The following is a 57671-nucleotide window of genomic DNA, read 5'->3' as shown; positions in this document are numbered from 1 at the left end:
ATCGGCTCTTGTTACCACATCGTACACATTCGATTTGGTTTGTATACCCAAATCATTTCCCCTGAAATAGGAAAGCTGTATCTTTCCAACTTCTTTCGCCCAGGCTACCGCATATTCCAATGCCTGATTTAAATCAATACTCATTTTAATTACTTCCCATTAAAAACAAAAAATCCTTTAACACCGTTCTATTTCTTTCAGCGCTTTCACCAATTGATCCGGACAGGAAGTACGTTTACTTCCACATTGTATACCTTCCAATCTTTCTATTACCTCCTCTACTTTCATTCCCCTTACCAACATCGAAATTCCTTGCAGATTTCCGCTGCATCCTCCTTCGAAACAAACTTCCCGGATCACCCCATCCTCCACGGTCAAATCAATAGCTACCGAACAAACGAGCGACGATGGTATAAAATGAATCGATTTTTTCATCGTTTAAATTATTTATATTTCCAAGCTTTTCCACAACTACGGCACTTCCAGGCCGGCCGGAATAAGGGAGAAACCTTCTTCAAGGACTTTCAGAGCTTCCTGCCAACATTCATGCCGGACGAGCAGCTTTACTCCACCGATTGCCTGTGCATGGATCCCCGTCCGGACCGTCAATTCATCCTGCATCCGGGTTTCGATCCCGGCAGATTCTAAAAAAGCCTTAGCCATATAGGCTTCCTGCGGATTTATAAAGGTTTGTACGATCACCCAACTGTCCATTGTATAGAAAGTTTGTCAGTTAAAAATCAATTCTTTTATTCGAATTTTTCCGGAACTTTCCAGGTTCATCCCTACTGATCTCTCAAGCAATCGGCACATCGATCCACTTTCCTCCCTGCAATTGTCTAACGGTATGGAATCCAGCTTCTTTCAGCGCCTGTAAAGCCTCCGCCCGCCCGGCATTGATCAAATCCGGACGGTGGGCATCAGAATTAACCAGTACCGGTATCCCCAAAGCACGAATAAAAGCAAAATGCCGGATATCCGGGAAAAAACACCCTTTACGTAAAAAAGCTTTAGTATTGATTTCCATCATGATACCTCTTTCAGCAATCAGCGTAAAGTATTCCTTCAACATATCGGTAAACCAGCCCTGCCGGAATAGATCCGGTTGACAAATCCCGGCATTATAAGAAATCTTATCGGCATGTCCGACAAAATCAAAACCTCCCGCTTCCACCATACGCATGGCTGCAACAAAATAGCGGGTGACCATCTCCTGCAAATTCCCACGAAAATGCTTTTCCAATAAATACCGGAAATTTTCAGGATCGGTATCTGTATCGATAATTTCCTCTTCATCAGTATACACCAAATGGACCGATCCGATCCGGTAATCCAACGGTAAAGCCTGAAAATAGGAATTAGCCGGATTCTGAATTTCATTCAGATAGTCTATTTCCAAACCGGCATAGATCTCGATTTCTCCTGCATATCTCTGTTTCAACCGCCCAATTTCCTGTAAATAATCGGGCACCCGCTCTTGCGATAAAGTCCAGCACGTCTCGAAAGGAAGCGGAGCATGTGAAGATATACCGTAAGAAGTAAAGCCGGCAGCGATAGCCGACTTCACAAAATCTTCCATAGGAGCTTTTCCGTCACAGAAAGAACAATGACTATGATAATTGGTCAGATTCATACCCCATTTCCCGATCACATTCTTTCCGGCATCTCAATACCTAACATTCCCATGGCATTTTTAATCGCCTCACCACATTGTTTAGCCAGCAACAAACGGAAATTTCTCAAAGCTTCATTTTCTTCTTTCAGAATAGAAAAATCATGGTAAAACTGATTGAATTCTTTAGCCAGGTCATAAGCGTAATTAGCCAATAATGCCGGACTATAGGTTGTCCCTGCTTCTTTCACCACATCAGGCAATTTAGCCACCAATTTAATCAGATTCTGTTCTTTTTCCGAGAGCTGAATATGTGTATCCGCCGACAAAGGTGATGCCCCTGCGTCTGCGGCCTTACGTAATACCGACTGAATACGCGCATAAGTATATTGTATAAAAGGACCGGTATTTCCGTTAAAATCGATCGATTCTTTCGGGTTGAACATCATGGTCTTTTTGGGGTCTACTTTCAGAATAAAATATTTCAACGCCCCCAAAGCCACTTTCCGGTATACCTCTTCGGCCTCAGCTTCGGAATAGCCGTCCAATTTTCCTAATTCCTGAGAAGTTTCTCTGGCTGTATCGATCATTTCAGCCATCAGATCATCGGCATCGACAACCGTACCTTCACGGGATTTCATCTTTCCCTCAGGTAATTCAACCATTCCGTAAGACAAATGCTTAATTTTATCCGCCCAGGGGAAACCCAATTTACCACAAATCAATGAAAGTACCTGGAAATGATAATTCTGTTCATTTCCGACGACATAGATCATTTCATCCATATCGAATTCATTGAAGCGTTCGTAGGCCGTACCTATATCCTGAGTCATATAAACCGAAGTACCGTCGTCCCGTAACAGTAATTTATGATCCAGCCCGTCTCCGGTCAAGTCGGCCCAGACACTACCGGTTTCTTTCCGGTAGAGTACACCGTCAGCTAAACCTTTCAGGACAATGTCACGGCCTTTTTTATACGTTTGTGATTCGAAATATACCTTATCGAAACCCACCCCCATCAAGCGATAGGTTTCGTCGAAACCTTTCAACACCCAATCGTTCATAGTACGCCACAAACTCACAGTCTCTTCATCACCGGCTTCCCATTTACGCAGCATTTCCTGCGCTTCCAGCAAGATCGGAGCTTTTTTCTTGGCCTCTTCTTCTTCCATTCCCTCCTTTTCCATCAAAGCTTTTATTTCAGCTTTATATTCCTTATCGAAACGAACATAGTAGTCGCCGACAAAATGGTCACCCTTCGTACCTGTAGACTCGGGAGTAGCACCATTAGCGAACTTTTTCCAGGCAATCATACTCTTACAAATATGTATTCCCCGGTCATTCACCAAATTTACCATCCTCACTTCATGTCCATTGGCTTTCTGTATCTCGGATACCGACCAACCCAACAGGTTGTTACGGATATGACCGAGATGTAAAGGTTTGTTCGTATTAGGCGAAGAATACTCGATCATGTAAGAATGCCCGCTATTTTCATGCACATATCCATACTTCGGGTCCTGAGCCACTTCGTTCAATACACCTAACCAATAAGCCGCTGAAATCTCGATATTCAAGAATCCTTTCACCACATTGTAGTCTTTAATCTCTTCAATGTGTTGTTTCAGGTAGCCCCCCAATTCTTTCCCCGTCTCTTCCGGAGATTTCTTCGAAAAACGCGTAAATGGAAAAACAACCACAGTCAAATCTCCCGCAAACTCTTTCCGGGTAGCTTGTAACTGCACTTTATCCTTATCCACATCAGCGTCATAGCACTGCTTCACAGCTTCTATCACCTTGGTGGTCAACAAACTTTCTATGCTCATAGTATTCTGACAATTAATTTTTCACAGGTTACAAAAATACAATTATTTAGCGAAACATTAAAAATGAAAGTGGAATAAAGCCTTTTACGGTCGTAATTTTTGTAAAAAAATATAAATATGATAACTTTGAAGCGTAATTTGATATGTCCCAAGGATTCAGTATACTTCAAAATACCAATAAATGAAACTCTAAAAGAAGAAAAATAAAAAATCTCTATAGTGGGTGATAAATAAAAAATCAATTAATTATGGAAAATTCTTTATCTACAATGTCTTTGGACACATTGGTCAATAAACTTATTGATCTCAGTGTTTCATTCGGTTCCAAGTTGCTGGTGGCACTTCTGGTGTTCTTCATCGGTCGTTGGATTGTAAAAAAATTAAATCGTTTAGTTATAAACATACTTACGAAACGGCATGTCGAAGCTTCATTGGCCACTTTTACCAAGAGTTTGGTGAGTATCACCCTGAATTTCACTTTAGTGATTATCATTATCAGTGTTTTAGGTATCGAGACAAGCTCATTCATCGCTTTATTTGCTTCTGCCGGTGTCGCTGTCGGTATGGCATTGAGCGGTACACTGCAAAATTTTGCCGGTGGAGTGATGATACTGCTTTTCAAACCGTTTAAAGTGGGAGATTATATCGAAGCACAAGGTCAGTCGGGAACAGTGAAAGAGATCCAGATTTTCAATACCATCATTACGACTACCGATAACAAGGTGATCATCATTCCTAACGGAGGCTTATCTACCGGAATTATGATGAACTACTCGAAAGAATCGCAACGGCGGGTCGACTGGGTATTCGGAATCGGCTACGGTGATAGCTATGAACATGCAAAAGCTGTCATTGCCCGGCTTTTAGATAATGATCCCAGAGTATTGAAAGATCCCAATTATTTTATCGCTTTAACCGCTCTTAACTCCAGTTCTGTCGACATTGTCGTTCGGGCTTGGGTAAAAGCAGAAAATTATTGGGGTGTCTTTTTCGATATGAACGAAAAAGTATACAAGACCTTTGCAGAGGAAAACCTCAATATTCCTTTCCCGCAAATGGATGTACACCTCTATAACGAAAAATAATCTTTTTACTGTCGGCAGGACTAGATCATGATCCTGCCGACAGTAAAAAAATCCCCCTTAAAACATTACCAGCCTTTTTTCGTTTAAATAACTATAATTTAAAACTTATAGTTATGGAAACGACAGAAACTTACTCTTCCAACAACCGATATTGGTGGCTAATGCTAATTATCGGTATTCTTTCTATTCTTTGCGGTATATGGGTATTCAGAAATCCGGTTGAATCCTATTTTGCGCTGGCGGTTTATTTCAGTATCATGTTTATCCTGTATGGGATCGGTGAAATTGTAAATGCATTTACAGGGCAACGCTACCGGAACTGGGGCTGGGGCTTAGCCGTCGGAATACTGGATTTGGTCATCGGATTTATATTATTAGGTAATCTAGCCTGGGCAGCCGATCTGTTACCTTATGTCGTAGGATTTATCTTAATGTTCGTAGGTATCGGTTTTATCGGTCAATCCAGTCAAATGCAATCTTTCCGTATTCCTAATTGGGGATGGGTATTGACAGGAGGAATCCTGACCTTAATTTTTGCCTTTTTGATTATTTTCCATCCGCTTTTCGGTATATTCAATATTATCGTATGGACAGGTCTGGCCTTTATTTTCGGAGGTATATCCGCCATTTTCTATTCTTTTAGCCTGAAAAACTAAAATCCAACAGGGGAAATCTTATAATTTACCTCTTTCCTTTGGACGGTATAGACAACCTGTCAATCGGTGGAACTACAATCTTCGATAAAATACAATGATATCGGGAGACTAATTCCACCGATCAACTTTCGGAAAAGATTCGTCCTTCAGGCTTAAAACCGTTAATCTGTCTGGAAAGGCTTGTCCTCCCTTTTTCCCCCGGTATTTACAATAAATAATGTCCCAAAAAGGAAATAAAAGCACCGACTACGACAGAAGCCAATAAAAGCGGGAATGCACATCTTGAACTTCCCCGCCCCGAGGTAATCACCAGAGGGAGGGTCAAAACTGCAGACACGATCATACCTTTCCACCACCATTGTGTCCAAGGTAAACTCAGGTGATAAACCACATAGGGCATGATCAGAAACAACACAAAAGCCGATAAAACAGTATATTTATCTGCCTTTCTTTTGAATAAAGGAATGATACCGATAAATGCCGATACCAAACCAATTAATATAATCGTCAGATAAGCTCTCATTACAATTCGAACAGGTTATATTCTAAACTAAAGTCTCTCCTTGCCACACACAACAATCGGGAAAATCCAGGTTGATTTCCCGGTCTTTCTTAAACAAGCCATAAATAGCCGATCCGCTCCCGCTCATACTCACAAATTCAGCCCCCCGCTCATACAATTGCTGCTTCAATAAAGTTAGAGAGGGATATTTTTGAAAAACAGTCGCTTCAAAATCATTCCGGATATATTCTTTCCATGTATTTACCGGAAGTTGTCCGAGCTGACGCAGATCATATCCGGCCGGCCGGGGAGTGATCCCTGCATATGCTTCAGGCGTAGATACTCCGAAAGAGGGTTTCACTATGATGATCCGATAACCGGCCAACGTAAGCTCTATCGGCTCCAGCAACTCCCCCTTACCAGAAGCAAATGCCGGACGATCATCGATAAAAAAAGCACAGTCACTCCCCAGGCGGGCAGCATAAGTTACCATCTTTTGCCCGGAGAGACGAAGATCGAAAAAGGCATTCAAAGCTTTCAGCATAAAAGCTGCATCCGCCGATCCCCCCCCTAAACCGGCACCGAAAGGGATGATCTTATGTAAGTGTACTTGTATGGCCGGCAAATGAAAATCGGCAGCCAACAAGTGATAAGCTTTAATCACCAGATTTTTCCCGGGATCTCCTCCCACTTCCAGACCGGTATTCTTAAATCGGAAACTCCCGCTTTCTCCTTCTCCCCGCCCAATTTCGAGTATATCAGACCATCCCACCGGGAAAAAAATCGTTTCCAGATTATGAAAACCGTCATTTCTCTTCCCGGTCACAAAGAGACCGATATTTATTTTCGCATGTGGAAAAACAACCATGGAGTAATCTTTTATTTTAAACTTTGCAAAGATACCCTTTTTTTGTAACTTCGTCCACAGGGAATCTGTATATATTTCCGATAGTCGTTCAAATAATTACTTAATATTTTAGCTATGAAAAAAAAATGGATCCTGTTATTGATATTTTTTTCAGCAGGAATTTTGTCATATGCCGATGCCCAAAGTGTGAAAAATTTGAATACGAAAGAATTCAAAGTACAGATTTGGGATTTCGAAAAGAATAAAGACTGGAAGTATCTCGGTGATAAACCGGCCATCATCGATATGTATGCCACCTGGTGTCCACCTTGCAAAAAACTATCTCCTATTTTGGAAGAGATTCAAAAAGAATATGGAGATAAGCTTCAGATCTATAAAGTGGATGTGGATAAAGAACCGGCATTAGCTCAATTATTCAATGCCTCCAGCATCCCACTGATGCTCTTTATTCCCAAAAACGGCAAACCTTTTACGGTAACCGGGTTACGTCCGAAAGAACAAATAACAGACATTATTAATGAAAAACTAGAAGTAAAAAAATAACGACCGTATCTCCGGCACCGAAAAAAATAAGTACCGGAGATAACTCCACACTCTCCCTGTACTTCTGGACTAAAGCTTCAAAAGCACAGCAATCATCTTGCAAAATAACATCGATAAAATAACCTTTTCCCTATTCGATATCAAACACACACAACCATACACATACCGGCTCGATACTGGTACTATCGAGCCGATGTTTGCAATTTTTGGGAATATGCAGGTAGTCTCCTTTTTTCAATGTCACTTTGCGGTCCTCAAATTCCAGCGTAGCCTCTCCCTGAATCAATAATATAAATTCATCGTTCTCCTGATCGTACCAAAATCCTTTGGGCGAACTATGACCGGAAGAAACGATCCGGTCGATCCGGCAATTAGGAGATTTAAAAAGCAAATCGAACTGTTCCTCTTCACCAGCCTCAGCTATCTGAGCAAAAATATTTTCAGGTTTCATATACATTCTGAATAAAAATCAGAAAATTGATTTCAAATTAATAGTATTTCAGACTTTTTTCTGACTAATTATAACAGAACAAAGATAAAACTTGTTATTCTAAATGACAACGTTTTCGATATTAATCTTACATAAAGACTTTCCAACTCAGTTTTCCCCTTTCAGATTAGGCAGACTGATGTGATACTTTACAGCCAGAATCCGGATCAGGATGACAGAAACAGCCCCGATGATCTGTGTCAGTGTCGAATTTAAACCGGAATACAGACAGAGATAGTAAACCAAGCCACCGAACACACAAGCCAGGGCATAGATCTCTTTTCGGAAAATCAAAGGGACTTCATTGATCAGGGTATCCCGCAAAACTCCTCCGGCGGCTCCGGTGAGAGTACCCATAATCAATCCTACCCACATGGGGTAACCATAAGTGATGCTTTTCTCGATACCGACAACGGCGAATAACCCTAAACCGATGGCATCGAAAATAAAAAAAGTATTATTCAACCTGATGACATATCGCCCGAACAGAATAACAAATCCCAAAGCCAGGGCAGTCACGATCAGATAGGAAGACTGCAACATCCAGAACGGGGTAACATCCAGCAACAAATCCCGAATCGTTCCTCCTCCGACAGCTGTAACGAATCCAACCACATAAGCCCCGAACCAATCGAAGCGTTTAGCAGAAGCCAAACGGATCCCACTAATGGCAAACGCAAATGTACCGATATAATCAATAAGCGTCAGAAAATTCATCGTTCCTCTTCAATTAACTACCTGTAAAAAATAACTGTCCGATTTTGAGAGCGCAAAAGTATAAATTTCTGACTATTTTTCCATTTATCCTTTTATTTTTGTACAATCAAAATTTCCGAAAATGAAACCCGATGAATATTACCAGAAACAGATAGACCACTATACCGCCCGTTTAAAGCAAATAAAAAAACGGCGCAATCTGATTACATTGGCCAAATTGCTCACTTTCGGCTATATGATCTTTTTGATCTACCTCCTGATCAACCATAGTACTCAACCTCTCTTACTTTTGGGTATAGGAGCTATTCTCGTATTCATTTTTTTGACTCTATGGGATTCCCAAATCATCTACCGGCAACATCTCATCGAAGAACTACTTCGTATAAACACGTTGGAATCGGATTATTTAGCCGGTAATTTCTCTGCTCTCGACCAAGGCGAAAGGTTCAACGATCCTGCCCACCCTTATGCCCATGACCTGGACCTATTCGGGGAAGATTCCCTCTTCCAGCATTTAAACCGGACAGTGACTTTTTCCGGCACCCAAAAGTTGGTATCCTGGTTATTATCTCTCAGCAAAGACCCGGAAGTCATTCATTCCCGTCAGCAAGCGGCAGAAGAATTATGCGCCGAGCCGGAATGGTGTCAACACTTTCGTGCTGCCGGAGCACTCCATCCGACCCAAGCCCTCGATGCGGTCATTTTAAAATCAGGACCGACCGAATCCCCATTCTTTTCAAAACACAGCACAGTCCGTCTGATTTTATGGATAGCCAACACGATTGTAATCGTTTCGTGGGCGGTAACGAGCTTTACCCCCCTGCCTTTTTCCATTTCCCTTGTGCTATCCCTATTACAACTTTCGGCATTGGCCTTATATATCAAAAAAATCAATGCCTATCATCAACGGCTCAACCTGTTTCTGAAAACCATCAGCAATTATCTTCCTTTAGTCCGGTTAATCCACGATCAATCTTTCCGTTCCCCTTATCTTCAGAAAATAAGACACAGCTTGTTTACCCCGGAGAGTAATTCCCTGCAAGCTTTGACTCAACTTCACCGGATACAGAACAGTCTCGACCAACGGGGTAACATTGTCATCGCTTTCATTTTAAACGGACTATACCTCAAAGATTTCCATACCCTGCTCCGTCTGGATCACTGGAGAAAGAAATATGGACCTGACATCGAAACCTGGACTGACGTCCTTAGTGAAGCCGATGCCTTGATCAGCATGGCCAATTATCGTTTCAACCATCCTGCTTATTGCCTCCCGGTCATCTGTCAGGATCGATTATTAGACACCGAAGAAATAGGACATCCTTTACTAAAAAGCGAACGAAACGTCACCAATGATTTCAGTATCCGCTCCTTACACCAAATCGCCATTGTCACCGGAGCCAATATGGCCGGTAAAAGTACCTTTTTGCGTACAATCGGGGTAAATCTGATTTTAGCTCAATCCGGGAATGTCGTTTGCAGCCGCTATTTTGCTTTTCAGCCCATGACGCTTTTCACCAGTATGCGGACTACCGATAGTCTGTCTAAAGACACTTCCTACTTCCACGCAGAGCTTCTCCGGCTTCAACAACTAGTTAACATCGCACAGCAGGAAGACAAAGTATTCATCATTTTGGACGAAATGCTGAAAGGAACAAATTCGGTGGATAAATTAAACGGTTCATTGGCTTTCTTAAAAAGGATACTCTCTTACCCTATCTCCGGCCTCGTTGCAACCCACGATTTGGCTTTAGGAGAACTGGCTGACGATTTCCCGGAACATTTTTTCAATGTCTGCTTCGAGATTGTCCATTCCGGTAGTCAAATTACGTACGATTACAAACTTCATCCCGGTATCAGTAGTAATATGAACGCCAGTATCCTTTTAAAACAAATGGGCTTGATATAATTATCCCCTTATCAGGTAAAGTAAACAGCAGCTTCTGCAGGAAACCTTTACCGGACCATTTTCAACCAATTCCTGATTATTCCAGACCCACAATCCGAGATGTAAGACTCCGGATGAAACTGGATACCATGGATAGGTAATTCAGTATGATAAAAAGACATGATATGACCTTGTTCATCTATTGAGCTGGTAATCAATTCTCCGGGCATTGTTTCGGGATCGATCACCCAGGAATGATAGCGGCCCACTTGAATCGGATCGGCCAAATCTTCGAACAGGGGATCGTGTTCATCTACCTTCTTCAAAACACTGCGATGTCCATGCAAAGGGCGAGATAAATTATATAACGAAGCTCCGAATGTCTCTGCAATCGCCTGATGTCCCAAACAAATGCCCAATATCGGATGAGTATACTTACAGAATTCGATCAGTTTTAACAGTTCCCCGGCTTCGGCCGGAATACCCGGTCCTGGCGACAAAAGAATCCCTCCATAATCCCCTAAGCCAGAAAAATCGATCTTATCATTACGGACTATATCATAACCAACAGGAACAACAGCTTCCCGAAGCAACTGAATCACATTGTATACAAACGAATCGTAATTATCGATAACGAGCACTTTTTTCATGAATACAAAAATAACAAATAAAATAGATTTATTTCGCAACATGCTGCAATCCGAATTATCTTTGCCACGGATTTTATAACACAAAGATGAAAGCAGAAATTGTACGGGAAGAGATGAACCGTTGTGGTAGAGCCGGCATTCCTTTCCTATTTGGAGTAGATTTCGAGGGTATCCATGGATTTTTCGTCGAAAAGCCCTTAAGTGATCCATCCGTTTATTTTACGATCGGAACCATCGGTCATTATAAAACGCCCCTTTCCCCTATTCCGGAACCTCGTATAAAAATTCTTCACAGTAGCTTTGAAACATACCAGGAAAAATTCAGGATCGTACATCAAGGCCTGTCACGCGGGGATAGTTTTTTGCTCAACCTGACCGAAAGAACCCCCATCGAAACCAATCTCACTTTAGAACAAATCTTTTATCACAGTCAGGCCCGCTATAAACTTTTACTTCCTGACCGATTGGTTTGCTTTTCTCCCGAAAGCTTCGTCCGGATCGAAAATAATGAGATCCTATCTTACCCGATGAAGGGAACCATCGATGCCACTTTACCCGACGCAGAAAACCGCTTGCTTCAAAATCATAAAGAAACATGCGAACATTATACGATCGTCGATCTCATCCGGAACGATCTGAATATTGTAGCCACTCGTGTACAAGTGAAACGCTTTCGTTACGTAGAAAAGATTCACACTTCCCAAGGTGAGATATTACAAACCAGCTCGGAAATCAGCGGGCAATTACCCGACGGATGGCAAAACGAATTGGGAACACTTTTATTCAAGCTATTACCCGCCGGTTCTATTTCGGGTGCCCCTAAAGCAGCAACCCAAAAGCTGATCCGTCAAGCCGAAGGATTGCCCAGGGGATATTATTCAGGAGTATTCGGTTATTTCGACGGCCAAACGCTCGATAGTGCCGTACTGATCCGATTTATAGAGAAAGTAGATAACCGGTATTACTTCCGCAGTGGCGGTGGTATTACGGTCAATAGTCAGGCAAAAGAAGAATATCAGGAAATACTCGAAAAAATTTACTTACCCATCTAGAAATAGAAATAAAATAATGATAAAAAACGCCTTTATAGAAAGTCTGAAAATTGTCGACGGCCGTTTCATACATCCCGAACTTCACTGGCAACGTATAACCGACACCCAGCGGGTACATTTCGGGAACAGTACCTTCCTTCCTTTATCCTCCGAATCAATACCGCCAGACAAGCGTCTCGGTACCCTAAAATGCCGCATCATTTACGATCAGGAAATCAGAAAAATCGATTTCGAAACCTACTCTCCCCGCCGGGTTCATACTTTAAAACTTGTCGACGGCAGCGGCATCGATTATACTTTTAAATATGCAGATCGGGATAAACTGATCCAATTGCAGCAATCTAAAGGAACATGCGACGAAATCCTGATTTATCAAAACGGTAGGATCACCGATACCAGTTACAGTAATGTCGTTTTTTACGATGGAAACCAATACATTACCCCTTCTACTTATTTACTCAATGGCACGAAACGTCGTTATCTTCTCGAAAGAGGCATCATAAAAGAACAGGATATCGGCCTCGGAGACCTCCCCCGATTCCGGTATCTCTTTCTGATCAATGCAATGCTGGATTTGGAAGACAACATTCAAGTGAAAATCCGGGATATTTCATAAAGTTATTTATATACATATTTACACTAAATGCAGAATTAGTAACGAACTAAACCTACCACTTTTACCGTCGATAATTTTCACTCCTGCCGGTAAAGTCACCCCTCCCACCTACCTGATGAATACGAATCAAGACGATTCCCGATGGATAACTAACAGAAAAGGACGAGCTGCGATCGGAATTTCACCTCAAAGAAAGGGACGTTTTAATTGGAATACAATAAGTTTTGATATATTTTGATTGATGTATACGTAATAGATTGAAAATAATTGTTTTAAAAAAAGAAAAATAATTATCTTTGTCCAGCTAAAGAGATATTTTTTTATCCAATTAAAACGTCCGTTTATGAAAGATCAAATGTTCTTTATCTTTACGATTTTATGTCTCACATGTTCTGCCTGGATCACCGACCATAAAGCTCCTTTCTGTTCCGTCGACAAAGGAACACAACTTCTTTACCAAATCGACAGTGAACAGGCAGAGAGGTACTATTTCCAACAGACGACAGAAAAGATCGAAAACACTGATTCGCTGTCAGTCATTCACTATACAGGAACCCTTTGGGATAAAAAACGAACTGTGGTCATTCCCTCTTTTTCATTTACCACTTCCTGTGTACAAAAGCATGTGAATACTTATCTGCCCAATTTTATTCACATCCGGAAAAACGAGACCTGCCAATTCACCGGCCCGGGCTTCTTACTTCCCGGTTCACTCTCTGTCGGACAACACCTCGAAGACGGATATATGACCATCCAACAAAGCAGTCTGCAAACCCGAATAAGTCAAAAGAACCGGGTTGTAACGGCTCAAACCCGTATAAAAGTACCAGCAGGAGATTTTATTTGTTATAAAATCGAATCTAACCTACAGACCACTTGTTTAGGTATAACGACACGTTATAAAATTTCTACCTGGTATGCCCAAGGAATAGGCATCATCAAATCTGAAATTTATCGGGAAAACAAAAAGTTAATCGGCAGACAACTTTTGCTGTCCATAAAAAATAAATAACTATTACAAAACGATTCGATCTTCTTGCAAGGACATCAGTAATCCGATTACCTCAGAATAATTTTTAGTACCGCTACTCACCTGATTCCCTTTCAGGTAAGCATTGTACACTTGATGTTGTATTTGTCCCATACCGGGATTATATTTTTCACGCCAATATAATAGATGGCTATTATACAATTCTACTATTTCAGGTCGGATCCGTTTTACAATTTCCCGGTACTGCTCTTCTGTAAGTAATCTCCGGGCATTGTTTACCACATAGCCCAGCATAGAGAAATAACCGCTGAAACGAATAGCAGGTTCCTGAGCAGCAGAAGTAACCAGATAGGCGTATAAATTGGCTTCGGCTTCACTGGCGATCCCGAGACGATGAGCCAACTCATGAGCATAAGTAAAAGGATACTCGACACTCAATAACTCCTGATTCAAATTGAATTCAGTAAAGAAAGGCCCCATATATCCTGTCACAGCCACCCGGGACATCAACCGACTCCACAACATCGGCTTTACCCGTAAAAATTTTCCAGGTTCAACTAAACCGAAACGGGAAGCCATCTTTCCATATCCTTCCTGTATAACTCCGGCAACAGGAATTTTACTCATCGGGCCGGCCGTCGTATATCGCTCCAAATACCAGCCCGAAAGCGTATCTCCTGCCTTACTGTAACTCTCGTTCAGTTTGCCGACATATCCCGTTAGAAAATCCTGAAATTTTTCTGCCGAAAATGCTGCTTTAGCTATACCGGTACGCTCGTAAAAAGGGAAACGGAAATAATTCAATCCCCAGGCAAAATAAAACCAAATATATACCCACATCAGGACACGTATGATCGTCCCGACTGTTTTTTTCGCCCCTTTTCTTTTCCGCCAGGCATAAAAAGGATAAATCAAAATCCACAGACAAGTACCGACGATAAAACAATCGCCCACAGAAAAAGGAAATAAAGAAGAAAAAGCAGAGAGCAAAGTCGAAATAAAGGGATAAAACAGGCAGGCATACGCCTCGGCCCAAGACGGTATCATGCGGAATATACCGATCATTGCTATCAGAAACAGAGGGATACCCCAGCTAAATCCATATTTTTTCTTCATTTTCATAGCTACTTGAATTCAAGACAAAGATCTTTATATTTTTTCTTAAAAACTCATAAATCATTGTATTTTTGTTTTTTATAAAAAAACAGGAAAGATTACAAAAGTTTCATTAGTTAATTTCAGGTATCGTAGTCTTGTAACTAAACATCGACCGACCATTTTAGTGCGCGTCTCAGTAATTATCAGGCGAATAGAAAAAATAGCCTACTTCCCTAAATTATTTCAGAAAATTAAAATAAATCATTTCTATTTTAAAGTAAGCATTTTCATATATTTGTTACAACAGAAAAGTTTCGAACAGAAATAGATATTAATTATTATAAAACGCACATAGAGATGTTGTTACCTTTTGTTATCTCCCACGAACTACCCCTGACTGATCCGGTATTGAAATTTTTATTGATACTGGTAATTATTTTATCAGCCCCTTTGCTCCTCAACAAACTGAAAATTCCTCATTTATTGGGATTGATTATAGCGGGTGCGATTATCGGGCCTAACGGCCTTAACCTGGTTCTTCGGGATAGTAGTATTATTCTATCGGGTACAGCAGGTTTGTTGTACATCATGTTTTTGGCCGGCCTGGAAATCGACATGGGGGATTTTAAGAAAAATAGTGGCCGGAGTTTCGTTTTCGGTATGTATACGTTCTTGATTCCGATGGCTTTGGGAATCGTTGCCGGCCTTTACGTACTTCATTTTTCTATGGAAACCTCCATCCTATTGGCCAGTATGTTCGCTTCACATACTTTAATCGCCTACCCGATTATCAGTAAATTAGGAATCACGAAAGATAAATCGGTTACGATAACCGTCGGAGGCACTATGATTACCGATATGCTGGCATTACTTGTTTTAACAGTAATCGTAGGCATGGCAACCGGTGTCATTGGAGAACATTTCTGGACCCGATTGAGTATATCGATCGTCATATTCGTTTTATTTGTAGTAATCGCATTTCCTATTGCCGGACGTTGGTTTTTCAAGCATGTACAGGACAGCATATCACAATATATTTTCGTTTTGGTCATGGTTTTTCTGGGTGCTTATCTGGCCGAACTAGCCGGTATCGAATCGATTATCGGTTCATTCCTGGCCGGTCTGTCCCTCAACCGGTTGATTCCCCGGAGTTCTCCGCTGATGCACCGGGTAGAGTTTATCGGTAACTCGATTTTTATCCCTTTCTTTCTGATCGGAGTAGGTATGTTGATCGATTACCGGGCTTTTTTCACCAGCTTCGATACAATTAAAGTCGGTATTGTCATGATCATTGTTGCCACAATAGCTAAATATGCTGCAGCTTGGCTGACTCAAAAAACTTTCCGTATGTCCGTCGACCAGCGAAGAATCATTTTCGGGCTGAGTAATGCCCAGGCTGCAGCAACGCTGGCTGCCGTCATGGTGGGATATAACGTCATTCTCGGTCAAACCCCCGAAGGCGAACCAATCCGTCTCTTAAATGAAAGCGTATTGAACGGCACGATCCTGATGATCCTGGTTACCTGTACAATGGCTTCCTTCTCTGCTCAAAGAGGGGCTCATAATCTGGCAGCCACGGCTTCATCCGAAACCGATGAAACAGGAGACCACAAAGAACGTATTCTAATCCCGCTGAGTAACGAAGACACGGCAGAAGAATTGGTGAATCTCAGTTTGGCTACTAAATCGAAAAAGAATACTCATCATTTATATGCGCTGAATATTCTGGACAATAAAGTTTCAGGAGACGACCAGCAATTGAAGAAATCCCGGCGTCTGCTGGAAAATGCAGCCTTAACGGCAGCAGCGACAGATACCCATCTTCAGGAATTGCAACGCTATGACCTGAATGTAACGAACGCCATATTAAGTGTGATCCTCGAACACCGTATCACTGACCTGGTATTGGGACTACACAAAGAAAAGGGAATACCCAGTTCTTTTTTGGGAAGAATCACGGAAGGTATCCTGGATTACAGCGATGTTACTACGTTGATATATAAACCAGCACAACCCCTCTCTACCATGAAGCGCCATCTGGTAGTCATCCCTGTTCAAGCCGAAAAAGAGGCCGGATTTCCCCAATGGGTTGCCCGGGTGTGGAACGTTATTCAGAATACCGGGGCCAAAGCCATATTTTACGGTTCTTCGGATACCCTCGGCCGCCTCAAAACATTGCTTGGGAAACGAGGAGGGGAAATGGAATTTACCGAATTCAGCGATTGGGAAGATTTTCTGATTGTATTCCGGGATGTTCACAAAGACGATAATTTATGGATCGTAATGAGCCGCCACAATGGTATCTCTTTTAATCCCAGCATGAATCGTATCCCGGGTTATCTGAACAAATATTTCCAACAGAATAGTTTTATACTGGTATATCCTCTACAGGCCAATGCCTCTGCCAACAGATACCTGACCTAAAAGGCTCCGGATCAGCTTGTCGGATCAGGAGCCCGAATAGTGAAACTGATCGTTGAAAATAACCCCTGAAAAACTACCGTTTTCATGTCGGTCTGCCGGTACCGGCAGACCGACATGTGCCAAATAAACCGCCATCCCCAAAGTTTTCATATAAGTCGACTTCCCTGCCATGTTAGGACCTGTCAGAAAACATACGTCCCGACGGGGCATATTCTGTCACTGTTTCCGAAGCCCAACGATATAATTCAACAGTTTCCCCAGCATTTTCATATATCCGATTGCGATATGCATTACTTCCTGGTAGGCATGAGCGGTCAACAATTTACCAGATTGAAGCCCGTTTTTCCGGTGCCAGATACATCGGATCTCCTTCCTGTATACCGAAAGCTTCATTCCAGCCGTTTATATGTGGCAGAGCGGCATTCACTCTCCAACGTCCTAAAGAGTGAACATCCATCTGAGTCAACAAACGAATCTGTTCATCGCGGATATTTCCTGCCCATACATTTGCATAAGCCAAATAAAAACGCTGTTCGGGGGTAAAACCCTCTACAATCCCTAGCGGCTGATCCTTCATTGCATGATGAAATGCCTGGAAAGACACTTGCAATCCGCCATGGTCCGCAATATTTTCACCCAAGGTCAACTGTCCGTTGGCATGAAGTCCGGGCAAGACCTCTATCCGATCGAACCAATCGACCAACACTTTAGCTCTCTCTTCAAAATTTTTCGAATCCTCGGCAGTCCACCAATCTTTCAAATTACCGTCTTTATCGTACTGACGCCCCTGATCGTCGAATCCGTGTGTCATCTCATGTCCGATGACCACTCCGATCGCACCATAATTAAAAGCATCGTCAGCATTCATATCGAAGAAAGGATACTGTAAAATACCTGCCGGAAAACAAATTTCATTGGTGGTCGGATTGTAATAGGCATTTACAGTCTGAGGAGTCATCAGCCATTCGGTCTTATCGACAGGCTTGCCGGCTTTCGTCAGCATATAATCGAATTCAAATTCGTTAGACCGTAAAATATTAGCCCAATAGGAATCGTTTTTAATTTCCAAAGCGGCATAATCTCTCCAGCTATCCGGATAGCCGACTTTAACATATATGGCCGCCAATTTTTCCAACGCTTTGTCTTTTGTTTCATCGCTCATCCAAGTCAGTTCCTGAATACGTTCCCCCAAAGCTTTCCGAAGGTTACCTACCAGTTTCACCATCCGTTCTTTGGCAGCAGCAGGAAAATATTTCTCGACATACATCTGTCCGACAGCTTCTCCCATAGCCCCGTCTACAGCAGCGACAGCTCTTTTCCAGCGCGGTTTCATTTCCTTCACACCCGAAAGTACCTTTCCATTAAATTCAAAATGTTCTGCAACAAAATCGTCACTCAAATAGGGAGCGGCTGCATCGATCACTTTCCATTCCAAATAAGCTTGCTGGACTTTCAGGTCGGTATTGTTCAAAATACGAGCCACCTCTTTAACAGGCTCGGGTTGGCCCAAATTCAATTCCGTAATCCCCTGCAACCCCAATGTAGCGAAATAAACCTCCCAATCTATTCCGGGAATTTCTTTTTTTAATTCTTCTACCGACATTTTATGATAATTGGCATGAGGATCCCGCATTTTTACTTTTTCATAGGCAGCTTCGGCCAATCGGGTTTCTATAGCCATAACGTCGGCAGCAGCCTGCCGGGCTTCTTTTTCTTCCCAACCGGCCAACTCGAACATCTTCACGATGTGTTCCTGATACTTGGTACGGATCTCTTTACTGTGCTCATCTTCCTTCAGGTAATAATCCCGATCACCCAGCCCCAGACCTCCCTGATAGGTCTGCACCAGATTCATGCTGCTGTTCATATCGTCCGGACCGATATAAATACCAAAATAAGGTCCAAAACCTTGACGGGTCATTTCAGCCACCAAAGTCACCATTTCCTTCGGAGTTTTTACAGCCTTTATTTTTTCCAATACCGGCTGGATAGGAGTACTTCTGTCTCCATTGAGCTTGACGGTATCCATAGCCATATTATACAAATCACCGATTTTCCGGGCAACACTTCCCGGTTCGGACTTCTTAGCTGCCAGTTCTTCGATCAACCCTTGCATCTGCTTCCGGTTATTCTCAGCCAGCAGATCGAAAGAGCCGAACCGTCCATACTCATCGGTCAAAGGGTGTGCCTGCATCCATCCACCACAGGCGAATTGATAGAAATCCTGATTAGGAGTTACCGATCTATCCAGATTAGCAACATCAATCCCTCCGGTTTGGGTAGCTGCTTTCTTGTCGTTACAAGCGGCTACACTTAAAGCCAGAGCTAAAATTGGAAAATAAAATTTTGTGTTCATTATAAATTCACTATAAATTACTTAAATCCTAACCGATGATCTTCCGTATAACTTTCTTATACCGATCATCCTATTTAAAACGAAACACAAAAATAAAAATTAATACCTCAATCCAATCAGAAAACGACACAAAATATACCCACCGTTCCCCCTAACTGTACCGATCCTCATCGTTCGGCAACCATTCAGCTTACAAACCACTTCCCCCTTTTAGACAAAGGGATCACCGATTTTATACCAACCTGTTTTTCAATTCAGAGGGTAATTCGGGCATAGCACCGTGCCGGGTACACACATAGGCAGAAACCTCTACCGCCAATTGATGGGCTTCGTGTACAGAACGTTCTTTCAGAATAGCCGAACAAAAAGCTGCCGTAAAAGAATCTCCTGCTCCGACGGTATCGGCCACCTTAACTTTAGGAGTCTCTACAAATGAAACTGCACCGGGGCTAAAGACGTAACTTCCGTTGATCCCGCAGGTAAGAATTAACATTTTCAGGTTATATTTTCCAAGCAATATCCAGCATTTATCTTCGAGATCGATCCCCGGATATCCGAACATCCGGCTAATCGTTATCAATTCCTCATCGTTCAATTTCAGAATATTACACCGCTCGAACGATCTACAAAGCACTTCCTGAGAATAAAAACCCTGACGGAGATTGATATCGAAGATCTTATAGGAATTTTCCTCAGGCATCGCATCGAGAAAACGGTTAATTGCCGCACGCGACACTTCGTCACGCTGTGCTAACGATCCGAAACAAATCGCCCGGGATTGGCGTGCCAGCGTTTCTAATCCGGGAGTAAAGGGAATATTGTCCCAGGCCACTTTTTCCTTTATCTCGTAACCCGGAATTCCGTTCTCATCCAGTTGTACCTGTACCGTCCCCGTCGGATAGGGAACCCGTTGAATGAAATATTTCAATTGTTTATCGTCAAAACTTTCCAGGATCTCGTCTCCCAGCCGATCATCCCCGACAGCACTAATAACCCGGCTATCGAACCCGAACTGAGAAGCATGGTAAGCAAAATTAGCCGGAGCTCCGCCTAGTTGTTTACCTTCCGGGAGCATATCCCACAGGACCTCTCCCATTCCGACAATTGTATTATTCATAAATGATAATTATTTATCCAATTTAGATAAAATAAGCGTCAAAGCCCCATCGCCGGTCACATTACAAGCTGTCCCGAAGCTATCCTGCAAAGCAAAAATAGTCAACAACAGAGCGGTTCCGGTTTCGTCAAACCCTAATACGGAAATAACGATGCCCAGAGAAGCAATAACCGTTCCCCCAGGTACTCCCGGAGCTCCGATAGCAAAAACTCCCAGCAGAACGATGAAAAGCACCATCGTAGACATAGCCGGCAAAGCCCCGTAGAGAATCAACGATACCGTCATGACAAAGAACACTTCGGTCAATATAGAACCACATAAATGAATGTTAGCAAACAAAGGAACGGCAAAATCGACCACTTCTCCTTTGAGTACAGGACTTTTTTTGGCAGATTTAAGCGCAACCGGTAAAGTAGCCGCCGATGACATCGTTCCCACTGCTGTCAGATAAGCCGGACCATAATACCGTACCACCTGCCAGGGATTTTTCCCGGAAAACACACCCGCAGACAGATATAAAAAGAACAACCAAATAAAATGCGCGGTCAAAACGATTCCCATTACATTCAGAAAGACCGGCAATTGACGGGTGATAGATCCCTCATAACTCAAGGCACAAAAATTTGCAGCAATAAAAAAAGGCAAAATCGGAATCAGAATCCGATTGATCAGCAGTAATACCATTTTTTGGAAATTGTCCAAAATAGTCTCAAATATCTGAGATTTTGTCCAAACAGTAGCCAAGCCAACCATAATGGCCACCACCAAAGCCGTCATCACACTCATCACCGGAGGAATATCCAGTTTAAAAACCAGTTCCGGAATTTCTTTCAACCCCTCGGTAGCCGGACTAATAGTCAGTAACGGGATCAGCCAATAGCCTAAAAACATGGCCATAAAAGCAGCTCCGACAGACGAAAGATAAGCCAATCCTAATGCCCATCCCAGCATCCGTGAAGCATTCCCTTTCATTTTTGCGATAGAAGAAGATATAAAAGCCAGAATAATCAAGGGTACCATAAAGAAAATAAGCTGTCCCAAAATATATTTCAGGGTGACAACGACATTCATAAACCCTTCCCCTACGACAAAACCTAATAAAATACCGGCAATAACAGCCAACACCAATTTAATAATGGTACTGGATAAAATCTTTTTCAGCATAGCTCAAAATCTAAAATAAATTCAAATATAGGAAACTTTAACGAAAAAACAAGGACAAAGTTTTAGAGAAGAGCCATAATTTCCCTTTCAGTTATTTCACTGCTTTCAAAAGACCCGAATAACTAGAATTACACCTTAATCAGAATCCCGCATTGATTTGAGTAATTGCCTTTCCGATCGCTTCGGAATACATATTCACTAATTCGGCCAAATTCATACAAGTGTAGGCTACGATTACAGTAATGATAATCATTAACAGAATCTGGATCAATAATTGGTTACCTCGCGTTCTCATGACTTTTATTATTAAGAGATGACTAAATTATTTTCTTGTCCTAAAGTTAGAAAATTATTTTCAATTTAACAAGAATTTAACATACAAAATACATTTTTTCAGTAAAAATTTTTCGATTCATCGGTTCCCTGTAAAACGCTTCCGGTTTCTATTCTCTTTTTAAGGTTTTTCACTATCTTTACGCCGGTAAGATATGCCCCGAAGGCAAAATTTATGTTTGCCTCCCGGTGTCTCAATCTTTGACCAACAAATTTAAATGCCATGATTAAACACATCGTACTTTTCAAATTGGAAGAAAGTGAGCATAAAAACGTCCGGTTACAGGAAATCAGGGACCGTCTGGAAGCTTTGGTACAAGTGATTCCTGAATTAAAAGAAATGCAGGTAGGTATCAATGTCAATCCGGAAGAAAAATGGGATTTCAGTCTGGAAGCAGTAGTAGCCGATCTTCACGCTCTGGAGGTATATGCCAACCACCCGGCCCATCAGGAAATCGTCAAAACTTTAATCGCACCGGTCAAAGTGGACAGGGCGTGTGTCGATTACCGGTTCTGATCGATCTTATATCCGGTAATACTTTACCGCGTGTGCTTGCTCAACCACGTAAAAAACAAGAATTATGCAAAAAACAGTATCTCTCCCCTTCATGTTATTGGGGATTTTATTCAATGTATGTTTAGTAGCTTCCAATCTACTGGAAACCAAAGTAATTCAATTGGGTCCCATTACGGCTACTGCAGGGTTGATTGTATTTCCGATTTCTTATATTATCAACGACTGTATCGCTGAGGTTTGGGGATTCAAAAAAGCCAGGCTCATTATCTGGAGTGGTTTCGCCATGAATTTTCTAACCATCGGTTTTGCGCGTCTGGCTATTACTTTGCCTGCAGCACCTTTTTGGGAGGGAGAAGAAAGTTTCAATTTCATATTCGGTCTGGCCCCACGGATAGCTATTGCCAGTCTGTTGGCTTTTCTACTCGGATCGTTTCTCAATGCCTATATCATGAGCAAAATGAAGGTAGCTACCCAGGGGAAATATTTTTCTCTCAGGGCTATTTTATCCACGATTGCCGGGGAGAGTGCCGACTCACTGCTCTTCTTTCCACTCGCTTTCGGAGGACTGATTCCTGTTCAAGCTTTACTGGTTATGATAGCCACACAAGCTCTTTTGAAATCCCTCTATGAAGTGATCATACTTCCGGTCACGATCCGGGTAGTAAAATACATCAAAAAGATCGACCAAACGGATGTCTACGACAAAGATATTTCCTACAATATCATAAAAATCAAGGACCTTTAAAACAGGTCCTTGTATCGGCTATCCTTTTTTCAAAAAACGCAAGCCCGTCGCAACCAGCATATCGATTCCGACCCGTATAGCCCGCTCGTCGGGTGCCATTCCCGGATTATGCAAAGGACACATTTCCTCTGCTTCCGGTGGCCGCACCCCCAAAGTCCAGAAAACACCCGGCAATTCCTGCAAATAAATAGCAAAGTCTTCCCCTAAAGTCAAGGGTTCCGATTCGACGATCTGCCGCACTTGCGGCAAGCCTGCCGCCAGCTTCTTCACTTCCTTTGTCAATACCGGATCATTGACCAACGGAGGTAATCCATTCCAAGGCATATCGGGTACAAAACGACAACCGTATAAATCACAAATAGCCGGAGATTTCTCATCGATCAATTCAAAAATCCGGTGCCTCAACGCATTATCATGTGTACGCACCGTGCCCATCACCTCTACCCGATCCGGTATCACATTATTGGCTGTTCCCCCATGAATAGAAGTAATCGAAAGCACTGCCGGGATGAGAGGATTACGGAACTTAGTAATAATAGTCTGATAAAACTGGATCAGGGCCGTAGCTGCCAAAATAGGATCGGACCCCAGCTGAGGCATGGCCGCATGTGTCCCTTTTCCTTCCACTGCAAAAATAATATTATCGGAAGAAGCAAAAAAGGCTCCCGGACGTATACCGATCTGTCCAACCGGTAATCCGGGAAATACATGCTGACCGAATATGGCTTTCGGTACGGGAGGTTCCAGCAAATGAGGCAATAATAATCTTGCTCCTCCGGGACGTTTTTCTTCACTCGGTTGAAAAACAAGTTTCAGGGTCCCACCCAACTCTGCCTCTTTACTTTTTAAAATAATAGCCGCCCCCAATAACATAGCAGTATGCATATCATGTCCACAAGCGTGCATCAGCCCGGGAGTCTCCGAACAATAAGGTAATCCGGTATCTTCCTGTACCCGCAGCGCATCCATGTCAGCCCGTAAAGCGACACAATCGGCTCCTTCACCCAAAGTGGCTATAATTCCTGTCCCGTAAGTTTTATAAGGTATTTTATATTCCTTCAGTACGTCGATGACAAAAGCTTGCGTCTGAAATTCCTGGGTAGAAACTTCGGGATGCCGGTGCAACCAACGCCGGAATAAAATAGCCTGCTTATAAATTTCTTCTGAATCCATCGGTTTAAATTTATCGGTACGATAAATTTCAGTTTATAAAATCTGTGACAAAAGTATATATAAATTGCAAATTTTTAATTTTAAACATCCAGGTTATTTTTAGGAAACTTCATTTACCAATGTCTTTCCATCGATAAAATCCTGTATATTTTGCAAGGTAGTCTCTGCAATATTGTGCATTGCTTCCCGGGTAAAAAATCCCTGATGTGAGGTAACGATGACATTATTGAACGAGAGTAAACGGGCCAGGACATCATCATCGATAATTTTATCCGATTGATCTTCATAAAAATACCCCTCTTCTTCTTCATAAACATCCAATCCGGCAGCTGCTATTTTTTTACTTTTCAACCCTTCGATCAAGGCATTGGTATGGATCAATTGTCCCCGACTCGTATTTATGATTATCGTGCCTTCTTTCATTTTAGCGATAGACTGTGCGTCAATCATGTTTTTGGTCTGATCAGTCAGGGGAACATGCAAAGAAATCATGTCTGCTTGTGCATACAGACCATCCAATGAAACATAAGAGATCCCGACCTCCCGGGCATATTTTTCATCCGGATAAAGATCATAAGCCACTACTTTCATACCGAACCCCTGCAAAATCCGGATCAGAATCCGTGCAATCTTCCCAGTCCCGATAATTCCGGCTGTTTTCCCATTCATATCGAATCCCATCAGGCCATGTAAAGCGAAATTACCATCCCGGGTACGCCAATAAGCCCGATGAATTTTCCGGTTCAAAGCCAACATCAGTGCAACAGCATGTTCGGCAACTGCATAAGGAGAGTAAGCAGGTACCCGAACCACTTTCAATTTATCTTTAGCAGCAGCCAAATCTACATTATTATATCCGGCAGCCCTTAAAGCGATCAGTTTGACCCCGTAACCGGCCATTTGCTCAATAATTGCGGTATCCGCCGTGTCATGCACAAAAATACAGATCGCATCCATTCCTTGGGTCAAGACCACATTATTCCGGTTCAACTGCCCTTTGTGGTACAGAATCTCAAAACCATATTTTTCATTCACCTCATCAAACGAAGCCCTGTCATAAGGTTTTGTATCAAAAAATGCAATTTTAAAAGCCATATCTCTTCATTTTAAAATTAAAACAACCTCCTGTCATCTATTTATTACATTATTTACGAAAAATAAAAATATCTGTTATCTTTGTCCTTCATTAGTAATCATACCCATTTATGAGTGATACTTATACCCGATCAGTCATTTCATTTTCTTTAAAGATGGGGCATTTTACATCTCTCAAACGTTATCTTAACATTTCTTACATTTCTCAAATCCAATTTTTATCAAATATTCTTAATACCCGGAAATATTTAAAAGAATTAGCACGAATTATGTATAAGGGAAAGAGTGCAAAAATAAATTTATAATAATACGCAATATGAAAATTGAAAAATTGAAAATGACTCGAATGCACAACTTATTCATCATTGCCTTGAGTGCAATGTGTGTCGCATGTGGAGGAAAAAATCAGGGAAGACAACAAACGGTTCCCGAATTTGCAGTAATCACTTTACAGCCCGAAACGGTAAAATTGACCTCTGCTTATCCGGCAACTTTCAAAGGACGCCAGGATGTCGAGATCCGTCCGAATGTAAGTGGTTTTATTACGAAACTATGTGTAGACGAAGGCTCGAGTGTCCAAAAAGGCCAAACCTTATTTGTTATCGATCCTGTTCAATACGAAGAAGCTGTCAACGTAGCAAAAGCTGCTGTAGAAGTAGCTAAAGCCAATGTTGCGACCGCAGAATTGACGGCAAAAAACAAGCGGCAACTCGAACAAAAGAATATTATCAGTAAATTCGATCTTCAGACAGCAGAGAATGCGCTGGCTTCCAGCGAGGCAGCCCTGGCTCAGGCGAAGGCACAGCTGACCAACGCCGAAAAAAATCTCTCCTATACGCAAGTCACAAGTCCCGTCAACGGAGTCATGGGAAAAGTACCTTTCCGGGTCGGTTCCCTGGTCAGTCCGAGTATGACGACTCCGCTCACAACGGTTTCCGATATTTCAGAAATGTATGCTTATTTTTCTATGACTGAAAAACAATTACTCGACCTGATCCGTCAGGACAGCACTTCCAGTAAGATTTTGGAAAAAATGCCTCCGGTATCTTTAACCACCGCAGACGGCCGTCCTTATTCCCAGCAAGGAAAAATCGAGACGATCAGTGAAGTAATCGACCAAACAACCGGATCGGTAAGCGTACGTGCCACCTTCAGCAACCCTCAACGTCTATTGAGAAGCGGAGGCACCGGTTCCGTTATCATCCCTTCCCAACTTCAGAATGTGTTGGTGGTACCTCAAAAAGCCACCTACGAACTTCAGGATAAACGTTTTGTGTTTGTCGTAGATGCCGACTCGAAGGTAAAAAATACTGAAGTCGAAGTATTCAAATTGGATGACGGTAAAAATTTCGTCGTTACTTCGGGATTAAATCCGGGAGACAGAATCGTTATCGAAGGAGTAGGAACGCTCCGGGACGGCACCCAGATCCAACCGATCACTCCTGAGGCTGCAGCTGCCAAAATCAAAGCTGCCACTCAACCTGTGAATAAATAATCTGCTTTAAAGCTTAAGAAAATGAAATTAGATCGATTTATTAACCGTCCGGTACTTTCAACGGTAATTTCCATTGTCGTCGTTATATTGGGTATATTAGGACTTGTATCCTTACCTGTATCGCAGTATCCGGATATCGCCCCTCCAACCATCCGGGTCACCACAACCTATACCGGGGCCAATGCACAGACTATTCTGAACAGTGTTATCGCTCCGCTGGAAGAGCAAATCAACGGTGTGGAGGACATGATGTATATGAGTTCCACAGCGACCAATACCGGAGAAGCCAGCATAGAAGTTTATTTTAAGCAGGGTACCGACCCCGATATGGCTGCAGTAAATGTGCAAAACCGGGTAGCTAAAGCCCAGGGATTCCTTCCCGCCGAAGTCACCCAGGTAGGAGTCATCACCCAAAAACGGCAATCCAGTATGCTGCTAGGTTTTTCTTTCTATAGTTCCGACGATAAATACGATAACGAATTTCTGGAGAACTACATGAACATCAACATTATCCCTGAAATTAAACGTATTCAGGGGGTTGGAGACGCCATGGTGATGGGAACCGACTATTCGATGCGTATCTGGTTGAAACCGGATGTTATGGCCCAATACAAACTGATGCCCAGTGATGTATCGGTTGCTTTAGCAGAACAAAACATCGAAGCTGCTCCGGGACAATTCGGAGAACGGGGTAATCAGTCCTTTCAATATGTCATGAAATACAAGGGGCGTTTACAAACGCAGGAAGAATTTGAAAATATCGTTATCCGGGCTACCTCCGATGGAGAAATTTTGCGTTTGAAAGATATTGCAACAGTCGAATTAGGCCGGTTGACTTATGGTTTCCAGAACAATGTCAACGGACATCCGGGAGTAACCGCAATCATTTTCCAAACGGCAGGATCCAATGCTACGACCATCATCCAGGACATTCAGGAATACCTTAAAAAAGTGGAACCGACCTTACCTCCCGGAGTCAAAGTCGTAGAATTGTTGAATGCCAACGACTTCTTGTTCGCTTCTATCCACGAAGTATTGAAAACCTTGCTCGAAGCATTTGTACTGGTATTTTTAGTGGTATATATCTTCTTGCAGGATTTTCGTTCCACCTTGATCCCGGCCATAGCAATCCCTGTTGCGCTGATCGGTACTTTCTTCGGTCTGTACCTGATCGGTTTCAGTGTCAATCTGCTAACCTTATGTGCCATGGTATTGGCCATTGCCATTGTTGTCGACGATGCCATTGTCGTCGTCGAGGGGGTTCATGCCAAGCTCGACCAAGGGTATAAATCGGCCCGTCTGGCTTCTATCGATGCGATGAGCGAACTGGGGGGAGCCATTGTATCCATCACCCTGGTCATGATGTCTGTATTTATTCCGGTAAGTTTTATGACAGGAACCTCAGGAACTTTCTACCGGCAGTTCGGACTCACGATGGCTATTGCTATCGGCCTATCGGCAATCAATGCCTTAACGTTAAGTCCTGCATTGTGTGCTATATTTTTACATCCCCACGATAAAAACGGAGAGAAGAAAAAGACTTCTCTGATCGAACGTTTCCACATCGCATTCAATGCCGCTTATGATGTTACCCTGAAAAAGTACGAACGAGGAATCACATTCTTTATCCGTCGTAAATTTTTATCATTTGCCATCGTTATAGCGACTATCGTCGTTATGATCTTCCTGATGAACATCACTCCTACCGGATTGGTTCCCAATGAAGATACCGGAACCATTTTCGCCGTAGTCGATATGGCACCGGGTACCGCCCAGGAGAGAACCGAAGCCGTTATGGAACAGGTAGACAGTTTGGTGGCAGCCAATCCGGCAGTGAAGAGCAGGACCCAGGTAACCGGTTACAGCTTCCTCGCAGGACAAGGTAACTCATACGGGACGCTGATCATAAAATTGAAAGACTGGAAAGAACGGGGTAAAGGGGAAGATGCCAATACGGTAATCGGTACCCTATATATGCAGGCTCAATCTCTGATCAAAGATGCCCGAGTATTGTTATTCGCCCCTCCGATGATCCCCGGCTACAGTGTCACCAACGGTTTCGAGTTCAACTTACAGGATAAAACCGGTGGAGATTTGAATACTTTCTATGAAGTTGCTCAGGAATTTCTGGGAAAATTGAAAGAACGGCCTGAAATCGCTACGGCTCAAACGTCTTTCAACCCCACTTTCCCTCAGTATATGATCGATATAGATGCAGCCAAATGTAAGCAGGCCGGTATCAGTCCCAACGATATCCTAACTACTTTGCAAGGCTATTACGGCGGTATATATGCATCCAATTTCAACCGTTTCGGTAAATTATACCGGGTAATGATTCAGGCAGATCCCCGTTATCGGATCAATCCGGAATCTCTGCAAAACGTCAAAATCCGGAACGGAAACGAAATGGCACCGATCAGTCAATTTATGACGCTGACAAAAGTATACGGTCCCGACAACATCAAGCGTTTCAATATGTTTACCTCCATGAGTGTGAACGGTTCGCCGGCTGACGGCTATAGTTCCGGACAGGCGATTAAAGCTATCGAAGAAGTTGCCGCCCAATCCTTGCCAACAGGGTATGGATTCGAATTTTCCGGAATGACCCGGGAAGAACAAAGTAGTAGCGGGAGTACGACAGCGATGATATTCGCACTGTGTTTCGTATTCGTCTATTTGTTGCTGAGTGCACAGTATGAAAGTTATATTCTGCCTCTGGTCGTACTGCTTTCCGTCCCCTCCGGATTGATGGGTAGTTTTATTTTCGCTCAGATCATGGGAGTAGAAAACAACATTTATATGCAAATCGCTTTGATTATGTTGATCGGTCTGTTGGCTAAAAATGCGATATTGATTACTGAATTCGCCTTAGACCGCCGGAAAACCGGTATGAGCATTACCGAAGCAGCCGTATCGGGAGCTTCTGCCCGGTTACGCCCTATCTTAATGACCTCCCTGGCTATGGTCATCGGATTGCTGCCGCTGATGTTCGCTCATGGAGTCGGAGCCAACGGTAACAGCACTTTGGGAACCGGAGCGATCGGTGGTATGTTTATCGGAATGATCTGTCAGATCTTTATTGTTCCGGCTTTGTTTGTTGTTTTCGAACATATCCAGGAAAAAGTCAAACCGCTGGAATGGCATGATACGGATAATACGGATATCGCCTCTGAAATTGAACAATATACGAAATAAGAAATACCATGAAAATACAAACGATTATATATCCTTTATGTATGGCAGCTCTACTGGGCAGCTGCCATATATACAAACCATACAGCCGTCCCGAAGTAGATACGCAAGGCTTGTACAGGGATCCTGTTTCGGTGAACGATACCCTGGTATCCGATACCGTCAATATGGCCAATCTACCCTGGGAGAAGGTTTTCACCGATCCTCAATTACAAGTGTTGATCCGCTTGGGTCTCGAAAGAAATACAGACTTGCAAACCGCTATGTTGCAGGTAAAAGAAGCTCAAGCCAGCCTGATGACTTCGCGTTTATCCTACCTTCCTTCTCTTACCCTTGCCCCCCAAGGCGGAGTGAGTAGTTTCGACCGGATGAAAGGCAGTTGGAGCTGGTCCCTGCCCGTTTCAGCAAGTTGGGAATTGGATCTTTTCGGAAAGATTCTAAATACAAAACGGGCGGCGAAAGCAGCCTTATTACGGAGTGAAGCCTATCGACAAGCTGTGCAAACCCAGGTTGTCGCTGCAATAGCCAATTATTATTACACCTTACTGATGCTCGACAAGCAGTTGCAGATCACAGAAGAAACTGCCGTATTATGGGGAGAAAATGTCGAGACCATGAAAGCGATGAAAGAGGCGGCGATGGTCAATGAAGCAGGAGTTGTACAAAGCGAAGCCAATTATTATATGGTGCTGGCTTCTATCTCCGACCTGAAAAATCAGATCCGGGAAACCGAGAATGCCTTATCCTTACTGTTGCGACAAGCTCCTCAGAAAATCGAACGCGGCAAGCTGGAGGACCAACAACTCCCGACAATACTGCATACCGGCGTCCCGGTACAATTGTTATCCAACCGTCCGGACGTCAAAGCGGCAGAAATGGCATTAGCAGGAACATATTATAATGCCAACGAAGCACGTGCTGCTTTCTATCCGTCGATCTCCATCAGCGGGACTTATGGATGGACCAATCAAGCCGGGAACACGATCATCAATCCCGGAAAAATGATTGCCTCGGCTATCGGTTCACTGACCCAACCTTTATTTTACCGGGGAGCGAATATTGCCCGCTTAAAGATTGCCAAAGCCCAGCAAGCAGAGGCGATGTTAAGTTTCGAACAAGCGATATTGAATGCAGGCGCCGATGTCAGCGATGCACTGAGTCTGTATCAATCGGCTGAAGATAAACGGATACAACGGGTGAAACAAATAAATTCATTGGAAAAATCGGTGGAGTATACACAGGAATTACTAACTTTAGGTACCTCTAATACGAATTACCTGGAAGTACTGACAGCACAACAATCGCTGTTAAACGCTCAGTTGTCCGGAATTTCCGATGAGTTCCAGCGTTTGCAGGCCGTAGTAAACCTATACCATGCATTGGGTGGAGGCACTAAATAACGACACTAACCTTAAAAACAAAAAATATGATCAGTCCTTTAGCGTATGTAGATAAAGAAGCCCGGATCGGAGCGAATGTTACCATTCATCCTTTTGCCTATATCGACAAGAATGTCGAAATCGGAGACAATTGTACGATCATGCCTTATGCCAGTATTCTCAGTGGCACCCGTATGGGAACGGATAATATCATCTATCAGGGTGCCATCATCGGTGCTACTCCTCAGGATTTTAAATTCAAGGGTGAGGATACCCTCCTGAAAATCGGTAATCACAATACCATACGGGAGAAAGTGATCCTTAACCGGGGCACGAACACAACCGATTGTACGATAATCGGAGACGGTAACTTTCTGCTGGAAGGCGTACATCTGGCACACGACACCCATTTAGGCAGCCATTGTGTATTGGGAAACGGTGCCAAAACAGCAGGAAACTGTATTATCGACGACAAGGCGATTTTAGGTAGTGAAGTGATCGTCAAACACGGTTGCCGTATCGGAAGCTGGGCACTATTGCGTGACGGCTGCCGCGCCAACAAAGATGTTCCGCCTTATATCGTGGCGGCCCACAATCCGATCAGTTACTATGGAATCAATGCTTTGATCCTGGCTAAAGAAGGCCATCTCACCGAAAATGTGATCGATAATATAGCTAAATGTTACCGGCAAATTTATCAATGCGGTACCAGTCTGGAAAATGCCCTGCGAAGAATCAAAGATATTATTCCTCTTAGTCCGGAAATCACTTACCTGGTAGATTTTATCGAACAATCTAAAAAGGGGATTATCGGAACGACAATGTAAATTTAAAAATTCAACGGTTACAAGAGTGACAACGATCAGACTGACCAAGGCCAACTCTTGCAACCGTTGATACTTCTTCCTTATCTGATCTGAATACGTTCATTTTCCAGACTGCCGATAATAGCGAGTGATCCGACATGTATAACCTCTCCCCTCCAAAGTTCCCTTCTTTTTGAAAAGCTTTTTCGATAATCACATCCCCCAGGAAGGCATTTACCATTTTGTAGTATTCATACAAATCAGTTTACCGCACTGTTTCCCGAATCTCCTCTCCCGGTCCTGCTGCATATCTGTAGATCGTTTTCATAATTCGGTACTCTTTATCTATCACCTTTTTTCCGACATCTCGTCCAAGTAAAAAAAACAGGAAGGCGATCGAACCTTCCTGTTATAAATCGATATAATCTTCGTCGTTTATGAACACGATCTTACTACATTCAGCTTATGCCTTCACTTTTTCCTCTATCCATTTCCGGGCATTGACAAAAGCCTCGATCCACGGACTCACTTCATCCTCACTGCGTCCTTCAGCATAATATGCCCAATTCCATGGATAGATAGACCGTTCCAAGTGAGGCATCATCGCCAGGTGACGGCCATCTTTACTACAGATCGCCGCTGTAGCGAACGGTGAACCGTTCGGATTACCCGGATAGGCATCGTAACTGTATTTGATCGGAATATGGTATTCACTCTCGACATAAGGCAAACTGAATTTACCTTCTCCATGAGCGATCCAGATACCTAACCGACTACCTGCCAAAGACTTTAACATTACAGAATGATTCGGCTGAATCGTTACATTGACAAAACCGGATTCAAACTTATGGGAGTCATTATGCAACATCTTAGGCATTTCAGCATGCTCGGGATAAATAAGTCCCAGTTCAACAGCCAACTGGCATCCGTTACAAATACCCAAACTCAAGGTGTCTTCGCGTTTATAGAAATTCTCCAAAGCCTGTCGTGCTTTTTCATTGAATTTGAAAGCGCCGGCCCACCCCTTGGCAGAACCCAACACGTCAGAATTCGAGAATCCTCCGACAAAGACAATCATATTTACCTCTTCGAGAGTTTCACGTCCGCTGATCAAATCGGTCATGTGTACATCCTTCACGTCAAAACCGGCCAAATGCAAAGCCCAGGCCGTTTCTCGCTCACACTGGCACCCTTTCTCCCGGATCACAGCAGCCCGGATACCCGATTTAGCAGTACGGTTCAACTGCAAGCCCCAATCAGCCAATTTGCCGGTAAAACCTTGTGGGAATTTATATTTCAACTCATTGTGTTTATAGCTCTTGTATCTCTCCAATGCCTTCTCTTCTCCACTCTGACGCCGGTCGAGTAAATAAGAAGTCTTAAACCAAAGATCACGTAAAGAAGGGATATCCAACGACCAGCTATCCGCATCCTTCTTGATGTTCAGTAATCCGGCCTTACCCGGCTTTCCTAAGAAAGCGTAAGCAACACCGGCTTTATCCATCAGAGCGGAAACCTTTTTAGCATCCTTATCCGCTATCTGAATCAGTACGCCGGGATTTTCAGCGAATAAGATCTTAATCATATCTTTTTCAGCCAGGAATGAAAAATCGATATCCAAACCCAAACGATTATCTGCAAAACACATTTCGAGCAGTGCCGTTACCATACCTCCGGCAGAAATATCATGTCCGGCCAAAACGATACCTTCATCCACCAATTGCTGAATAGCTGTAAATGCACGGGCAAAATACTCGCTATCCCTAACGTCGGGCACTTCTTTGCCCACTTTATTCAGAATCTGGGCAAAGCTGGAACCACCCAATTTCAATTTATCGAATGAGAAATCGACATAGACGATCTCGGTAGCCGGATCATTTTTCAATACAGGAATGACAATTTTACGGAAATCGGTTACTTCGCCGACAGTAGAAATGATAACCGTTCCCGGAGCATACACTTTTTTGTCCCCATATTTCTGGGTCATAGAAAGTGAGTCTTTCCCGGTAGGAATGTTCACTCCCAACTCGATAGCAAAGTCGCTGGCAGCCTGTACCGCCTGATACAACCGGGCATCTTCTCCTTCATTGCGGCAGGGCCACATCCAGTTGGCAGAAAGTGAGATTCCTTTCAATCCCTGTTCGATCGGCGCCCATACCAGATTAGTCAGCGCTTCGGCAATAGCCAAACGTGAACCCGCAGGAGCATCGGCCATGGCAGCTACAGGAGCATGTCCGATGGAGGTTGCTATCCCACGGTGTCCGCTATAATCCAAAGAGACGGCAGCAACATCGCTCAAAGGCAAATGCAAAGGACCGACACACTGCTGACGCACGATACGGCCCGATACTGAACGGTCTACCTTATTCGTCAACCAATCCTTAGAAGCAACCGCCTCTATTTGTAACACTTGCTCCAAATATTCTTCCAATTTATCGGCGGAGTATTCCAGATCGGCATATTTTTCTTTAACGGTCTTATCCTCCATAATCGTCTTAGGAGGATTACCGAACATATCTTTCAGTTCCAGATCGATCGGAGTCTCATGAGTTTTTGCATTCTCAAAAGTAAACTTCATATCTCCGGTGGTTTCACCGATGACGTACATCGGAGCCCGTTCACGGTCTGCGATACGTTTCAGTTCGGCCACATCCTTCTCCTTCATCACCAATCCCATCCGTTCCTGTGATTCATTCCCCACGATTTCTTTTGCAGATAAGGTCGGATCGCCGACAGGAAGATTTTCCATATGTATTTTACCTCCGGTTTCTTCCACCAACTCGGATAAACAATTCAAATGTCCTCCGGCACCGTGATCGTGGATAGAAACAATCGGATTCACTTCGCTCTCGGCCATTGCCCGGATCGCATTACAAACCCGTTTCTGCATTTCAGGATTAGACCGTTGTACCGCGTTCAACTCGATAGCCCCGGCATAAACCCCGGTATCGACAGAAGAAACGGCACCACCTCCCATACCGATCCGATAATTGTCACCTCCCAACAACACCACTTTATCTCCTACTCCAGGTGTTTTCTTCATGGCTTGCTGACGATTACCGAAGCCCACACCACCGGCCTGCATAATCACTTTATCATACCCATAGGTACGTCCGTCTTCTTCATGTTCGAAAGTCAATAAGGAGCCACAGATCAACGGCTGACCGAACTTATTTCCAAAATCAGAAGCACCATTGGAAGCTTTGATCAAAATATCCTCCGGAGTCTGGTAAAGCCATTTTCTGGGATCGATATGCTGTTCCCAAATCCGGGAAGCATCCAAACGGGGATAAGAGGTCATATACACAGCTGTACCGGCCAACGGAAGGGCTGCTTGTCCTCCGGCAATACGGTCACGAATTTCTCCACCGCTACCTGTTGCCGCTCCATTGAAGGGCTCTACGGTTGTCGGGAAATTGTGCGTTTCGGCTTTCAGCGAAATGACCGTATCTATTTCTCTCGTCTCATAAACATCCGGCTTATCATGGGTATGCGGAGCGAATTGCACCGCCTGCGGCCCATCGATAAACGCACAATTGTCTTTATAAGCGGAAACAATCCGATTCGGATTTTCCTGAGAAGTTTTCTTAATCAGTTTAAAGAGTGTACTTTCTTTCTCTTCTCCGTCGATAATAAAGGTACCGTTAAAAATTTTATGACGGCAGTGTTCCGAATTGACCTGCGAAAAACCGAATACTTCGGAATCGGTCAATTTCCGTCCTAATTTTTCAGCCAATCCTTCCAGATAAGCAATTTCATCGGGATTCAAAGCCAATCCTTCCTTCACATTATAGGCACGAATATCATCGATGTAAATGATCGGATCCGGTTGTTTATCGATTGTAAAGATATGTTGGTCCAAACCTTTATAAAATGCCTGCAACATCGGGTCGTAAGGTATATTGTCACAAGCCGTCTGTGTAAATTCCTCTATCCGGAGAATCCCCCCGATCCCCATATTCTGCGTAATCTCGACTGCATTCGTACTCCACGGCGTAATCATTTCCCTGCGAGGACCGATAAAATAACCTTTCAGGGCATCACCTTGTATTTTGTGCGCACCACTGAACAACCATTCTAATTTACTGACATCAAGAGAATTTTCAGACGTCTGATACTGTACGGCATATACCGTGGCGTCTTTCTGATAGAAAACTATAGTCATGCTTTAATATAATAATTTATTTTCACGTGATCAAAAGCACACAAAGATAACTATTTCTTATTGAAATACCATAACCGGGAAATAAAGAATAGACAGGAAAAATTAAAATAACGATTCCCGAAACGGGACGGAACGGCCGGACCAGATAATATCCGGCAAATACTGCAAATATAAAAAAATTTGATACCTTTGCCAGGCATGCAGAAAATACTATGAATTCATTACTACAGACGGCTATAACAGCAGCATTGCAAGCTGGTAAGGCTATATTAGACATATACGACGATCCGGCTTCGGATTTCGAAATCGAACACAAAGCGGATCATTCTCCGCTGACTATTGCCGACCGGGTATCCAACGAGATTATCCTGAAACAGTTGAAAAATACGCCTTATCCGGTTATCAGCGAAGAAAACAAGGCCACAGCCTATGCTATTCGTAAACAATGGCAAACGGTATGGATCGTCGACCCTTTGGACGGTACAAAAGAATTTATCAAACGGAACGGCGAGTTCACTGTCAATATAGCTCTCGTTTACGGCGGACGTCCTGCCTTAGGGGTAATTTATATTCCGGTAAAAAAAATCCTGTACTACGGAACGATCCGAAACGGAGCTTATCGGGCCGATCATCCGGAATATTCCCCGGATATGGATTTCGACGCACTGGAAAATCAAGCCCGGCGTCTGCCTCTGGACCGCGAAGATCCGGTTTATACCGTTGTGGCTTCAAGATCGCACATGAGTTCCGATACAGAGAATTTTATCGATGAATTAAAAAAAGAACACGGAGAAGTCAAACTGACTTCTATCGGTAGTTCGATTAAAATATGCCTGGTAGCAGAAGGAACTGCTGACATTTACCCCCGTTTTGCTCCGACCATGGAATGGGATACCGCTGCAGGTCATGCTATCGCAAAGGCTGCCGGGAAAGAATTATATCACCAGGATGGGTGCACTCCCTTGGCCTACAACAAAGAAGATTTATTAAATCCCTGGTTTATTGTAAAATAAAACAAACAGGAAATATGAAATACTGAAATTGTGGTGTAAATCAGTAACTAAGTTTATATGGCAGAAAATATTTATCCGATTTTTGAAAAAATGTTACAGCGGAAAGACCGCGAAGCTTTATTGAAACAAAAAGGCATTATGATCTGGTTTACCGGATTGTCCGGTTCCGGTAAAAGCACATTAGCCATTGCCCTGGAAAGGGAATTATATAAACAAGGTATACTCTGCCGTATCCTGGATGGAGACAATATCCGCAGTGGCATCAATAATAACCTGGGTTTTTCGGAAGCCGACCGAACGGAAAATATTCGTCGCATAGCAGAAGTTTCCAAATTATTCGTCGATTGCGGTATCGTGACCATCGCTGCTTTTATCAGTCCTACCCATGCTATCCGCCGGATGGCTTCTGAAATTATCGGTGAGGATGATTTTCTGGAAGTATATGTCAGTACGCCCATCGAAGAATGTGAGCGACGAGATGTCAAAGGTTTGTATGCCAAGGCCCGTCGGGGTGAAATCAAGGAATTCACCGGTATTTCATCGCCTTTCGAAGCCCCGGAACATCCGTTTATTTCGATCGACACCTCACGGCAATCCTTAGCCGATTCGGTGAAAATTTTATTGGAAGCCGTTTCTCCGAAAATAACCGGAAATGAATTTCGGTAAAAATACTGATGCTTTTGAATCAGGATACGACTATTTTTGCAAAATGAATAAACTTTGCCAACGGCTGGAGTAAATCCGCCTATTAGCATTAGCACATAAAACAATGTCAGAATATAAATTAAGTCATTTGAAAGAACTGGAAGCCGAGTCTATCCATATTATCCGTGAGGTTGTCGCTGAGTTTGAAAATCCGGTTATGCTCTATTCTATCGGTAAAGACTCTTCCGTCATGGTCCGTTTAGCTGAAAAAGCTTTTTATCCGGGGAAAGTACCTTTCCCCTTGATGCATATCGATTCGAAGTGGAAATTCAAAGAAATGATCGAATTTCGCGATAAATATGCCCGGGAAAACAACTGGGACCTGATCGTCGAATCCAATATGAAAGGTTTCCAGGAAGGGGTAGGTCCTTTCACACACGGTAGTAAAGTACACACCGATCTGATGAAGACCCAGGCTTTATTGCAGGCGCTCAGTAAATACAAGTTCGATGCCGCTTTCGGTGGTGCACGCCGCGATGAAGAGAAATCACGGGCCAAAGAACGTATTTATTCCTTCCGGGATAAATTTCATCAATGGGATCCTAAAAACCAGCGTCCTGAATTATGGAATTTATACAATGCCCGGGTTCATAAAGGCGAATCGATCCGGGTATTCCCGCTGTCTAATTGGACGGAATTGGATATCTGGCAATACATCCGCATGGAAAATATTCCTATCGTACCTTTGTATTTTGCCAAAGAACGTCCCATCGTCGAAATCGACGGTAACCTGATCATGCCCGACGACGAACGCTTACCGGAACAATACCGGGATAAGATCCGGATGCGGAAAGTACGTTTCCGTACCTTAGGATGCTGGCCATTGACCGGAGCTGTCGAATCGGAAGCCGACACGATTGAAAAAATCGTAGAAGAAATGATGACCACCACCAAATCCGAACGGACCACCCGGGTAATCGATTTCGACCAGGATGCCAGTATGGAACAAAAGAAAAGAGAGGGATACTTTTAAGGCGAAAAGCGATAAAGATTAAAATCATGGAGAAACTAAATATAAAAGAGTTCCTGGATCAGGACGAAAAGAAAGATCTGTTGAGATTATTGACAGCCGGATCGGTAGATGATGGCAAATCGACCCTGATCGGTCGTTTGCTTTTCGATAGTAAAAAATTATACGAAGATCAGCTGGATGCCCTCGAAAGAGATACCAAACGTTACGGTAATGCAGGAGACGATATCGATTATGCCCTCCTACTCGACGGCCTGAAGGCTGAACGTGAACAAGGTATAACGATAGACGTGGCTTACCGTTATTTTTCTACGAACAAGCGGAAATTCATCATTGCCGACACTCCGGGACACGAACAGTATACCCGTAACATGATTACAGGAGGTTCGACGGCCAATCTGGCCATCATTCTGGTAGACGCCCGCTCAGGCGTTATCACCCAAACACGCCGGCATACTTATTTAGTTTCCTTGCTGGGAATCAAACATGTTGTTCTGGCTGTGAATAAAATGGACCTCGTTGGATACGACCGACAGGTATTCGACCGGATCGTAACGGAATACCGTCAGTTTGCAGAACCCCTGGGAATACCCGACATTACCTGTATCCCACTCTCGGCATTAAAAGGAGATAATGTCGTAGAAGCATCGGAGAATATGTCGTGGTATACCGGAAAACCATTACTGGAATATCTGGAAACGGTACATATAGGAAGCGATAAAAACTTTGCAGATCTCCGTTATCCCGTACAATATGTCATGCGTCCCAACCTCGACTTCCGGGGATTCAGCAGTACGGTTGCTTCAGGTATCATTCGTAAAGGAGATGAAGTGGTCGCACTGCCTTCTATGAAGCGTTCACGGGTCAAATCGATCGTCACTTACGACGGAGAACTGGATTTCGCTTTTCCGCCGCAGGCCATAACGGTGACCCTCGAAGACGAAATCGATATCTCCCGGGGAGAAATGCTCGTACATCCGGACAATCTCCCGATTATTTCCCGTAATTTCGAAGCCATGCTGGTATGGATGGATGAGAAGAAAATGGATCCGGAAGAACAATTCTTTATTAAACATACTACGAATCTGACCCGGGCCAAGATCGATAAAATCCGGTATAAAGTAAATGTGAATACTTTAGAACAATCTGCCGCAGACGCCTTGGAATTGAATGAAATTGCACGTGTCATTTTCACGACAGGTAAACCTTTATTTTTCGATCCTTATCCCCAAAATAAAAACACAGGCGCTTTTATTCTGATCGATCCGATTACCAACAATACCTGTGCTGTCGGTATGATTATCGATAAAGTCGAAAGGAAAGACATGCAGGAATTGGAAATTCCGGAAATCAATCTTTCGAAACTGGGCATCGGCAGCGAACACTTTACAGCCATCGAAAAAGTGGCCAAGGAACTCGACCGTCAAGGGATTACGGTGAAAATAATTCAATAAATAAATCAGTTAGGCGATATAAAAGAGCATATATTTTATCGAAATGGGTGTACTAGAATTTCAAAAACTTCCGGTAAATACTTTGGTGGGTGCAGACTGGAAAACTTTTAAAGGAATCACACAAAGACAAACGATCGGGAAAGGATATAAAACGAAATATCAATTGACCAAAGCCATCTGTCGGTTATTGAGTTGCCTGAAACCGATACAGGACCGGAGATACGACAAACGCCTGAAAAATCAGGCGATCAACATGGAGCCGGTTTTTATTTTAGGGCACTGGCGTAGTGGTACCACCTTTGTACACAATGTATTGGCTCATGATAAACATTTCGGTTATACGACGACCTATCAAACTGTTTTTCCCCATATGATGATGTGGGGACAGCCGATGTTTAAGAAAACGATGGCTTGGTTAATGCCGGACAAACGCCCTACCGATAACATGGAGCTCAACGTCGACTTGCCTCAGGAGGAAGAGTTTGCCTTATCCAATATGATGCCTTGCTCCTATTATGATTTCTGGTTTTTGCCTCAGAATATGCTGGAATATTGTGATCGGTTTCTGACCATGAAAACAGCTACTCCCGAAGAACACCGGATGTTCAGGGAGACATTTTTGAAACTGATCAAAATCTCTCTCTGGAATACCCAGGGTAGCCAATTTCTCAGTAAAAATCCCCCGCATACCGGCAAGGTGAAAGAAATCCTGGAAATGTTCCCCAATGCCAAATTTATCTATTTGATGCGGAATCCTTATACGGTATTCGAATCTACCCGGAGTTTTTTCACGAATACCATTATCCCTTTGCAATTGCAGAAAATTTCTCCGGAGGAGCTGGAAAAAAACATCCTCGAAGTATATACCCGTTTGTATCGGAAATATGAAGAAGATAAAAAGCTGATCCCGGCAGGTAATCTGATCGAAATAAAATTCGAAGATTTCGAGGCGGATGCTCTGGCGATGACCGAAAAGATTTACCGGACACTTGCCATTCCGGGTTTTGAAGCCGCCAAAGCAGACATTGCGGCTTATTTAGACAAGAAAAAAGGCTACAAGAAAAACGCTTATAAATACGAAACCCGAACCGTCGAATTAGTCGAAAAACATTGGGATTATGCCTTGAAACAATGGGACTATAAACTGGAATAAAAAGAAAGGTTGTCCATTAAAGTACTTGACTTTATGGACAACCATTTATTTACCAGTTAAAAGATAACCCGACTTTAATCCCGAGATCCTGAAGCGTGGGTAAGCCACTGGCTTTTACACTGTAGCGGTATTGTGCCCCCACATTCAATCCGACCGATTCGGAGAAAGGTACCACTACTCCGACTTCAGGGGCAAAAGCGAACTGCCAGCCTTTTTCTTTAGCCAGCAGGTCTCCCACTTCCAGCCGCATTTCAGCCCAGTTGGTTCCGATACCGATACCGGCATATGGTAGCAGGACAGCATCTCCATCCGTAAAAAAATAACGGACACTGGCCATCAGGGGTACAACGTTCAGGTATCTGAACTGGTCCCCGGAGATGGTCACTTTCTCCCCGTTCATGGTAAAATGACCGGTTGCATAATCCAGATGCTTATACAAAGTATTCCATCCCAGGCTGGCACCGACCGCCAGACGCTCGCTCAGGAAATAGTGATAATCCATGGAAAACCCACGAAAACTCATTTTAGAGATAAAATCATGCTGATCGCCCAAAGGTAAGGACATCTGATAATTTAGATTCAGCATCTGAGCCTGTGCCCGGCTTCCAACACCCAGGCCGAACACAACCAATAGTATCATTATAATCTTTTTCATCGCTTTCTTTATTTAGTCGTTTTCAGATAAGGGGATTGAATAAAACACTGGTTGATATTTTTCTCCAGGCGTTCGGCAAGATAGTTCTGATTTCCGGCCAGGATACCATCGACCATCCCTGTCCACAATACCGGTACCCGTTTGGTTTCTTTATCGGCCTTTTTCGCATCCAGCATATCGATAACCACCGTACCTTTGTCATAAGCATAATAATATCCTCCGCTATACCAGGGATACCAAGGATACCAACCACCCCAGACTCCTCCCCAGCCGAACCAATCCCAACCGGGATACCAGCCCCAATAGTTTCCCCAGGAATTGTAGCTGAAAGTCGGAGTTGCAAAAGCAGTTACCGTTACGACAAAATCAGGCGTCTGAGCTTCAGCTTCCTCGTCTGTCAGCAGCTGGTAATTATACGCTTCGAAATTTTGCTTTACCAGAGAAAGTATCTCCTCCTTCAATTCGTTAGCCAATCCCGTCGCATTAGAATCTCCCTGTACATACACGACAGAATCCGGAATAACGAATGTTTTTAAAGTAGAAAAATCCGCTTCTTCATCATAATGAGTCAAAGCAATGTCCTTTTCATGGACATAATCCGGTCCTTCCGGATAACAAGAGGCCATGCACAGCACCACGAGGACGCATACCCCGAAAATAAATAATCTTTTCATACTTAAATTGTTTTTAATGGAACACTAATTTTTATTTTCCCGTAAAAAAATTATCAACTTTTATGCCATGTTTTTTTAATGGATGTAAAAAGAAATCATATTGTGCAAATCACTCCTCAGACAATCATATTCGTCACCCGGTTGACCGTTACCAGTGTTCCGTATTCGTCCCGTATTTCGACCTGAACGACGTGGGTACGTTTCCCCTGATGGATAAAAGTACCCTTAGCGACGACATATCCTCCTTGTGCCTGTTTCATATGGTTTCCATTCACCTCGATACCGAATACGTGGAAACGGTTTTCGGGCGGAACCGACATAGAACTCAAAGCTCCTCCGACCGTCTCGGCCAAAGCCATATTAGCACCACCGTGTAAAGCTCCGTCCGGACGACAGGTACGCCGGTCGATAGGCATCCTGGCTTCCAGCCATCCTTCCCCGGCCGCAGTAAATACCATACCCAAATTGTCAACCAGCGTATCCCGGCACAGCTCATTCAATTGTTTTAAAACCTCTTCCATAAAAACACCGAATTATTTTTTTCATGATTCATATTCCTTTTTCCGTTTCGGATTCATCGGAAACCATCCCTTCTTTACCCTTCCTTTTTGTTCGAAGATCTCCAGGATCGTCCAAAAAGAAGAAAAGGCGAAAACCCCCAATAAAGACGACCACAAGACTTGCCGGACATACAAAGCAGCAATGATACCTAAAATACCGAAAATCAAGAACATCCACCAACAACGCGTTCCGAAATAATATTCACATTTGATCACTACCGGATGAAACAAGCCTATGATTAAAAAAGTACTGATTCCGATCACAAGTCCGGTTAAATTATAAGAATCGATAAACTCCATCATGACAGATTAAATAAGTTTTAAAATGGTTTTTCATTCATCTTCCAAAGATAAAGCTTTCTCATCAAAAACAGTTCTTCTTCGGACATAGAAACCTTCTTTTTCTTCTTTTTCCGGGTCCATATTATTTTTCGTATTGTACTGGCTTGCAATTTATTTCAGTAGCCGTAACATTTGTTCTATTTCTATGGCTAAAACAGAATCACATTATTGAATAAAAAATATCGGAATTCAGCAAAAAATCGCTACTTTTGTAATATAGCATTAAAATCCCAAGATATCATGACATCGCTAAAAGAAGGAGATAAAGCGCCTTTTTTCAAAGGCATAAACCAGGATGGTAAAGAAATCACCTCAGAAGATTTCAAAGGTAAAAAATTAGTCCTTTATTTTTATCCGAAGGATAACACTTCCGGATGTACGGCCGAAGCTTGCAGCCTGAACGACAATTATGACACGCTGACTGCACAAGGATATGAAGTGGTCGGGATTAGCCCGGACTCCGCCGGTTCACACCAAAAGTTCATCGCCAAATACAATTTAGCTTTCAATCTGATAGCCGATACGGATAAAAAAATCTTAGAAGACTATGGAGTATGGGCTGAAAAATCCATGTACGGACGAAAATATATGGGCGTCCTTCGGACCACTTTTATCATCGATGAGCAAGGAATCATCGAAAGAGTCATCACTAAGGTAAATACCAAAAATGCAGCAGAACAGATATTAAAGAAATGAATCAAAATTCAACTCAGAAACTTAGAAACTCAGAAACTTAGTAACTAAACAAATATTATGGCATTAAAAGAAACGAATCTTGAAAAACTGAAAGCGCTCCAACTGACTCTCGACAAGATTGAAAAAAACTTCGGAAAAGGAAGTATCATGAAGCTTGGCGACAATCAGGTAGAGAACATTCCGGTAATTCCTTCGGGTTCCATTGCACTCGATAAAGCATTAGGTGTTGGTGGATATCCCAAAGGCCGGGTCATCGAAATTTACGGACCGGAATCTTCCGGTAAAACGACATTAGCTATTCATGCTATTGCCGAAGCCCAAAAACAGGGAGGTATAGCGGCAATCATCGATGCCGAACATGCTTTCGACCGTTCTTATGCGGAGAAATTAGGTGTAGACGTCGAAAATTTGTTTATTTCACAGCCGGATAACGGTGAACAAGCCCTGGAAATTGCAGATCAGCTGATCCGCTCGGCAGCCATAGATATCATCGTGATCGACTCTGTCGCTGCTCTGACCCCTAAAGCCGAGATAGAAGGTAACATGGGAGACAGTGTCATGGGCTTACAGGCCCGCCTGATGTCACAGGCATTACGCAAACTGACCAGCACGATCAGTAAAACCAATACTTGTTGTATTTTTATCAACCAGTTGCGGGATAAGATCGGAGTGATGTTCGGAAATCCCGAAACCACGACCGGTGGAAATGCCCTGAAATTCTATTCTTCCGTACGTTTGGATATTCGTAAAATCGGCCCGATCAAAGACGGCGAAGAAATTCTGGGCAACCATACCCGGGTGAAAGTCGTGAAAAACAAAGTTGCGCCTCCATTCCGGAAAGCAGAATTCGACATCATGTACGGTGAAGGCATCTCTCTCTCCGGAGAAATTGTCGATCTGGGGGTAGAGTGTAACGTAATCAAAAAAAGCGGTAGCTGGTTCTCGTATGGTGAAAACAAACTGGGCCAAGGACGGGAAACGGTGAAACAATTGATCATGGACAATCCGGAACTGGCTGAAGAGCTGAAACAAAAAATTGTCGCCACCTTCAATGGCAAAACAGATGAACCGGAATTAGCGGAATCTGCAAATGAAGAGACAGACAATTAAGCGTGTGTGCCGGTCGGATTACTAAAGTTATAGAAGTTACAAGGGTTACAGAGGTTACAAGAGTTATGAAAACGAATGACCGCTGTAGCCCTGAAAAAAGGGCGCGTAGGGTGTGCAATGACTTTATAAACAAAATCAAGATCGGTCCTTGTATATTTCATTATTTATAACTATGAAAAAATCGATCATTCCATCACTTATTTTATTGTCTTGTATGGCTTGTCATGTACCAAACGACAATTCTCAAAATCAAAAAGGGTATACTCCCCCCGCAATAAAACTTTCCTCCGACGTCATGACTCCTGAAGTACTTTGGTCTTTCGGAAGAATCGGAAACGTTAGCGTATCGCCGGACGGTAGTAAAGCCGTATACGATATTACTTATTTCAATAAAGAAGAAGACCGGGGGTATAGCGATTTATACCTGATGAATCTGCCGGAGGGCCAAACCACCCGTCTCACCGATACCGACTACAACGAATCGGACGCGGGATGGACACCGGATGGTAAATTCATTACTTACCTGGCCAAAGGGCAGCTTTGGGAAATGAATCCCGACGGCAGTAATCCCCGCCAGGTAACCGATATACCGGACGGAATCAACGGATACGTCTATGCACCCGATATGTCTAAGATCGTTTATCTGAAAGATGTACAGCTCGAACCCACGGTACAGGACCTGTATCCTGATCTTCCCAAAGCGAAAGCCCGCATCGTCGACGATCAATTTTACCGCCATTGGAACGATTGGGTAGATGCTTACACCCATCTTTTTATAGCCGATTACGTGCCGGCACAACCGATTACTACCGGAAAAGACATCATGGAAGGTGAACGTTGGGAATCTCCGGTACGTCCCTGGGGAGGTGTAGAACAATTGGCCTGGACGAAAGACGGGAAAAAACTAATTTATACCTGTCGCAAAAAGATCGGTATCGACTATGCCGAATCTACGAATACCGATCTGTATGCCTATAATACGGAGAACGGGGAAACTGTCAACCTGACTGAAGGCATGATGGGATATGACAAGAATCCGGTCATCTCTCCCAATGGCCGGTACATGGCTTGGGAAAGTATGGAACGGGAAGGCTATGAAGCGGATAAAATCCGTCTCTATGTCATGGATCTGACCACCGGAGAAAAAAATGATTTCAGCGAAGGTTTCGACCAGAACGCAGAAGGCCTGAAATGGGGAGACGATAATACCATCTGGTTTATCTCCGACTGGCATGCTACCGATGAAATTTATTCTCTGGATATTCCGACCGGAAGAATCACCAAACATACCGATGGAGTTCACAATTATACTTCCGTGATTCCGACCGGAAAAATGTTACTTGCCACCAAAGTGTCTATGAGTAAACCGGCCGAAATCTACAAAGTGGATCCGGCTACAGGCAAAGACGAGGAATTATCATTTGTCAATAAACCTATTCTGGACCAATTGACTATGGGAAAAGTAGAAAAACGGTGGATCAAAACAACGGATAATAAAGACATGTTGGTATGGATGATATATCCTCCGCATTTCGATCCTAATCAGAAATATCCGGCCATCCTGTATTGTGAAGGCGGTCCTCAGAGTACAGTCAGTCAATTCTGGAGTTATCGCTGGAACTTCCAGCAGATGGCTGCGAACGGTTATATTATTGTAGCTCCCAACCGTCGTGGTCTGCCGGGATTCGGCCAGGAATGGCTGGAACAAATCAGCGGGGATTATTCCGGTCAGAACATCAAGGATTACCTTTCCGCTATCGACGAAGCTAAAAAAGAACCTTATATCGATGAAAACCGGCTCGGATGTGTAGGGGCCTCTTACGGGGGATATTCGGTATATTATTTAGCCGGCCATCACGATAAACGTTTCAAAGCATTTATTGCACACTGTGGGATTTTCGACTTAAAGATGCAATACAATACGACCGAGGAAATGTGGTTCGCCAACTGGGATATGGGTGGTGCTCCCTGGGAAAAGGATAACAAAACAGCTCAGCGTACCTTCGCCAATTCGCCGGATTTGTTCGTCGGTAATTGGGATACTCCTATTTTAGTCATCCATGGTCAGAAAGATTTCCGGATCGACGTATCTCAAGGAATGGCGGCTTTCAATGCTGCACGCATGCGCGGAGTTCCGGCTCAATTCCTCTATTTCCCCAACGAATGTCACTGGGTAACCGGCTGTCAGGACGGCATTCTCTGGCAGCGGACCTTTAAAGCATGGCTGGATAAATGGCTGAAGTAAAAATAATCAATCTGAAGAGGCTATCAACCGGAAGATTTTCGGCCAAGTAGCCTCTTCGGCTAACAACCGAACCGATGAAAACACCGTTCTTTTTTCCATTTTTCTTCTTGCTGTTATCTGCCTGTCAGTCCTCTACCCCCATTTCCACTTCCATAGAACAAGGCTATCCAGTCACCCGCACCGACCTGAATCAGCCAATGGATTCCGCTGCTCTCACGCTTTCCGAGTTCGGGGAAAACCTTAGATTGGTAACGCTTGAAACCATCGATTCCAGTTTGTTCGGTTCTGCCCTATACGCAGTCGGTAGCCGGTATATCGTCGTTGCTTCCGAAGGAATTCTCTTATTCGATAAAGCTCTATTGATCGGAGAATTGAACAGAAATATAATAAACCATTAAATATAGAGAAAATATGAGAAGAATAACTTTCTTATTAGCTACCCTCCTCCTTCTAGGAGCCTGCAAAGAAGCTAAAAAAGCTTCCGATCGGACCGCCTCCCCCTATCAGGAATTAGCAGATCAATATGCTGAATTTCCCCTGACTACCGATTTGAGTAAACTAACGGAAAAAGAAAAGCAAATGCTCCCTCTGCTTATCGAAGCTGCCGATCAGATGGAAGCGATCTACTGGCAGACAGCCTACGGAGATAAAGAACAACTTTTCGAGGGTATTACAGACCCTGCCCTGCTCAAATACCTTTCCATCAACTACGGTCCCTGGGATAGGCTCGACGCCAACCGGCCCTTTCTCGAAACTGCCGGTCCTAAACCTCTCGGTGCCAATTTCTACCCTCAGGATATGACCAAATCAGAATTCGAAGCTCTTCAGGACCCGCGTAAAAACGACTGGTACAGCATCGTTCGCAGGGATGATAAAGGAGCATTGAAAGTAATCCCTTACCACGAAGCTTATCCCGAACAAATCAGAAAAGCCGCTTCTCTTTTAAAACAGGCAGCGCAGCTAGCTGAAGACGAAGGTCTGCGCAACTATCTGACTCTCCGTTCCGAAGCCTTGCTGACCGATGATTATCTGAAAAGTGACCTGGCGTGGATGGATATGAAAGACAATACGTTAGACATTGTTATCGGTCCTATCGAAACCTATGAAGACGCTCTGTTCGGATACAAAGCCTCTCACTCGGGACAGATCCTGGTAAAAGATAAAGATTGGAGTAAAAAACTCTCTTTATATGCCCAATATCTTCCTAAACTACAGGAGAATCTCCCTGTACCCGCAGCTTACAAAAAAGAGAAAGCCAACGCAAATCCGGATATGAACGCTTACGACGTCATTTATTATGCCGGTGATTGCAATGCCGGTAGTAAAAATATCGCCATAAACCTACCTAACGATCCCCGTGTACATGCAGCCAAAGGAAGCCGGAAACTGCAACTAAAAAATTCCATGCAAGCCAAATTCGACAAAATGGTAGTGCCTATCGCCCGACTCGTCATCGACCCGGAACAACAAAAACACATTCGTTTCGACGCTTTTTTTGAAAATACGATGTTTCATGAAGTAGCCCATGGCCTCGGCGTAAAGTATACCTTGCAAGGCAACCAGGATGTCCGGGGTGCTCTAAAGGATAATTATACTTCTATCGAAGAAGGAAAGGCAGATATCCTGGGGTTATTCTGCATCACCAAACTCGCGGAGTGGGGAGTGATACAGAATAAAGACCTGATGGATAACTATGTAACCTTTATCGCCGGTATTTTCCGTTCCTGCCGTTTCGGCGCTGCCAGTGCCCATGGAAAAGCCAATATGATGCAATTTGCCCATTTTATTGAAAGCGGGGCTATTACCCGGGATGCAGACAAGGGATACTATACGATAGATTTTGAAAAAATGAAAAAAGACATCGAAATCATCGCCGGTGAATACATCACCCTCGAAGGAGACGGCGACTACGACAAAGCCAGCCAGCTAATTGCAGCCAAAGGAATAGTTTCCCCTATCCTTCAAAAAGATCTGGATCGTATTGCCCAGGCAGGCATACCCAAAGATATTTATTTCCAGCAAGGGCTTCAGACACTCGGCCTGTAAGGCAGTTTGTAAAGTCACTCCCTTTGTCGCTGAAAATTTATTAAGTTTATAGTTCCCTGCAAGATTCCCCTTTCGTGGAACTTCCGACCGGTCGCCCCTGCAACTGTAAAAAGTGTTGCAGGGGCGATTTTATAAGCGAAATAGCGATCAGAAAGAACACAAACTTTTCCTTTCCGAACGATTTCCCTGGTATAAAAAAACTTCCAGTGTATTTATTTGTTACATTCTTAACAAATAAACTAGATATTTTTAGGAAAATTATGACTTTCTTGGCAAATTTTATTATTTTTGAAAGCGTGAATGAACAATAACCACTACTAACTAAATTTACATTTGTATATGAAGAAATTCAATCTCTTCCTTATCTTTTTTATGACCACAAGTAGGCTGGTACTTGGACAAATGGATATTAATGCGGTAAACAAACCCGTCGAACTCTTAAATTCAGCCAATGAAGACATTGAAAACGGTAATTATACCGATGCCGTACAGAAACTCTTGGCAGCCATTCGTTTAGAGCCCAAAATCCGGGAAATGTATTTGTCCCTGAACACAGCCTGTTCCCATACCAATCAAATCTCCATCTTAAAACAGTATTTAATTAAAGCTAAAGCTATATTCGAAGAAGACGATGAAATCTGTTATTATCTAGGTAACATTTATCAAAACGAAAACAATTTTCAAAAAGCGATCGCTGAATATAGCCTGGCTATCAAATATGCTCAGAAAAACGGAGAAGATTTCGGATTGGTCTATGCTTACTACCAAAACAGAGCCAGTTGTTATCTGAAAATCAACGAATGTAGTAAATCTATCCCGGATTTCACTTATGCCTTAAAATTGAATCCTGATAACGGGGCTATTTATGCAAACCGGGGCATAGCTTATTATAAAACAGGAAAGAAAACAGAAGCCTGTAAAGACTGGCGAAAGGCCCAAAGCTTAGGGATTCAGAGTGCCGGAACTTACGTACGCCGGTATTGCAGATAAGCAACATCCCCCCGACGGTAAAACAAAACCCTCTCATCGGTAAACTTTCGATTTTATACAGACCGATCAGAGGGTTTCTTTTTCATTTATCGTCTTACCGTTGTTTCAATGAAGCAGCACCCGAAACGTGAGAGGTCACCTTGGGATTGCCCGAATAACTGACATGAGCAGCTCCCGAAGCTTCTACTTCGAGCGTTTCGGTTACATTTACCGACGCATTTGAAGCCCCTGAAGTAGCCAAAGCCAGATTTTTCAAAACCAAATTTTCCAGATTCGCTTTCGACGCCCCCGATAATTCGATCTCCCCGCTGTCTGCCTCTCCTGTCAAGGCCAGCTTTGCAGCCCCGCTAATTTCTACCTCAACCTCAGGAACCTCAACATTCAACTGTAGTTGTGAAGCCCCTGACAAATCGATCTTTCCGATCTTTACCACCTTGAAATTACCATCCCAAACAGCCGTAGCTGCTCCGCTCAAGTCAAATTTTACCGTTTGAGCCGTAAAATCACCCGTTCCTTTCAATTTACATGCCCCACTAAGCAGAACTTCTTCCAGGGAGGAACAGACGATTTCAGCTGTAAATTTTTCATTTTTAGCATGTTTCTTAATCCGGCCTTTAAAGCCAACCTTTACCGTTCCTCCCCAATTTTCAAACACCAGATTATCTTCATAATGAGACGGAATACTCAATGTGACACCTGTATCCTCTCCTTGCCGGATTGTAATATCGAATGCCCCGGAAATATCCAATCCCGTAACCCGCTCTCCCTGGAAACGGGAAATTTTCACTTGTTCCTGGGCTACGCCCATACCGATCGTCCCCCAGCATACGAATAAAAAGAATAAAATTTTACGCATAGTTTTCTATTTAAATGGTTAGTCCAAAACTTCGCATCAAAGGCATCCCAAAAGTCTGTTCAATTTCCTGCCCCTAATCTCTAAGACGATTGAAAACTTATAATATTACAACTCAATCCATTTTTATAATTTTTGCGGGATTTACCCGGGCCGCTTTCCAGGATTGCCAGATTACCGTAAGTATCCCCACGGCCAGCACGATAAAAGCTGCTGCGATAAATATCCAGACAGTCAGTTGTGGCCGGAATACATACTGCATTCTCCATTGTTCGATCAGGTATAACGCCATCGGTAATCCGATCGCCAACGCGATAGCGATCCACTTGATAAAGCGGATACACAACAATCCGACAACTTGTCTTTGTGTAGCCCCATTGATCTTACGTAAACCGATTTCCTTCATCTGGCTTTCCACCGAATACCAGGCTAAACCGAATAATCCCAAAGCAGTCAGGAACAAACTGATCCATGAAAAAAGTACGACCATTTGCAACACCCTCTGCTCCTCTTGGTGCAGATCCTCATACATTCCGGCCATAGTCCGAAATTTTAATCCTTCCTCATCTCCCGAAATTTTTTTCCATAACTCCTTTATTTTTTGAATAGCCACCGACATACTTCCTTCCTTTATCTTTACCAAAGTGTTGTATGAAGTGGAATTATATTCGATTAAAAGGGGTTGAATCTGTCGACTCAGGTTATCGATAACAAAATCCTCGACAACCCCGACAATTAAATGCTCACCATTACATACCAACCGATAATTCACCGGTTCCTGAATCGCCATTTTTTTTACAAATGCTTCGTTCACCAATACAGCATCGTTAGGCGCCGAGGGAGAGAATCCTTTTCCCTTCACTAATTTCAGTCCGAAAAACGGTAGAAAACGCTCATCTCCCCCCATAATCATCGCACTTATTCCTCTGGCAGAGAAAGCCCCGTAACTCAATATATCGCTGGAAGTATAATCTTCAACTTCAGGAATCACCTGCAACTGTCCGGTAAATTGTTTCCATTGTCCGCCCTCCGGATGGTTTGCATATAAACTCAGGATCCGGTCACTATCCGGACGGACATGTCCCACGTAATCCATTTGTTGTGCGATTCCCAACACCATAACAACCAATACGACCGAAATAACGAATTGTGCCACCACCATTCCCGTAACCAATTTAGGACGTTGCACCAATCCGGTTTTCATCATATCGTTCAGTGAATTTTTGCCGATCCTTGAAAAAATATACAAAGAAGGTCCCAAAATAACTATAACCAGTAAAATCAACATCAATCCTCCCGAAATCCCTTCTACCAAATCGCTCAAAACCAGGTCTGCTTTCATAAATCGATTGAAAGCGGGCAAGCACCCCTTGATCAGTAAAACAGCGATAACCAAAGCAATAGCGGCCTGTATCGAAGTTTCTGCTATCAATTGGCCACGTATTTCCTGTCCGGTCGCTCCGAAAATCATTTGCTGGTTGGTATTTTTAAGGCGTTGCAATGATTTCGTCATACTGATGTTGATATAGTTGAAGCAAGCAATCACCAGAATAGCGATAGCGATACTTCCGGCTAAATACAGGGCAACCCGATCGCGCGATTTAATAAAACCGATTTGCTGATCACCCGAAAAATACACCTGACTCAACGGTCTTAACTGTTGTTTTCCCTGAATATCGTATTGTTTCCGATAGGTCTCGTCCTGATTCAGTTTTTTTTCCAGTTTATCTTTCCGGCCCTCTTTCCCCAGTTTCAGGAAGCTATAATAGCTATTCATCCAGGATACACGGGTAAGTGCATAATCGGATTCCGGTAAATGGATCAATAAATCATATTGCAGATAACTTTTGCTTTTGTCGTCCACAATCGCTTTTACCATATAGACCTTTTCTTCCTCCACATTTTGTAATCGTCCATCTTTGAGGTACTGGCTATAGCCCACTAACAACAACGTCTCTCCTAAAATATTTTCGCGTCCGAAATTCTTCCGGGCAAAAGAGCGGGTAACAGCTACACCCGAAGGATCCCGTAAAGTCTCTTTCAGATCTCCAGCCAAAAGTTCAGGCTGAAACAAATCGGCGAAATTAGGGGTAACTGCATAAATAGCAGCATAAGGTATTGTTTCACCACTATTCTTTTTAATCTGTTTGTGATCGTCATGGCACACACAGATATCTTCGACTTCCGGGAAAGAACGCTGAATAGCGACGGCACGCCCTCCATTAAGGGTATGGTTGGCCATAACCTCTTCATTACTATAATATACGTTCTGCTCTTGTAATAAATACCATTGCCCTCCTCCTTTCACCACATGAGCTATATTATACTCGTTAGCTACAAAACCAATCAATAAAACACTACATGTCAAGCCAATAATCAAGCTCAACATCGAAATTACAAAATAAATTTTATTTCTCGCCCAGGAACGAAAAATCATTTTTAATGAAATAGAAAACATAAAAAATTCATATCTTTTTAACCGGATAATAACCAATTATATGCCAATTTATTAATCAACTGTTAATCAAATAGATAATCCCGGTTTCTATTTTGAATATGTAAAAAAACGAGACAACAATGTAAAAAAAATAGACAATCCGATTCAAGAGTAAAATAATTAATACATTGAATATAAACGACTTAATTATTTGGCACAATAATAGTATAGAGAAATACAAAATTCAATCTTCAATCTTATGATAAAAATAGAAAATTTAAGTAAAGTGTTCCGCACGGAAGAAGTGGAGACTACTGCATTAAATAACGTCTCGCTGGAAGTAAAAAAAGGAGAATTCGTAGCGATCATGGGTCCTTCCGGTTGTGGTAAATCTACCTTACTGAATATCATCGGCCTGCTGGATAATCCGACAGACGGGAAGTATTATTTCGACGGCGAAGAGGTAGGACACCTAAAAGAGAAACAGCGTACTCAGGTACGTAAAGGAAATATCGGTTTCGTATTCCAGAGTTTCAATCTGATCGACGAACTGAATGTATATGAAAACGTCGAACTGCCTTTGATCTATCTGAAGAAGAAAGCCAGTGAAAAGAAAGAGATTGTATCCCATATTCTCGACCGGATGAACATCAGCCACCGGGCCAAGCACTTTCCGCAGCAATTATCCGGCGGACAGCAACAACGTGTAGCCATTGCCCGTGCCGTAGTAGCAAGTCCCAAATTAATCCTGGCCGACGAACCGACGGGTAACCTGGATTCACGTAACGGTACGGAAGTGATGAACCTACTGACCGAATTGAATCAGGAAGGTACGACCATCATAATGGTGACTCACTCCCAGCACGATGCCTCCTATGCTCATCGGGTAATCAATCTTTTCGACGGGCAGATCGTCACCGAAACTTGTGGTGTGAAAGATTAAAGCAACGGACCTTTCTATAAACAACCTCCGGGAGAACAGGAAAAACTTCCGGAGTTCATTATCTTTATTCTTTTAGGGAAGTCAGGCCGGTCGATAATTATTATATTTGCATAGTTATAATTTTCCATATGACAAAACAAGGTACCATCCTCATTGTTGACGACAATAAAGGTGTATTGGCAGCCATCGATATGCTGCTCAGCGGCACTTTTAAAAAAGTGATCACCATCAGTAATCCCAACCGGATTCCTGCGATGCTGGAAACGGAAAATATCGATGTCGTATTGTTGGACATGAATTTTTCCAGTGGTATAAATAATGGAAACGAAGGTATTTTCTGGCTGGGAGAAATACGGAAAATAAGCAACGATCTACCGGTCGTCCTATTTACAGCTTATGCAGACATCGAACTGGCCGTAAAAACAGTGAAAGAAGGGGCTACCGACTTTGTCGTCAAACCCTGGGATAATGCCAAACTGATAGCGACCCTTTTGTCTGCCTACCGCTTACGCCAATCCCAGACAGAAGTAAAACAACTCCGGGAAAAGGAAGTCGAACTAAAAAAACAACTGACTTCGGGCGAAGAGTTGATCTGGGGCGATTCTCCGGTCATGCAACAACTACATCGGCTGATCGAGAAAGTAGCTTCTACGGATGCCAATATTCTGATCACCGGCGAAAACGGTACAGGCAAGGAAATGATTGCCAAGGAACTGCACAGACTTTCCAAACGGAATAAGGAAGTCATGATTGGTGTAGATATGGGTGCGATCACCGAGACTTTGTTCGAGAGCGAATTGTTCGGTCACGTGAAAGGAGCCTTTACAGACGCCAAGGAAGACCGCGCCGGTAAATTCGAAGCAGCGAACAAAGGTACTTTATTCCTGGACGAAATCGGTAATCTGACCTACTCCCTTCAATCCAAACTACTCGCGGCAATCCAAAGCCGGCAAATCACGCGGATCGGTTCCAATAAACCCATCGACATAGATATCCGTCTGATTTGTGCCACCAACAGTAATCTCCAGGAAATGGTTGCCAAGGGTACTTTCCGCGAAGACTTGCTTTATCGGATCAATACCATTCACATTGAGATCCCTCCTTTAAGGGAAAGAGGTAACGATATCCTCCAGTTAGCCGAATCCTTTCTGCGTAAATACGGATCGAAATATAGTAAAGGGCAACTGTACTTCACCAAAGATACTCAAAGTAAATTGCTGGAATACTCCTGGCCGGGTAATGTCCGGGAATTACAACACGCCATTGAGAAAGCAGTGATTATGTGTGATGAAGAGACATTAAAACCTTGTGATTTTTTCTTCAAGCCCAATAACGAAGTGCCGGCCAATAGTTCCAAAACCCTGGAAGAGATGGAAAAAGAGATGATCTGCAAAGCGATCGAGCACCATCATGGTAATATCTCCGCTATTGCCAGTCAGCTGGGTATCACCCGCCAAACCCTTTATAATAAGATGAAAAAATTCGGACTATAAGATTTCATCGTCATTCCATTGAAAACGCGAACCTTTTAATCTGATCTCCCATGTACCGCATTCTCAGTTCCCTCCTGGCTATCGTCATTCTATCTATCGTTTCCTGGCAAGCTTTCCGGGAAGGAAACTATTTAGGAGGAGCCCTGGCTGCTGCGGGAATCATCGGGCTGACCGGGTTGATATTCTATTTTATCAATACGACCAACCGAAAGTTAACCTATTTTTTCAGTGCTTTGGAAAATGACGATTACACCATACGTTTTGTCGAAAACGAAGGTATGCAATCGGAACGTTTGTTAAACCATATCCTGAACCGGATCAAAAGCATCATACAGAATACCCGGATCGAAATACAGCAGAAAGAACGGTATTATGAGTTGATCTTAAACAGTATCAGCTCGGGAGTGATCGCCTTAGACGATAACGGATTCGTACTTCAATTGAACCGATTTGCCCTAAAACTCATCGATCTGGAAGTTTTCACCCATGTCAGCCAGCTTAGAAAAGTTTCTCCTGTTCTGGTCGAAGCATTTAAAGAAATCCGTCCGGGTGAAAACCGGAGAGTGACTTATACCAACGAACGGGGAAGTATCCAACTGCTGATCACTGCCAGTGGTATCACAGTCAACGGAAAACATACCCGGCTTTTAGTGATCAACGATATCGAAAATGAAATGGACGAGAAAGAAATCGACTCGTGGATCCGGCTGATCCGGGTACTAGCCCATGAAATTATGAACTCGATCGCTCCGATCACTTCATTAAGCGACACTTTAT

The 57671-nt window shown here is 43.2% G+C and carries 52 protein-coding genes and 1 pseudogene (1 of these 53 running past the window's edge); 28 read left to right on the top strand and 25 right to left on the bottom strand.

Features of this window, described 5'->3' with window-relative positions; all coding sequences use genetic code 11:
* From WS34_RS02995 to argS, 5 genes are all read right to left on the bottom strand, one after another.
* Positions 1-144 carry the 5' portion of an inositol monophosphatase family protein gene (locus tag WS34_RS02995; protein ID WP_013610923.1) on the bottom strand. The gene continues 630 nt to the left of window position 1, outside the view, so the window shows 144 of its 774 coding nt (coding positions 1-144); the start codon lies at positions 142-144; its stop codon lies beyond the left edge, outside the window.
* Positions 145-177: 33 nt separating this feature from the next.
* On the bottom strand, positions 178-435 hold the full coding sequence (locus tag WS34_RS02990; protein ID WP_013610922.1) for a TIGR03905 family TSCPD domain-containing protein: 258 nt from the start codon (positions 433-435) through the stop codon (positions 178-180).
* 36 nt (positions 436-471) lie between these two features.
* Positions 472-714 carry a putative signal transducing protein gene (locus WS34_RS02985; protein WP_013610921.1) on the bottom strand — a complete coding sequence of 81 codons (243 nt, stop codon included), beginning with the start codon at positions 712-714 and terminating at the stop codon, positions 472-474.
* A gap of 82 nt (positions 715-796) precedes the next feature.
* Positions 797-1633 (bottom strand): histidinol-phosphatase, encoded by an 837-nt coding sequence (locus tag WS34_RS02980; protein WP_013610920.1) that lies wholly within the window; start codon positions 1631-1633, stop codon positions 797-799.
* Between the two features lie 14 nt (positions 1634-1647).
* On the bottom strand, positions 1648-3438 hold the full coding sequence (gene argS, locus WS34_RS02975) for an arginine--tRNA ligase (protein WP_022160328.1): 1791 nt from the start codon (positions 3436-3438) through the stop codon (positions 1648-1650).
* A 248-nt stretch (positions 3439-3686) separates the two neighbouring features.
* Between argS and WS34_RS02970 the strand changes: the two genes are divergently transcribed.
* Together WS34_RS02970 and WS34_RS02965 are read left to right on the top strand one after the other, a co-directional pair.
* The gene (locus WS34_RS02970; RefSeq protein ID WP_013610918.1) at positions 3687-4523 is read left to right on the top strand and encodes a mechanosensitive ion channel family protein; all 837 of its coding nucleotides are present in this window, start codon (positions 3687-3689) and stop codon (positions 4521-4523) included.
* A gap of 113 nt (positions 4524-4636) precedes the next feature.
* Complete coding sequence (locus tag WS34_RS02965; RefSeq protein WP_046403063.1) at positions 4637-5179, top strand: HdeD family acid-resistance protein; 543 nt, start codon at positions 4637-4639, stop codon at positions 5177-5179.
* Between the two features lie 205 nt (positions 5180-5384).
* On the opposite strand, the gene WS34_RS02960 is transcribed toward WS34_RS02965, so the two are convergent.
* Both WS34_RS02960 and ispE read right to left on the bottom strand, forming a co-directional pair.
* Positions 5385-5702: a hypothetical protein gene (locus WS34_RS02960; RefSeq protein ID WP_013610916.1), complete on the bottom strand. Its 318-nt coding sequence runs from the start codon at positions 5700-5702 to the stop codon at positions 5385-5387.
* A gap of 22 nt (positions 5703-5724) precedes the next feature.
* Positions 5725-6549, bottom strand: a complete 825-nt coding sequence (gene ispE, locus WS34_RS02955) for a 4-(cytidine 5'-diphospho)-2-C-methyl-D-erythritol kinase (RefSeq protein WP_046403062.1) — start codon at positions 6547-6549, stop codon at positions 5725-5727.
* Positions 6550-6663: 114 nt separating this feature from the next.
* Between ispE and WS34_RS02950 the strand changes: the two genes are divergently transcribed.
* The gene (locus tag WS34_RS02950; protein WP_046403059.1) at positions 6664-7092 is read left to right on the top strand and encodes a thioredoxin family protein; all 429 of its coding nucleotides are present in this window, start codon (positions 6664-6666) and stop codon (positions 7090-7092) included.
* 130 nt (positions 7093-7222) lie between these two features.
* Here the strand turns inward: WS34_RS02950 and WS34_RS02945 are convergent, their stop codons facing one another.
* Together WS34_RS02945 and WS34_RS02940 are read right to left on the bottom strand one after the other, a co-directional pair.
* Positions 7223-7543, bottom strand: coding sequence for a cupin domain-containing protein (locus WS34_RS02945; protein WP_013610913.1), 321 nt, complete (start codon positions 7541-7543; stop codon positions 7223-7225).
* Positions 7544-7690: 147 nt separating this feature from the next.
* Entirely contained in the window at positions 7691-8299 is a 609-nt protein-coding gene (locus WS34_RS02940) for a trimeric intracellular cation channel family protein (RefSeq protein ID WP_013610912.1), read from the bottom strand.
* Positions 8300-8420: 121 nt separating this feature from the next.
* Here WS34_RS02940 and WS34_RS02935 point away from each other — a divergent pair, with 121 nt between their 5' ends.
* Entirely contained in the window at positions 8421-10208 is a 1788-nt protein-coding gene (locus tag WS34_RS02935) for a MutS-related protein (protein ID WP_022161037.1), read from the top strand.
* Positions 10209-10255: 47 nt separating this feature from the next.
* Here the strand turns inward: WS34_RS02935 and WS34_RS02930 are convergent, their stop codons facing one another.
* Complete coding sequence (locus tag WS34_RS02930; RefSeq protein ID WP_041557156.1) at positions 10256-10837, bottom strand: anthranilate synthase component II; 582 nt, start codon at positions 10835-10837, stop codon at positions 10256-10258.
* Positions 10838-10923: 86 nt separating this feature from the next.
* Between WS34_RS02930 and WS34_RS02925 the strand changes: the two genes are divergently transcribed.
* From WS34_RS02925 to WS34_RS02915, 3 genes are all read left to right on the top strand, one after another.
* Positions 10924-11889, top strand: a complete 966-nt coding sequence (locus tag WS34_RS02925) for an aminodeoxychorismate synthase component I (protein WP_046403057.1) — start codon at positions 10924-10926, stop codon at positions 11887-11889.
* Positions 11890-11905: 16 nt separating this feature from the next.
* On the top strand, positions 11906-12505 hold the full coding sequence (locus WS34_RS02920) for an aminotransferase class IV (protein WP_013610908.1): 600 nt from the start codon (positions 11906-11908) through the stop codon (positions 12503-12505).
* A 343-nt stretch (positions 12506-12848) separates the two neighbouring features.
* Positions 12849-13517 (top strand): TapB family protein, encoded by a 669-nt coding sequence (locus WS34_RS02915; protein ID WP_046403054.1) that lies wholly within the window; start codon positions 12849-12851, stop codon positions 13515-13517.
* Positions 13518-13520: 3 nt separating this feature from the next.
* On the opposite strand, the gene WS34_RS02910 is transcribed toward WS34_RS02915, so the two are convergent.
* Positions 13521-14618, bottom strand: a complete 1098-nt coding sequence (locus WS34_RS02910; protein WP_286693612.1) for a DUF3810 domain-containing protein — start codon at positions 14616-14618, stop codon at positions 13521-13523.
* Positions 14619-14951: 333 nt separating this feature from the next.
* On the opposite strand from WS34_RS02910, the gene WS34_RS02905 reads away from it, so the two are divergent.
* The gene (locus WS34_RS02905; protein WP_022161039.1) at positions 14952-17018 is read left to right on the top strand and encodes a cation:proton antiporter; all 2067 of its coding nucleotides are present in this window, start codon (positions 14952-14954) and stop codon (positions 17016-17018) included.
* A gap of 24 nt (positions 17019-17042) precedes the next feature.
* Here the strand turns inward: WS34_RS02905 and WS34_RS02900 are convergent, their stop codons facing one another.
* The 5 genes from WS34_RS02900 to WS34_RS15375 form a co-directional block, all read right to left on the bottom strand.
* Complete coding sequence (locus WS34_RS02900; RefSeq protein ID WP_041556322.1) at positions 17043-17228, bottom strand: MutS-related protein; 186 nt, start codon at positions 17226-17228, stop codon at positions 17043-17045.
* 112 nt (positions 17229-17340) lie between these two features.
* Positions 17341-19374, bottom strand: a complete 2034-nt coding sequence (locus WS34_RS02895; RefSeq protein WP_046403051.1) for a M13 family metallopeptidase — start codon at positions 19372-19374, stop codon at positions 17341-17343.
* 232 nt (positions 19375-19606) lie between these two features.
* Positions 19607-20491 (bottom strand): carbohydrate kinase family protein, encoded by an 885-nt coding sequence (locus WS34_RS02890; RefSeq protein WP_013610903.1) that lies wholly within the window; start codon positions 20489-20491, stop codon positions 19607-19609.
* Between the two features lie 9 nt (positions 20492-20500).
* The gene (locus tag WS34_RS02885) at positions 20501-21655 is read right to left on the bottom strand and encodes a dicarboxylate/amino acid:cation symporter (protein WP_013610902.1); all 1155 of its coding nucleotides are present in this window, start codon (positions 21653-21655) and stop codon (positions 20501-20503) included.
* A 139-nt stretch (positions 21656-21794) separates the two neighbouring features.
* A complete protein-coding gene (locus WS34_RS15375; RefSeq protein WP_022161042.1) occupies positions 21795-21950 on the bottom strand; it encodes a hypothetical protein in 156 nt (51 codons plus the stop codon).
* 261 nt (positions 21951-22211) lie between these two features.
* Here WS34_RS15375 and WS34_RS02880 point away from each other — a divergent pair, with 261 nt between their 5' ends.
* Together WS34_RS02880 and WS34_RS02875 are read left to right on the top strand one after the other, a co-directional pair.
* Positions 22212-22505 (top strand): Dabb family protein, encoded by a 294-nt coding sequence (locus tag WS34_RS02880; protein WP_013610900.1) that lies wholly within the window; start codon positions 22212-22214, stop codon positions 22503-22505.
* Between the two features lie 64 nt (positions 22506-22569).
* On the top strand, positions 22570-23250 hold the full coding sequence (locus WS34_RS02875) for a queuosine precursor transporter (RefSeq protein WP_022161043.1): 681 nt from the start codon (positions 22570-22572) through the stop codon (positions 23248-23250).
* An 18-nt stretch (positions 23251-23268) separates the two neighbouring features.
* Here the strand turns inward: WS34_RS02875 and WS34_RS02870 are convergent, their stop codons facing one another.
* Together WS34_RS02870 and WS34_RS02865 are read right to left on the bottom strand one after the other, a co-directional pair.
* Positions 23269-24423, bottom strand: a complete 1155-nt coding sequence (locus WS34_RS02870) for a M20 metallopeptidase family protein (RefSeq protein WP_022161044.1) — start codon at positions 24421-24423, stop codon at positions 23269-23271.
* Between the two features lie 99 nt (positions 24424-24522).
* Complete coding sequence (locus WS34_RS02865) at positions 24523-25518, bottom strand: 2-hydroxyacid dehydrogenase (RefSeq protein WP_013610897.1); 996 nt, start codon at positions 25516-25518, stop codon at positions 24523-24525.
* Positions 25519-25834: 316 nt separating this feature from the next.
* On the opposite strand from WS34_RS02865, the gene WS34_RS02860 reads away from it, so the two are divergent.
* Genes WS34_RS02860 through lpxA form a run of 4 tightly spaced genes read left to right on the top strand, consistent with a single transcriptional unit; the run spans position 25835 to position 32411 of the window.
* Positions 25835-27013, top strand: a complete 1179-nt coding sequence (locus WS34_RS02860; protein ID WP_022161046.1) for an efflux RND transporter periplasmic adaptor subunit — start codon at positions 25835-25837, stop codon at positions 27011-27013.
* 21 nt (positions 27014-27034) lie between these two features.
* On the top strand, positions 27035-30208 hold the full coding sequence (locus tag WS34_RS02855) for an efflux RND transporter permease subunit (RefSeq protein ID WP_013610894.1): 3174 nt from the start codon (positions 27035-27037) through the stop codon (positions 30206-30208).
* Between the two features lie 8 nt (positions 30209-30216).
* Positions 30217-31605: an efflux transporter outer membrane subunit gene (locus WS34_RS02850; protein WP_013610893.1), complete on the top strand. Its 1389-nt coding sequence runs from the start codon at positions 30217-30219 to the stop codon at positions 31603-31605.
* A gap of 26 nt (positions 31606-31631) precedes the next feature.
* On the top strand, positions 31632-32411 hold the full coding sequence (gene lpxA / locus WS34_RS02845; protein ID WP_013610892.1) for an acyl-ACP--UDP-N-acetylglucosamine O-acyltransferase: 780 nt from the start codon (positions 31632-31634) through the stop codon (positions 32409-32411).
* Positions 32412-32853: 442 nt separating this feature from the next.
* Here lpxA and purL read toward each other — a convergent pair whose 3' ends face one another.
* The gene (gene purL / locus WS34_RS02835; RefSeq protein WP_046403049.1) at positions 32854-36555 is read right to left on the bottom strand and encodes a phosphoribosylformylglycinamidine synthase; all 3702 of its coding nucleotides are present in this window, start codon (positions 36553-36555) and stop codon (positions 32854-32856) included.
* 212 nt (positions 36556-36767) lie between these two features.
* Between purL and cysQ the strand changes: the two genes are divergently transcribed.
* The 5 genes from cysQ (at position 36768) to WS34_RS02810 (ending at position 41850) form a co-directional block, all read left to right on the top strand.
* Complete coding sequence (cysQ, locus tag WS34_RS02830; protein ID WP_013610890.1) at positions 36768-37568, top strand: 3'(2'),5'-bisphosphate nucleotidase CysQ; 801 nt, start codon at positions 36768-36770, stop codon at positions 37566-37568.
* A 57-nt stretch (positions 37569-37625) separates the two neighbouring features.
* Positions 37626-38234 carry an adenylyl-sulfate kinase gene (gene cysC / locus WS34_RS02825; protein ID WP_046403047.1) on the top strand — a complete coding sequence of 203 codons (609 nt, stop codon included), beginning with the start codon at positions 37626-37628 and terminating at the stop codon, positions 38232-38234.
* Between the two features lie 103 nt (positions 38235-38337).
* On the top strand, positions 38338-39246 hold the full coding sequence (gene cysD, locus WS34_RS02820; RefSeq protein ID WP_013610888.1) for a sulfate adenylyltransferase subunit CysD: 909 nt from the start codon (positions 38338-38340) through the stop codon (positions 39244-39246).
* An 11-nt stretch (positions 39247-39257) separates the two neighbouring features.
* Positions 39258-40697, top strand: a complete 1440-nt coding sequence (gene cysN / locus WS34_RS02815; RefSeq protein WP_390181306.1) for a sulfate adenylyltransferase subunit CysN — start codon at positions 39258-39260, stop codon at positions 40695-40697.
* 43 nt (positions 40698-40740) lie between these two features.
* The gene (locus tag WS34_RS02810) at positions 40741-41850 is read left to right on the top strand and encodes a cholesterol-responsive sulfotransferase (RefSeq protein ID WP_046403042.1); all 1110 of its coding nucleotides are present in this window, start codon (positions 40741-40743) and stop codon (positions 41848-41850) included.
* A 49-nt stretch (positions 41851-41899) separates the two neighbouring features.
* Here WS34_RS02810 and WS34_RS02805 read toward each other — a convergent pair whose 3' ends face one another.
* From WS34_RS02805 to WS34_RS02790, 4 genes are all read right to left on the bottom strand, one after another.
* Entirely contained in the window at positions 41900-42505 is a 606-nt protein-coding gene (locus WS34_RS02805) for an outer membrane beta-barrel protein (protein WP_013610885.1), read from the bottom strand.
* Between the two features lie 8 nt (positions 42506-42513).
* Positions 42514-43179 carry a DUF4136 domain-containing protein gene (locus tag WS34_RS02800; RefSeq protein ID WP_022161051.1) on the bottom strand — a complete coding sequence of 222 codons (666 nt, stop codon included), beginning with the start codon at positions 43177-43179 and terminating at the stop codon, positions 42514-42516.
* A 116-nt stretch (positions 43180-43295) separates the two neighbouring features.
* A complete protein-coding gene (locus WS34_RS02795; protein ID WP_013610883.1) occupies positions 43296-43700 on the bottom strand; it encodes a PaaI family thioesterase in 405 nt (134 codons plus the stop codon).
* A 21-nt stretch (positions 43701-43721) separates the two neighbouring features.
* Positions 43722-44039 carry a DUF4491 family protein gene (locus tag WS34_RS02790; protein WP_046403075.1) on the bottom strand — a complete coding sequence of 106 codons (318 nt, stop codon included), beginning with the start codon at positions 44037-44039 and terminating at the stop codon, positions 43722-43724.
* A 282-nt stretch (positions 44040-44321) separates the two neighbouring features.
* On the opposite strand from WS34_RS02790, the gene bcp reads away from it, so the two are divergent.
* The 6 genes from bcp (at position 44322) to WS34_RS02760 (ending at position 51168) form a co-directional block, all read left to right on the top strand.
* Positions 44322-44777: a thioredoxin-dependent thiol peroxidase gene (gene bcp, locus WS34_RS02785; protein ID WP_013610881.1), complete on the top strand. Its 456-nt coding sequence runs from the start codon at positions 44322-44324 to the stop codon at positions 44775-44777.
* Positions 44778-44834: 57 nt separating this feature from the next.
* A complete protein-coding gene (gene recA, locus WS34_RS02780) occupies positions 44835-45887 on the top strand; it encodes a recombinase RecA (RefSeq protein WP_013610880.1) in 1053 nt (350 codons plus the stop codon).
* A 172-nt stretch (positions 45888-46059) separates the two neighbouring features.
* The gene (gene dpp5 / locus WS34_RS02775) at positions 46060-48132 is read left to right on the top strand and encodes a dipeptidyl-peptidase Dpp5 (RefSeq protein ID WP_046403039.1); all 2073 of its coding nucleotides are present in this window, start codon (positions 46060-46062) and stop codon (positions 48130-48132) included.
* Positions 48133-48206: 74 nt separating this feature from the next.
* Complete coding sequence (locus WS34_RS02770; protein WP_286693611.1) at positions 48207-48530, top strand: hypothetical protein; 324 nt, start codon at positions 48207-48209, stop codon at positions 48528-48530.
* Positions 48531-48543: 13 nt separating this feature from the next.
* On the top strand, positions 48544-50178 hold the full coding sequence (locus WS34_RS02765) for a dipeptidyl-peptidase 3 family protein (RefSeq protein ID WP_046403034.1): 1635 nt from the start codon (positions 48544-48546) through the stop codon (positions 50176-50178).
* Positions 50179-50517: 339 nt separating this feature from the next.
* Entirely contained in the window at positions 50518-51168 is a 651-nt protein-coding gene (locus WS34_RS02760) for a tetratricopeptide repeat protein (protein WP_013610876.1), read from the top strand.
* Between the two features lie 94 nt (positions 51169-51262).
* Here the strand turns inward: WS34_RS02760 and WS34_RS15370 are convergent, their stop codons facing one another.
* Both WS34_RS15370 and WS34_RS02750 read right to left on the bottom strand, forming a co-directional pair.
* Positions 51263-52024, bottom strand: a complete 762-nt coding sequence (locus WS34_RS15370; protein ID WP_272054010.1) for a GIN domain-containing protein — start codon at positions 52022-52024, stop codon at positions 51263-51265.
* Between the two features lie 112 nt (positions 52025-52136).
* The gene (locus WS34_RS02750) at positions 52137-54410 is read right to left on the bottom strand and encodes an ABC transporter permease (protein WP_272054008.1); all 2274 of its coding nucleotides are present in this window, start codon (positions 54408-54410) and stop codon (positions 52137-52139) included.
* A gap of 307 nt (positions 54411-54717) precedes the next feature.
* Here WS34_RS02750 and WS34_RS02745 point away from each other — a divergent pair, with 307 nt between their 5' ends.
* The 3 genes and pseudogenes from WS34_RS02745 to WS34_RS02735 all read left to right on the top strand — a co-directional run.
* Entirely contained in the window at positions 54718-55401 is a 684-nt protein-coding gene (locus WS34_RS02745) for an ABC transporter ATP-binding protein (RefSeq protein WP_013610873.1), read from the top strand.
* A 128-nt stretch (positions 55402-55529) separates the two neighbouring features.
* Positions 55530-56894, top strand: a complete 1365-nt coding sequence (locus WS34_RS02740; protein WP_046403029.1) for a sigma-54-dependent transcriptional regulator — start codon at positions 55530-55532, stop codon at positions 56892-56894.
* Positions 56895-56944: 50 nt separating this feature from the next.
* Positions 56945-57671 (top strand): annotated as a pseudogene (locus tag WS34_RS02735) (sensor histidine kinase); the annotation flags it as partial.

Source organism: Odoribacter sp. N15.MGS-14 (genome assembly GCF_000980245.1).
GTDB lineage: Bacteria > Bacteroidota > Bacteroidia > Bacteroidales > Marinifilaceae > Odoribacter > Odoribacter splanchnicus.
Note: the sequence above shows the minus strand (reverse complement) of the source record. Positions and strands in the feature narration are given on the sequence as shown.

What these genes read in the sequence shown, in the direction of transcription:
- WS34_RS02990 (WP_013610922.1), bottom strand. Translation starts at nt 435, where the DNA reads ATGAAAAAATCGATTCATTTTATACCATCGTCGCTCGTTTGTTCGGTA.
- WS34_RS02985 (WP_013610921.1), bottom strand. Translation starts at nt 714, where the DNA reads ATGGACAGTTGGGTGATCGTACAAACCTTTATAAATCCGCAGGAAGCC.
- WS34_RS02980 (WP_013610920.1), bottom strand. Translation starts at nt 1,633, where the DNA reads ATGAATCTGACCAATTATCATAGTCATTGTTCTTTCTGTGACGGAAAA.
- argS (WP_022160328.1), bottom strand. Translation starts at nt 3,438, where the DNA reads ATGAGCATAGAAAGTTTGTTGACCACCAAGGTGATAGAAGCTGTGAAG.
- WS34_RS02970 (WP_013610918.1), top strand. Translation starts at nt 3,687, where the DNA reads ATGGAAAATTCTTTATCTACAATGTCTTTGGACACATTGGTCAATAAA.
- WS34_RS02965 (WP_046403063.1), top strand. Translation starts at nt 4,637, where the DNA reads ATGGAAACGACAGAAACTTACTCTTCCAACAACCGATATTGGTGGCTA.
- WS34_RS02960 (WP_013610916.1), bottom strand. Translation starts at nt 5,702, where the DNA reads ATGAGAGCTTATCTGACGATTATATTAATTGGTTTGGTATCGGCATTT.
- ispE (WP_046403062.1), bottom strand. Translation starts at nt 6,549, where the DNA reads ATGGTTGTTTTTCCACATGCGAAAATAAATATCGGTCTCTTTGTGACC.
- WS34_RS02950 (WP_046403059.1), top strand. Translation starts at nt 6,664, where the DNA reads ATGAAAAAAAAATGGATCCTGTTATTGATATTTTTTTCAGCAGGAATT.
- WS34_RS02945 (WP_013610913.1), bottom strand. Translation starts at nt 7,543, where the DNA reads ATGAAACCTGAAAATATTTTTGCTCAGATAGCTGAGGCTGGTGAAGAG.
- WS34_RS02940 (WP_013610912.1), bottom strand. Translation starts at nt 8,299, where the DNA reads ATGAATTTTCTGACGCTTATTGATTATATCGGTACATTTGCGTTTGCC.
- WS34_RS02935 (WP_022161037.1), top strand. Translation starts at nt 8,421, where the DNA reads ATGAAACCCGATGAATATTACCAGAAACAGATAGACCACTATACCGCC.
- WS34_RS02930 (WP_041557156.1), bottom strand. Translation starts at nt 10,837, where the DNA reads ATGAAAAAAGTGCTCGTTATCGATAATTACGATTCGTTTGTATACAAT.
- WS34_RS02925 (WP_046403057.1), top strand. Translation starts at nt 10,924, where the DNA reads ATGAAAGCAGAAATTGTACGGGAAGAGATGAACCGTTGTGGTAGAGCC.
- WS34_RS02920 (WP_013610908.1), top strand. Translation starts at nt 11,906, where the DNA reads ATGATAAAAAACGCCTTTATAGAAAGTCTGAAAATTGTCGACGGCCGT.
- WS34_RS02915 (WP_046403054.1), top strand. Translation starts at nt 12,849, where the DNA reads ATGAAAGATCAAATGTTCTTTATCTTTACGATTTTATGTCTCACATGT.
- WS34_RS02910 (WP_286693612.1), bottom strand. Translation starts at nt 14,618, where the DNA reads ATGAAAATGAAGAAAAAATATGGATTTAGCTGGGGTATCCCTCTGTTT.
- WS34_RS02905 (WP_022161039.1), top strand. Translation starts at nt 14,952, where the DNA reads ATGTTGTTACCTTTTGTTATCTCCCACGAACTACCCCTGACTGATCCG.
- WS34_RS02900 (WP_041556322.1), bottom strand. Translation starts at nt 17,228, where the DNA reads ATGCCCCGTCGGGACGTATGTTTTCTGACAGGTCCTAACATGGCAGGG.
- WS34_RS02895 (WP_046403051.1), bottom strand. Translation starts at nt 19,374, where the DNA reads ATGAACACAAAATTTTATTTTCCAATTTTAGCTCTGGCTTTAAGTGTA.
- WS34_RS02890 (WP_013610903.1), bottom strand. Translation starts at nt 20,491, where the DNA reads ATGAATAATACAATTGTCGGAATGGGAGAGGTCCTGTGGGATATGCTC.
- WS34_RS02885 (WP_013610902.1), bottom strand. Translation starts at nt 21,655, where the DNA reads ATGCTGAAAAAGATTTTATCCAGTACCATTATTAAATTGGTGTTGGCT.
- WS34_RS15375 (WP_022161042.1), bottom strand. Translation starts at nt 21,950, where the DNA reads ATGAGAACGCGAGGTAACCAATTATTGATCCAGATTCTGTTAATGATT.
- WS34_RS02880 (WP_013610900.1), top strand. Translation starts at nt 22,212, where the DNA reads ATGATTAAACACATCGTACTTTTCAAATTGGAAGAAAGTGAGCATAAA.
- WS34_RS02875 (WP_022161043.1), top strand. Translation starts at nt 22,570, where the DNA reads ATGCAAAAAACAGTATCTCTCCCCTTCATGTTATTGGGGATTTTATTC.
- WS34_RS02870 (WP_022161044.1), bottom strand. Translation starts at nt 24,423, where the DNA reads ATGGATTCAGAAGAAATTTATAAGCAGGCTATTTTATTCCGGCGTTGG.
- WS34_RS02865 (WP_013610897.1), bottom strand. Translation starts at nt 25,518, where the DNA reads ATGGCTTTTAAAATTGCATTTTTTGATACAAAACCTTATGACAGGGCT.
- WS34_RS02860 (WP_022161046.1), top strand. Translation starts at nt 25,835, where the DNA reads ATGAAAATTGAAAAATTGAAAATGACTCGAATGCACAACTTATTCATC.
- WS34_RS02855 (WP_013610894.1), top strand. Translation starts at nt 27,035, where the DNA reads ATGAAATTAGATCGATTTATTAACCGTCCGGTACTTTCAACGGTAATT.
- WS34_RS02850 (WP_013610893.1), top strand. Translation starts at nt 30,217, where the DNA reads ATGAAAATACAAACGATTATATATCCTTTATGTATGGCAGCTCTACTG.
- lpxA (WP_013610892.1), top strand. Translation starts at nt 31,632, where the DNA reads ATGATCAGTCCTTTAGCGTATGTAGATAAAGAAGCCCGGATCGGAGCG.
- purL (WP_046403049.1), bottom strand. Translation starts at nt 36,555, where the DNA reads ATGACTATAGTTTTCTATCAGAAAGACGCCACGGTATATGCCGTACAG.
- cysQ (WP_013610890.1), top strand. Translation starts at nt 36,768, where the DNA reads ATGAATTCATTACTACAGACGGCTATAACAGCAGCATTGCAAGCTGGT.
- cysC (WP_046403047.1), top strand. Translation starts at nt 37,626, where the DNA reads ATGGCAGAAAATATTTATCCGATTTTTGAAAAAATGTTACAGCGGAAA.
- cysD (WP_013610888.1), top strand. Translation starts at nt 38,338, where the DNA reads ATGTCAGAATATAAATTAAGTCATTTGAAAGAACTGGAAGCCGAGTCT.
- WS34_RS02810 (WP_046403042.1), top strand. Translation starts at nt 40,741, where the DNA reads ATGGGTGTACTAGAATTTCAAAAACTTCCGGTAAATACTTTGGTGGGT.
- WS34_RS02805 (WP_013610885.1), bottom strand. Translation starts at nt 42,505, where the DNA reads ATGAAAAAGATTATAATGATACTATTGGTTGTGTTCGGCCTGGGTGTT.
- WS34_RS02800 (WP_022161051.1), bottom strand. Translation starts at nt 43,179, where the DNA reads ATGAAAAGATTATTTATTTTCGGGGTATGCGTCCTCGTGGTGCTGTGC.
- WS34_RS02795 (WP_013610883.1), bottom strand. Translation starts at nt 43,700, where the DNA reads ATGGAAGAGGTTTTAAAACAATTGAATGAGCTGTGCCGGGATACGCTG.
- WS34_RS02790 (WP_046403075.1), bottom strand. Translation starts at nt 44,039, where the DNA reads ATGGAGTTTATCGATTCTTATAATTTAACCGGACTTGTGATCGGAATC.
- bcp (WP_013610881.1), top strand. Translation starts at nt 44,322, where the DNA reads ATGACATCGCTAAAAGAAGGAGATAAAGCGCCTTTTTTCAAAGGCATA.
- recA (WP_013610880.1), top strand. Translation starts at nt 44,835, where the DNA reads ATGGCATTAAAAGAAACGAATCTTGAAAAACTGAAAGCGCTCCAACTG.
- dpp5 (WP_046403039.1), top strand. Translation starts at nt 46,060, where the DNA reads ATGAAAAAATCGATCATTCCATCACTTATTTTATTGTCTTGTATGGCT.
- WS34_RS02770 (WP_286693611.1), top strand. Translation starts at nt 48,207, where the DNA reads ATGAAAACACCGTTCTTTTTTCCATTTTTCTTCTTGCTGTTATCTGCC.
- WS34_RS02765 (WP_046403034.1), top strand. Translation starts at nt 48,544, where the DNA reads ATGAGAAGAATAACTTTCTTATTAGCTACCCTCCTCCTTCTAGGAGCC.
- WS34_RS02760 (WP_013610876.1), top strand. Translation starts at nt 50,518, where the DNA reads ATGAAGAAATTCAATCTCTTCCTTATCTTTTTTATGACCACAAGTAGG.
- WS34_RS15370 (WP_272054010.1), bottom strand. Translation starts at nt 52,024, where the DNA reads ATGCGTAAAATTTTATTCTTTTTATTCGTATGCTGGGGGACGATCGGT.
- WS34_RS02750 (WP_272054008.1), bottom strand. Translation starts at nt 54,410, where the DNA reads ATGTTGAGCTTGATTATTGGCTTGACATGTAGTGTTTTATTGATTGGT.
- WS34_RS02745 (WP_013610873.1), top strand. Translation starts at nt 54,718, where the DNA reads ATGATAAAAATAGAAAATTTAAGTAAAGTGTTCCGCACGGAAGAAGTG.
- WS34_RS02740 (WP_046403029.1), top strand. Translation starts at nt 55,530, where the DNA reads ATGACAAAACAAGGTACCATCCTCATTGTTGACGACAATAAAGGTGTA.